Source organism: Thetidibacter halocola, assembly GCF_018224955.1.
In the GTDB taxonomy this organism is placed as follows: domain Bacteria; phylum Pseudomonadota; class Alphaproteobacteria; order Rhodobacterales; family Rhodobacteraceae; genus Thetidibacter; species Thetidibacter halocola.
Map to the genome: position 1 here is coordinate 223805 of NZ_JAGTUU010000005.1, position 55846 is coordinate 279650.

53 protein-coding genes and 1 tRNA gene (1 of these 54 only partly in view) are annotated in these 55846 nt (G+C 67.8%); 38 read left to right on the forward strand and 16 right to left on the reverse strand.

All coding sequences use genetic code 11. The features are described from left to right. On the forward strand, positions 1 to 68 hold the 3' end of the coding sequence (hppD, locus tag KB874_RS13850) for a 4-hydroxyphenylpyruvate dioxygenase (protein WP_212537132.1). The gene continues 1030 nt to the left of window position 1, outside the view; only the last 68 of its 1098 coding nucleotides appear in the window; the start codon falls outside the window, past its left edge; its stop codon occupies positions 66 to 68. A gap of 36 nt (positions 69 to 104) precedes the next feature. Here hppD and KB874_RS13855 read toward each other — a convergent pair whose 3' ends face one another. Continuing rightward, positions 105 to 2969, reverse strand: a complete 2865-nt coding sequence (locus KB874_RS13855) for a hypothetical protein (protein ID WP_212537133.1) — start codon at positions 2967 to 2969, stop codon at positions 105 to 107. Positions 2970 to 3131: 162 nt separating this feature from the next. Here KB874_RS13855 and KB874_RS13860 point away from each other — a divergent pair, with 162 nt between their 5' ends. Continuing rightward, positions 3132 to 3818: an SIMPL domain-containing protein gene (locus KB874_RS13860; RefSeq protein WP_212537134.1), complete on the forward strand. Its 687-nt coding sequence runs from the start codon at positions 3132 to 3134 to the stop codon at positions 3816 to 3818. A gap of 173 nt (positions 3819 to 3991) precedes the next feature. Here the strand turns inward: KB874_RS13860 and KB874_RS13865 are convergent, their stop codons facing one another. Further along, positions 3992 to 5284, reverse strand: coding sequence for an O-acetylhomoserine aminocarboxypropyltransferase/cysteine synthase family protein (locus tag KB874_RS13865; RefSeq protein ID WP_212537135.1), 1293 nt, complete (start codon positions 5282 to 5284; stop codon positions 3992 to 3994). Between the two features lie 235 nt (positions 5285 to 5519). Between KB874_RS13865 and KB874_RS13870 the strand changes: the two genes are divergently transcribed. Together KB874_RS13870 and KB874_RS13875 are read left to right on the forward strand one after the other, a co-directional pair. After that, positions 5520 to 6155, forward strand: coding sequence for a hypothetical protein (locus tag KB874_RS13870; RefSeq protein WP_212537136.1), 636 nt, complete (start codon positions 5520 to 5522; stop codon positions 6153 to 6155). Between the two features lie 104 nt (positions 6156 to 6259). Next, positions 6260 to 7174, forward strand: coding sequence for a DMT family transporter (locus tag KB874_RS13875; protein ID WP_212537137.1), 915 nt, complete (start codon positions 6260 to 6262; stop codon positions 7172 to 7174). A 16-nt stretch (positions 7175 to 7190) separates the two neighbouring features. Here KB874_RS13875 and KB874_RS13880 read toward each other — a convergent pair whose 3' ends face one another. Together KB874_RS13880 and KB874_RS13885 are read right to left on the reverse strand one after the other, a co-directional pair. Continuing rightward, positions 7191 to 8345: a beta propeller repeat protein gene (locus KB874_RS13880; protein WP_212537138.1), complete on the reverse strand. Its 1155-nt coding sequence runs from the start codon at positions 8343 to 8345 to the stop codon at positions 7191 to 7193. A 56-nt stretch (positions 8346 to 8401) separates the two neighbouring features. Beyond that, on the reverse strand, positions 8402 to 9394 hold the full coding sequence (locus KB874_RS13885) for a hypothetical protein (RefSeq protein WP_212537139.1): 993 nt from the start codon (positions 9392 to 9394) through the stop codon (positions 8402 to 8404). Positions 9395 to 9492: 98 nt separating this feature from the next. Between KB874_RS13885 and KB874_RS13890 the strand changes: the two genes are divergently transcribed. Continuing rightward, complete coding sequence (locus KB874_RS13890) at positions 9493 to 9957, forward strand: hypothetical protein (RefSeq protein ID WP_212537140.1); 465 nt, start codon at positions 9493 to 9495, stop codon at positions 9955 to 9957. 30 nt (positions 9958 to 9987) lie between these two features. Here KB874_RS13890 and KB874_RS13895 read toward each other — a convergent pair whose 3' ends face one another. Beyond that, the gene (locus tag KB874_RS13895; protein WP_212537141.1) at positions 9988 to 10680 is read right to left on the reverse strand and encodes a metal-dependent hydrolase; all 693 of its coding nucleotides are present in this window, start codon (positions 10678 to 10680) and stop codon (positions 9988 to 9990) included. A gap of 137 nt (positions 10681 to 10817) precedes the next feature. On the opposite strand from KB874_RS13895, the gene KB874_RS13900 reads away from it, so the two are divergent. The 5 genes from KB874_RS13900 (at position 10818) to KB874_RS13920 (ending at position 14754) form a co-directional block, all read left to right on the forward strand. Beyond that, a complete protein-coding gene (locus KB874_RS13900) occupies positions 10818 to 11468 on the forward strand; it encodes a hypothetical protein (RefSeq protein WP_212537142.1) in 651 nt (216 codons plus the stop codon). Positions 11469 to 11498: 30 nt separating this feature from the next. Further along, on the forward strand, positions 11499 to 11786 hold the full coding sequence (gene gatC, locus KB874_RS13905) for an Asp-tRNA(Asn)/Glu-tRNA(Gln) amidotransferase subunit GatC (protein ID WP_212537143.1): 288 nt from the start codon (positions 11499 to 11501) through the stop codon (positions 11784 to 11786). Next, the gene (gene gatA / locus KB874_RS13910; RefSeq protein ID WP_212537144.1) at positions 11786 to 13270 is read left to right on the forward strand and encodes an Asp-tRNA(Asn)/Glu-tRNA(Gln) amidotransferase subunit GatA; all 1485 of its coding nucleotides are present in this window, start codon (positions 11786 to 11788) and stop codon (positions 13268 to 13270) included. Before gatC ends, gatA begins: the two co-directional genes overlap by 1 nt. A gap of 49 nt (positions 13271 to 13319) precedes the next feature. Next, entirely contained in the window at positions 13320 to 14057 is a 738-nt protein-coding gene (locus KB874_RS13915; protein WP_212537145.1) for a hypothetical protein, read from the forward strand. An 82-nt stretch (positions 14058 to 14139) separates the two neighbouring features. Next, positions 14140 to 14754 (forward strand): N-acetylmuramoyl-L-alanine amidase, encoded by a 615-nt coding sequence (locus KB874_RS13920; RefSeq protein WP_249200507.1) that lies wholly within the window; start codon positions 14140 to 14142, stop codon positions 14752 to 14754. A 68-nt stretch (positions 14755 to 14822) separates the two neighbouring features. Here the strand turns inward: KB874_RS13920 and KB874_RS13925 are convergent, their stop codons facing one another. Together KB874_RS13925 and KB874_RS13930 are read right to left on the reverse strand one after the other, a co-directional pair. Further along, complete coding sequence (locus KB874_RS13925) at positions 14823 to 16223, reverse strand: helix-turn-helix domain-containing protein (protein WP_212537147.1); 1401 nt, start codon at positions 16221 to 16223, stop codon at positions 14823 to 14825. 43 nt (positions 16224 to 16266) lie between these two features. After that, the gene (locus tag KB874_RS13930) at positions 16267 to 17493 is read right to left on the reverse strand and encodes a multidrug effflux MFS transporter (RefSeq protein ID WP_212537148.1); all 1227 of its coding nucleotides are present in this window, start codon (positions 17491 to 17493) and stop codon (positions 16267 to 16269) included. A gap of 176 nt (positions 17494 to 17669) precedes the next feature. Here KB874_RS13930 and KB874_RS13935 point away from each other — a divergent pair, with 176 nt between their 5' ends. From KB874_RS13935 to KB874_RS13975, 9 genes are all read left to right on the forward strand, one after another. Beyond that, positions 17670 to 19202 (forward strand): acyl-CoA carboxylase subunit beta, encoded by a 1533-nt coding sequence (locus KB874_RS13935; protein ID WP_212537149.1) that lies wholly within the window; start codon positions 17670 to 17672, stop codon positions 19200 to 19202. A gap of 44 nt (positions 19203 to 19246) precedes the next feature. Continuing rightward, the gene (locus KB874_RS13940; protein WP_249200488.1) at positions 19247 to 19615 is read left to right on the forward strand and encodes a hypothetical protein; all 369 of its coding nucleotides are present in this window, start codon (positions 19247 to 19249) and stop codon (positions 19613 to 19615) included. Further along, positions 19612 to 20091 (forward strand): DUF6497 family protein, encoded by a 480-nt coding sequence (locus KB874_RS13945; protein WP_249200489.1) that lies wholly within the window; start codon positions 19612 to 19614, stop codon positions 20089 to 20091. Before KB874_RS13940 ends, KB874_RS13945 begins: the two co-directional genes overlap by 4 nt. 214 nt (positions 20092 to 20305) lie before the next feature. Continuing rightward, positions 20306 to 20449 carry a hypothetical protein gene (locus KB874_RS13950; RefSeq protein ID WP_212537150.1) on the forward strand — a complete coding sequence of 48 codons (144 nt, stop codon included), beginning with the start codon at positions 20306 to 20308 and terminating at the stop codon, positions 20447 to 20449. Positions 20450 to 20629: 180 nt separating this feature from the next. Further along, positions 20630 to 20962: a hypothetical protein gene (locus KB874_RS13955; RefSeq protein WP_212537151.1), complete on the forward strand. Its 333-nt coding sequence runs from the start codon at positions 20630 to 20632 to the stop codon at positions 20960 to 20962. 60 nt (positions 20963 to 21022) lie between these two features. Further along, the gene (locus KB874_RS13960; RefSeq protein ID WP_212537152.1) at positions 21023 to 21385 is read left to right on the forward strand and encodes a hypothetical protein; all 363 of its coding nucleotides are present in this window, start codon (positions 21023 to 21025) and stop codon (positions 21383 to 21385) included. A 328-nt stretch (positions 21386 to 21713) separates the two neighbouring features. Continuing rightward, positions 21714 to 21917 (forward strand): hypothetical protein, encoded by a 204-nt coding sequence (locus tag KB874_RS13965; RefSeq protein WP_212537153.1) that lies wholly within the window; start codon positions 21714 to 21716, stop codon positions 21915 to 21917. Between the two features lie 144 nt (positions 21918 to 22061). Then, a complete protein-coding gene (locus KB874_RS13970) occupies positions 22062 to 24062 on the forward strand; it encodes an acetyl-CoA carboxylase biotin carboxylase subunit (RefSeq protein ID WP_212537154.1) in 2001 nt (666 codons plus the stop codon). A gap of 120 nt (positions 24063 to 24182) precedes the next feature. Then, a complete protein-coding gene (locus KB874_RS13975) occupies positions 24183 to 24710 on the forward strand; it encodes a hypothetical protein (protein ID WP_212537155.1) in 528 nt (175 codons plus the stop codon). 1 nt (position 24711) lies between these two features. Here KB874_RS13975 and KB874_RS13980 read toward each other — a convergent pair whose 3' ends face one another. Next, positions 24712 to 25188: a DUF4174 domain-containing protein gene (locus KB874_RS13980; protein ID WP_212537156.1), complete on the reverse strand. Its 477-nt coding sequence runs from the start codon at positions 25186 to 25188 to the stop codon at positions 24712 to 24714. A 139-nt stretch (positions 25189 to 25327) separates the two neighbouring features. On the opposite strand from KB874_RS13980, the gene KB874_RS13985 reads away from it, so the two are divergent. Both KB874_RS13985 and scpA read left to right on the forward strand, forming a co-directional pair. Beyond that, positions 25328 to 26272: a hypothetical protein gene (locus KB874_RS13985; RefSeq protein ID WP_212537157.1), complete on the forward strand. Its 945-nt coding sequence runs from the start codon at positions 25328 to 25330 to the stop codon at positions 26270 to 26272. Beyond that, positions 26235 to 28373 (forward strand): methylmalonyl-CoA mutase, encoded by a 2139-nt coding sequence (gene scpA, locus KB874_RS13990; RefSeq protein WP_212537158.1) that lies wholly within the window; start codon positions 26235 to 26237, stop codon positions 28371 to 28373. Before KB874_RS13985 ends, scpA begins: the two co-directional genes overlap by 38 nt. Before the next feature lie 126 nt (positions 28374 to 28499). Here the strand turns inward: scpA and KB874_RS13995 are convergent, their stop codons facing one another. Beyond that, the gene (locus KB874_RS13995; RefSeq protein ID WP_283054679.1) at positions 28500 to 28739 is read right to left on the reverse strand and encodes a Na+/H+ antiporter NhaA; all 240 of its coding nucleotides are present in this window, start codon (positions 28737 to 28739) and stop codon (positions 28500 to 28502) included. 192 nt (positions 28740 to 28931) lie between these two features. Between KB874_RS13995 and KB874_RS14000 the strand changes: the two genes are divergently transcribed. The 5 genes from KB874_RS14000 to KB874_RS14020 are packed head-to-tail and all read left to right on the forward strand — an operon-like array spanning position 28932 to position 32150. Further along, complete coding sequence (locus tag KB874_RS14000; RefSeq protein WP_212537160.1) at positions 28932 to 29543, forward strand: VOC family protein; 612 nt, start codon at positions 28932 to 28934, stop codon at positions 29541 to 29543. Next, entirely contained in the window at positions 29540 to 30016 is a 477-nt protein-coding gene (locus tag KB874_RS14005) for a GNAT family N-acetyltransferase (RefSeq protein WP_428849250.1), read from the forward strand. The genes KB874_RS14000 and KB874_RS14005 overlap by 4 nt, the downstream gene beginning before the upstream one ends. A 43-nt stretch (positions 30017 to 30059) precedes the next feature. Continuing rightward, entirely contained in the window at positions 30060 to 30752 is a 693-nt protein-coding gene (locus KB874_RS14010; RefSeq protein WP_212537162.1) for a molecular chaperone DjiA, read from the forward strand. Further along, the gene (locus KB874_RS14015; protein WP_212537163.1) at positions 30753 to 31751 is read left to right on the forward strand and encodes an endonuclease/exonuclease/phosphatase family protein; all 999 of its coding nucleotides are present in this window, start codon (positions 30753 to 30755) and stop codon (positions 31749 to 31751) included. Positions 31752 to 31790: 39 nt separating this feature from the next. Next, entirely contained in the window at positions 31791 to 32150 is a 360-nt protein-coding gene (locus tag KB874_RS14020; RefSeq protein ID WP_212537164.1) for a hypothetical protein, read from the forward strand. Here the strand turns inward: KB874_RS14020 and KB874_RS14025 are convergent. From KB874_RS14025 to KB874_RS14050, 6 genes are all read right to left on the reverse strand, one after another. Further along, the gene (locus KB874_RS14025; RefSeq protein ID WP_212537165.1) at positions 32147 to 33706 is read right to left on the reverse strand and encodes a Ppx/GppA family phosphatase; all 1560 of its coding nucleotides are present in this window, start codon (positions 33704 to 33706) and stop codon (positions 32147 to 32149) included. The two genes, KB874_RS14020 and KB874_RS14025, sit on opposite strands and share 4 nt — an antisense overlap. 75 nt (positions 33707 to 33781) lie before the next feature. After that, positions 33782 to 35080, reverse strand: coding sequence for a flagellin N-terminal helical domain-containing protein (locus KB874_RS14030; RefSeq protein WP_212537166.1), 1299 nt, complete (start codon positions 35078 to 35080; stop codon positions 33782 to 33784). A 215-nt stretch (positions 35081 to 35295) separates the two neighbouring features. Continuing rightward, positions 35296 to 37467 carry an RNA degradosome polyphosphate kinase gene (locus KB874_RS14035; protein ID WP_212537167.1) on the reverse strand — a complete coding sequence of 724 codons (2172 nt, stop codon included), beginning with the start codon at positions 37465 to 37467 and terminating at the stop codon, positions 35296 to 35298. 41 nt (positions 37468 to 37508) lie between these two features. After that, positions 37509 to 38189 carry a P-loop NTPase family protein gene (locus KB874_RS14040; protein ID WP_212537168.1) on the reverse strand — a complete coding sequence of 227 codons (681 nt, stop codon included), beginning with the start codon at positions 38187 to 38189 and terminating at the stop codon, positions 37509 to 37511. Positions 38190 to 38191: 2 nt separating this feature from the next. After that, complete coding sequence (locus KB874_RS14045) at positions 38192 to 39259, reverse strand: AI-2E family transporter (RefSeq protein WP_212537169.1); 1068 nt, start codon at positions 39257 to 39259, stop codon at positions 38192 to 38194. Between the two features lie 152 nt (positions 39260 to 39411). Beyond that, positions 39412 to 41064, reverse strand: a complete 1653-nt coding sequence (locus tag KB874_RS14050) for a pentapeptide repeat-containing protein (RefSeq protein ID WP_212537170.1) — start codon at positions 41062 to 41064, stop codon at positions 39412 to 39414. 199 nt (positions 41065 to 41263) lie between these two features. Here KB874_RS14050 and proS point away from each other — a divergent pair, with 199 nt between their 5' ends. From proS to KB874_RS14080, 6 genes are all read left to right on the forward strand, one after another. Then, positions 41264 to 42604 carry a proline--tRNA ligase gene (gene proS, locus KB874_RS14055; RefSeq protein WP_212537171.1) on the forward strand — a complete coding sequence of 447 codons (1341 nt, stop codon included), beginning with the start codon at positions 41264 to 41266 and terminating at the stop codon, positions 42602 to 42604. A 76-nt stretch (positions 42605 to 42680) separates the two neighbouring features. Beyond that, complete coding sequence (locus KB874_RS14060) at positions 42681 to 43640, forward strand: serine hydrolase domain-containing protein (RefSeq protein ID WP_212537172.1); 960 nt, start codon at positions 42681 to 42683, stop codon at positions 43638 to 43640. A gap of 184 nt (positions 43641 to 43824) precedes the next feature. Beyond that, positions 43825 to 44529: an ABC transporter ATP-binding protein gene (locus tag KB874_RS14065; protein ID WP_212537173.1), complete on the forward strand. Its 705-nt coding sequence runs from the start codon at positions 43825 to 43827 to the stop codon at positions 44527 to 44529. After that, a complete protein-coding gene (locus KB874_RS14070) occupies positions 44526 to 46889 on the forward strand; it encodes an ABC transporter permease (protein WP_212537174.1) in 2364 nt (787 codons plus the stop codon). Before KB874_RS14065 ends, KB874_RS14070 begins: the two co-directional genes overlap by 4 nt. A 3-nt stretch (positions 46890 to 46892) precedes the next feature. Then, entirely contained in the window at positions 46893 to 48125 is a 1233-nt protein-coding gene (locus KB874_RS14075; protein ID WP_212537175.1) for an efflux RND transporter periplasmic adaptor subunit, read from the forward strand. Positions 48126 to 48251: 126 nt separating this feature from the next. Beyond that, entirely contained in the window at positions 48252 to 48533 is a 282-nt protein-coding gene (locus tag KB874_RS14080) for a hypothetical protein (protein ID WP_212537176.1), read from the forward strand. Positions 48534 to 48545: 12 nt separating this feature from the next. Here KB874_RS14080 and KB874_RS14085 read toward each other — a convergent pair whose 3' ends face one another. Next, positions 48546 to 49190 (reverse strand): L,D-transpeptidase, encoded by a 645-nt coding sequence (locus KB874_RS14085; protein ID WP_212537177.1) that lies wholly within the window; start codon positions 49188 to 49190, stop codon positions 48546 to 48548. Positions 49191 to 49441: 251 nt separating this feature from the next. Here KB874_RS14085 and KB874_RS14090 point away from each other — a divergent pair. The 6 genes from KB874_RS14090 (at position 49442) to KB874_RS14115 (ending at position 55827) form a co-directional block, all read left to right on the forward strand. Next, positions 49442 to 49515, forward strand: a tRNA-Gly gene (locus KB874_RS14090). A gap of 165 nt (positions 49516 to 49680) precedes the next feature. Beyond that, positions 49681 to 51474: an ABC transporter transmembrane domain-containing protein gene (locus KB874_RS14095; RefSeq protein ID WP_212537178.1), complete on the forward strand. Its 1794-nt coding sequence runs from the start codon at positions 49681 to 49683 to the stop codon at positions 51472 to 51474. Between the two features lie 154 nt (positions 51475 to 51628). Next, the gene (gene pcaD / locus KB874_RS14100; protein WP_212537179.1) at positions 51629 to 52417 is read left to right on the forward strand and encodes a 3-oxoadipate enol-lactonase; all 789 of its coding nucleotides are present in this window, start codon (positions 51629 to 51631) and stop codon (positions 52415 to 52417) included. Positions 52418 to 52420: 3 nt separating this feature from the next. Then, positions 52421 to 53122, forward strand: a complete 702-nt coding sequence (locus tag KB874_RS14105) for an alpha/beta fold hydrolase (RefSeq protein ID WP_212537180.1) — start codon at positions 52421 to 52423, stop codon at positions 53120 to 53122. 4 nt (positions 53123 to 53126) lie between these two features. Next, positions 53127 to 54449: a class-II fumarase/aspartase family protein gene (locus tag KB874_RS14110; protein ID WP_212537181.1), complete on the forward strand. Its 1323-nt coding sequence runs from the start codon at positions 53127 to 53129 to the stop codon at positions 54447 to 54449. 172 nt (positions 54450 to 54621) lie between these two features. Then, positions 54622 to 55827 (forward strand): TCR/Tet family MFS transporter, encoded by a 1206-nt coding sequence (locus tag KB874_RS14115; RefSeq protein ID WP_212537182.1) that lies wholly within the window; start codon positions 54622 to 54624, stop codon positions 55825 to 55827. The last annotated feature ends 19 nt before the right edge of the window (positions 55828 to 55846 follow it).

The following is a 55846-nucleotide window of genomic DNA, read 5'->3' on the forward strand; positions in this document are numbered from 1 at the left end:
TCAAGGCGCTGTTCGAAAGCATCGAGCGCGAGCAGATCGAAAGCGGTGAACTGAAAGTCGCCGAATAGCGGGGCAACCCGCAGGCGCGGTTCGACCCCGCCCAGTCAGCCGCGCGGCATGTCCAGCGTCACGGCGCGGCTGCCCTTCTGGTAGACAAGGTTCGATTCGCCGATGGCGGTGACGCGGCCACCGTCCAGGCGGTCGCCCGGCTTGACCTTCTCGTATTTGCCATTCGGCAGTCGCACCAGGGCGCGGCGGTTCGACGGCGCGCCATAGATCCCGATCAACGACACGCGCGACAGGTTGATCGCGTTGCGCACCGTCGCGGCCTTTGCCACGCTGGCACTTGAGGGGATCGAGGGCTGGACGGTGCGCGGCGCCACGGCGGCGGTTCGCACCTCTTCCTCCTCGACCTCATCGGGTTCGATCGTGGGGGCGGGGCGCGCGGCCTCGACCCGGCTGACGATCGTGGCCATGTCTCGCGGCCGCGACACCGGCACCAGCGATTGCACCACCGCCTGCGCGGTGGCGGGCGCGGCAGGTTCCGCCGCTGCGGCCTGTTCCTGGGCCGTCTCCGGGCGCAGCACGGGGCGCAACCGGGCCAGTTCCGCCTTCGAAACACCCTGGAGCGTCGCGCGTTCACGCTGCTCGATGATGTCGTCGGGGCGTGCCTCGGGCCGGATACCGGTAAAGGGCGGCTCGACCGGTTCGGCGGCGGGCTCGGCCCCGGCGGGCGCCTCGGGCGAGGCGTCGGTGACGATGCCCGGCGTGGGCAGCGCCGCCTCTCGCAGGGGCGGCACGACGGGGGGCGGGCCGGTGAAGATGCGCAGACCCTCGGGGCTGAGCGCGCCCTCGGGCGTGGCCCGCACAAGGCCGCGCGCGTCAAAGTCGAAGGTCATGCCGGCGGGCGGCGGCAGGCCGGGATCGGCCAGCGGTGCCTCTGGTGCAACGCTGCGTTCCTCCGGCAGGGCCACGGCGTCGAACTGGCGCACGGACGGATCGATCGACGCGACATAAATCGCGTCGACCGCGTCGGCGGGGGGCGTGTCGGGCGATGCCGGGCTGCGCTGCCAGATCCCGGTTGCCGCATAGGACACGGCGGCTTCGTCGTCTGTCAGCGCGCGCGGCACGACCGGCGCCGAAAGGCCGGCATCGGACGCAGGCGCATCCGGCGCCGGTTCCAGCGTGGCGAGCCGGGGCTCTTCTTCGGTCACGGGATCAGCTGCCGGGGGTGCGGCGGGCTCGGCGACTTGGCTTTCGACCGGAGCGGGCAGAATGGCGGGTTCCTGCGTCGCGGGCTCGGGCGTCGTTTCGGGCTCGGACAGGGTGGCGACCGCGCGCTCGTCGGGTGTCGAGCGGAACAGCCGCGCCAGTCCGTCGTCCAGGAACACCGCCGCCCAGGCCGCGACGCCGACCAGCATCAGCAGCAGACCCACCGTCAGCATCAGGCCCAGGAAACGCGGCTTGCCACCGACCTGTTGCCGGTTCCGCGCGCCGAAGACCGTCATGCGGTCGCGTTCCTCGGCGGAACCGGCGGCGGGCTTCTTCATCGGTTCGGCGGGCTTTGCCGCGGGTTGCGGCGCGGGGGGCGCCGCACTGACCGGGCGCAGGCCGCCCGCCTTTGCCAGCTTGCCGTCGCGCGCCGGCTTCGCGGCGGGCTTTGACGTGGCGGGCCTGTCGGCCGGTGCGTCACCCTCCCGGCGCAGCGCCGGGGCGTCGGGCCCCTGAGGCCGCGTGGCCGGGCGCGCGACAGGGAGCGCGACCGGTGGCACCGTGGGACCGTGTCCGGTGGTCAGCGGCGGCAGGTCCCGTCCGGGCTCTGCCGCAGGTTTCGCAGGTGTGGGCAGGACCGGGGCCGGCGTGGCCTGCGCGGCGGGGGCGCGCAGGGCGGGTTCGGAGGGTTTCGCCGGCGGGGCCGCCGGTGTTTCGGTCGGTGCATCCTTGCGCAGCTTGAACCGCATCGCCAGCGAGGCCGCTGCCCCGGACGGGCCGGCGTCGGCGGTCTCCGGGGCGGGGATGGCCTTGGCTCCGCCGGTCGTGGCAGGGCCGGGCGGCGGCACAGGGGTAAAGCGCGGCCGGACGGGTTCGCCGCTGACCGCGGGCGCGCGTTCGGCGGTGATCCGGCGGGCGGGGCTGTCTGCGGGCATGTCGCGCGTGGCGCGCAGGCTGGAAAAGCTGGGCATTGGCGCGGCCGGTTCCGCGTCCGCCGGCTGCTGCGCATCGGTATTCGTGGCCTTATCGGTCGCGGCGGCGGCCTCCGGCGTCTTGGCTGGCGGGGCGAAGACCGTATCGGCCTTGTCTACCGCGGGCGCCACCGTGGCGGGTTCCGCTTTGGGGGTAGTATCCGCCTCGACCAGCGCCGCGGCGGGCGACTCCAGCCGGATGTCGACCCGTTCCCTGGGCGCCGGCGGCTCAACCGGGGTAAATGCCTCGGCATCGGCGTCGACGAGGCGGATGGCCTCGGCCAGTCGCTTGACCTTCCGGCGGGCCTCGGTGTCGGGCACGCCGAACCAGACCGGACCGGCGAACGTCCCCTGCGGTGCGCGCGCGGCATAGCCCACCGGCGTGAAGCCGTGCTGCCGGGCAAAGCCCTCGGCCTCGGACAGGGTCTCGCGCGCGACGGCGGCAATCTGAAGGCGCCCGTCCGCCGCGACATGATCGAATGCCAGGTCGGCGATGGCATAGGGCGTCGCCCCGTCCAGCGCCGCGCGGGTCGCCGACTCGCGCGTGGCGACGTCGCCGCCGGGATCGGCAATGTCGAGGTAGCGGATCTGCTCGTTGGGCAGCAGCAGCAGGACCTTGTCGCCGCGCGGGTCCAGTGCGACCGCCCGTTCCCGCAGCCGCGCCATGGCGTGGTCGAGATCGGTCTCGGTCAGCGAGACGTCAGCGATGCGGGCCCAGCCCGCGGTCACGCGGCGCAGGAGCGAGATGCCCTCGAAGGACAGGGATAGCGCGAAATTCGGAACCATGCGCGGTGTCTAGCAGTCCTGCCTGCGCCGTGGGAGTCACATTCTCTTGCCAGCCAGCTTACAGCAACCTTTTGCCGAGGCAAAGACCTTGCGCCCGCAGAGGCTTGCGCGGTGCAGCGCCAAAGCCGACATATTGCCGAGGCTTCTGGGAAAGGACATGCCATGCGGATGCTTTCGTTTTGTATCGCTCTCGCGCTTGCAACACCGCTTTACGCCGACGAGGCGGGACGGATCACCGTGACCGGCGAGGGTCAGGCCTTTGCCGCGCCGGACATGGCCACGATCACGCTGGGCGTGACGGAGCGGGCGGACAATGCGCGGGACGCGATGGACGCGACCTCGGCCGGCGTGGCGGCGATCCTCGGTCGACTGACAGCGATGGGGGTCGAGCCGCGCGACGTGCAGACATCGGACCTGTCGCTGGGGCCGGTCTGGACGCAGCACAACAGCAGCGGCGAAGCCGTGATCACCGGTTACGAGGCGTCGAACCGGCTGACTGTGCGGGTGCGCAACCTCGACAGTCTGGGCGGCGTGCTGGACGCGGTGCTGGAGGATGGCGCGAACCGCTTCTCGGGCCTCGGTTTCGGCCTGCAGGACCCCGCCCCGCTGGAAGACGAGGCGCGCCGCGCCGCAGTCGCCGACGCGCTCGCCCGCGCACGGCTTTATGCCGAGGCGGCGGGTGTCGACCTGGGTCCGATCCTGTCGATCAACGAGAGCGGTGGCGTCCGGCCGATGCCGATGGATGCGCCGATGTTCGCCGCGAGGGCCGAGGCCGTGCCGGTCGCCGCCGGCGAGACCGGGCTGAGCGCAAGCGTCACCATCGTCTTCGCGCTGGGAACAGACGAGTAGGGGGGCGACCGCCGGGGTCGGCAGAACATTGCCGATTGCGCACGCAGGAGTTGTGAGAATTGTGTGATTCGCGTAAAGGTTGATACGCGTCAGGCGCCGAGGCGCCACGTCATCCCCCAACGCTCACGGACGCTGCAGTCGGGGCGGGGCCAGAGCCCCGCCCCGAACCCGTGTCACGCCTGCGACTTGTGTAGCGCCTGGTCGAGGTCGGCGATCAGGTCGTCGGCATCCTCGATCCCGATCGAGATGCGCACCACGTTCGGCGCGGCGCCGGCGGCGACCTGCTGTTCCGGCGTCAACTGGCGGTGCGTGGTGCTGGCCGAATGGATCACCAGGCTGCGCGCGTCGCCCAGGTTCGCCACGTGGCTGAAGATCTCCAGCGCGTCGACGAACTTCATGCAGGATTCGTAGCCGCCCTTCAGGGCCACGGTGAACAGCCCGCCCGCCCCCTTGGGGCAGATCCGCGCCACCCGGTCATTGTAGGGTGACGAGGCCAGGCCGGCATAGGTCACCCGCTCGACTGCCGGGTGGGTTTCCAGCCAGCCCGCGACCTTCTGCGCGTTGGCCACGTGCCGGTCCATGCGCAGCGACAGGGTTTCGATCCCCATCAGCGTGTAATGCGCCGCCTGCGGGTTCAGCGTCATGCCAAGGTCGCGCAGGCCGATGGCGATGCCGTGAAAGGTGAAGGCCAGCGGGCCGAAGGTCTCGTGGAATTTCAGCCCGTGATAGGCCGGTTCCGGCGCGCTGAGGCTGGGGAACTTGTCCGAGGCCGACCAGTCGAACTTGCCCGAATCGACCACGACGCCGCCGGTCACGGTGCCGTTGCCGGTCATGTACTTGGTCAGCGAGTGTACGACCAGCGTCGCGCCATGCTCGATCGGACGGCAGAGGTAGGGCGTGGCCGAGGTGTTGTCGACGATCAGCGGCACGCCGGCGGCGTCCGAGATCGCCGAGATCGCGTCGAGGTCTGTGATGTAGCCGCCGGGGTTGGCGATGGATTCGCAGAACACTGCGCGGGTGTCTTCGTCGATGGCCGCCTTGACCGCGTCCAGGTCGTCGAAATCGACGAACTTGGCCGACCAGCCGAAGCGCCTGATGGTGTGGGTGAACTGCGTAACCGTGCCACCATAAAGCCGCGTCGAGGCGACGATGTTGCGCCCCGGCGCCATCAGCGGGAACAGCGCCATGATCTGCGCCGCGTGGCCGGACGAGCAGCAGACCGCGCCCACGCCGCCTTCCAGCACCGCGACCCGCTCCTGCAGGGCGGCGACGGTCGGGTTGGTCAGGCGGGAATAGATGTATCCCACTTCCTGAAGGTTGAAGAGTGCCGCCGCATGTTCGGCATCGCGGAACACGTAGGCGGTGGTCTGGTAGATCGGCACCTGGCGCGCGCCGGTGGCCGGGTCTGGCCGCGCGCCGGCATGGATCTGCAACGTGTCGAATCCGTAGGTTGGGTCTTGGGTCATCCTGTCCTCCCGTTCTGGCTGCCCATGCCTAGACCGTCGCGCCGGGCCGGACAACGGGAAGGATGAAAAAGAGGTCGCCGTTCCAGTCGTGACGCTTGTCGGCGGACATGATCCCACGCCGGGCCCGGCGGAAAGACGCGTGTCCGCGACGATGCCTGAAACATACTTACTGAGTATGTTGACGGGGCTGTGCCAAGGTGAAATACTCTGCCGCGTCGTGACATGGAGACCCATCATGGAAAACCCGAACGCCCAGCCGGGCAAACCGGCGAAGGCCGGCAAGTGGAACAAGGCCGGCAAACCCGGCAAGGCTGGCAAACAGGGCAAGGCCGCCAAGCCTGCCGTTGCCGGTGATCAGCCCGAAACCGAAGGCAAGACCGCCAAGACCAGTTCCGTCCCGGTGACCTTCAGCCTCCAGCGCAAGGTGCGCGAGCGGCTGGCCGGGCAGGCCCGGGCCGAGGGGCTGGACCTGGGGCACTACCTGCAGAAGGTGCTCGAGGCGCATATCGTGGCCACGTCGGGTGCGGATGACCCGCTGGCCGAACGGCTCGAGGCCAAGCGCGCCGTGATCGACGGGATCGTGGCGCTGGCCAGCAAGCTGGATGCTGACGGTCGCTTCGACGAGCATTTCGTCCTGACCGTGATGAAGGAAGCCGCCGCCGATCCCGACTTCGACGATCTTTACGCCCGCGCCACCGGCGGCACCGGCAAGCACGCCATGCGCCAGCGCAAGGTGCTGAACCAGCAGCTGGGCCGGGTCATCCGCGGCGCCGCGCGCGCCAAGGGCAAGCGTACCGAGGATGGCGGCGTCGCCCGCGCGCAGGTCAAGGGTGAGATCATCCGCACCTACACGCTGCTGACCCGCGACTGACCAGCCTACGGCGAAGGGCGCCCCGCGGGTGCCCTTCGACCCGATGCCAAAGCGGATTGACCTCGCCCCGGACCGCGGCCACTGTCGCCCGGAAAGGAGAGCCCATGTCCCCGCTTGGCGGCATCGCGCTGAAACTCGTATCCGTTTTCCTGTTCACCATCATGGCGTCGCTGATCAAGGCGACGTCGGACCTTGTGCCGCCGGGAGAGGCGGTGTTCTTCCGCTCGTTCTTTGCCATGCCGGTGATCGTGGCCTGGCTGGCGCTGCGCGGCGACCTGAGTACGGGGTTGCGGGTGAAACGGCCGCTGGGCCATGTCTGGCGCGGCGTGATCGGTGTGTCTGCCATGGGCTTCGGCTTTGCCGCGCTGGGGATGCTGCCCTTGCCCGAGGTGACGGCGCTGGGCTATGCCGCGCCTCTGCTGACGGTGATCTTCGCCGCGATCCTGCTGGGAGAGCGGCTGCGCGTCTTCCGCCTGACGGCTGTGGGGCTGGGCATGGTCGGCGTCGCAGTGGTGATGTGGCCGCGCCTGTCGGTCGACACGCTCGACCAGGCGGCGGCGATGGGCGTGGCCTTTGTTCTGGTTTCGGCAGTGCTGCGGGCGCTGGCGCAGATCCATATCCGCCGGCTGGTCGCGACCGAGGAAACCTCTGCCATCGTCTTCTACTTCTCGATGACCGCGACCCTGTTCTCGCTGCTGACGCTGCCTTTCGGCTGGGCCTGGCCCGGCTGGACGGCGGCCGGCATGCTGGTGGCGGCGGGTTTTCTGGGTGGCGTGGCGCAGATCTTTCTGACCACGGCCTACCGCTTTGCCGAGGCGGCGGTGCTGGCGCCCTTCGACTATGCCTCGATCCTGTTCGCGATCCTGTTCGGCTATTTCTTCTTCGACGAGGTGCCAACGGCCACGGTGCTGATCGGGTCGGCCATCGTCATGGCCGCCGGCATCATCATCGTGTGGCGCGAACGCCAGTTGGGGCTGAAGCGCGGACAGGCCCGGCCCAGCATGACGCCAAACGGCTGAGGCCGGGCGGAGGGCGTCAGCCCGCCTGCCGCACGGTCTCCACGCACAATACGGTGGGAAGGTGGCGCGCGATCTCGGCCCAGGAATCGCCCTCGTCGAGACTGGCAAAGACCGATCCCGAGTTGGTGCCGAAATAGACCCCCGGCGCGGGCGTGTCGTCGACCGCCATCGCCTGCCGCAGCACGGTGAAGAAGCACGCCTCTTGCGGCAGACCTTCGCGGCAGGCCTGCCAGCTGTCGCCTCCGTCGCGCGACCGCCAGACCGCCGCCGACGCCTCTGGCGGAAACCGGCCTGCCATGTCGCCGTTCAGCGGAAAGCACCACAGGGTGTCGGGTTCCGCGGGATGCACCGCGATGGGAAAGCCGAAGGTCGAGGGCAGGCCCTGGCCCGCATCCTCCCAGCTGCGCCCGCCATCGCGGGACCGCCAGAGGCCGTGGTGGTTCTGCTGGTAAAGCACGTCCGCCGACCCCGGCGCGCGCACCATATTGTGCACGCAATGCCCGGTCTCGCCGTCGCGCGGCGCGGCGGGATGGTGGTGATGGCCGCACGCCTCGGCATTGGCCAACCGGTTGCGCCGCTCGAACGTCGCGCCGCCATCCTCGGAGGCGAACACCCCGGACGCCGAGATGCCGACCCAGAGTTTCGCCGGGTCCTCCGGGCTGCCCACGATCGTGTGCAGGGTCATGCCCGCCGCGCCGGGGTTCCAGGTCTCGCGCGTCGGATGCGCGGTGATGCCCTCGACCGGCGCCCAGGTCGCGCCGTCGTCGTCGCTGACGAACAGCATGCCAGGCTTGCCCCCGGCATAAAGCCTCCCGCCCACGCGACCCAGCGACCACAGCGCCTCGACCGTGCCGGTATGCGGCGCGGGGGGCGCGGGCGCGACGCCCATCAGGGTTGCGGTGTCGGGGTCGTTGCGCACCCATTCGTCGATCGTGCCGTCCGACAGCTTGGACAGGGTCCAGGTGTCGCCGCCGTCCGATGATCTCCAGACGCCGGCCCCGGTCCACTCGCCGCCGCCTGCGGCCCAGAGCGCATCACCGGCGCCGATCGCATGGTTGATCGCCCAACCGTCGCAGAGCGGGCCCGTCACCCGCCATGTCGCCCTATCCCCGGACCGGATCAGGAACAGCCCCTTGGTCGTGCCTGCCAGCACCGTCACGCCGGATGTCATCTTGCGCCTCCCGACCCTGGTTCCGGATCAGCCTAGCACAGGCCCGGTGCGTGGCCCTAGCGAATCCAGTAGCCCTCGCGGCGGATCTGGTTGCGGATCGCCTGTTCGCGGCGGGGCAGGTCGTCGCGATCGAACAGCGCCCGCACCTTTGCCCCGCGGCCCTGGTAGATCATCCGCTTGAAGGCCTCGTAGCCCTTCAGGACCGTCTTGATCCGGTTCGGCGCGGCGACGCGTTCGAGTGCCGAGACCACCGCATCGCTTTCGCGCGCATAGAGCAGCGGGATGAACCGGTAATGGCAGGTGACCGACCCGTCGATCAGCCCCTCGGGCAGCGTGTCGCGCCCGCCGCCTAGCCCGTGGATCACCAGTGGTAGCGCCACCTGATCCAGCCAGGGGTCCAGCGACTGGCCCAGCAACTCGGCCGGCGGGTCGTCGCGGATGCTGATCGCATAGTCGAGAAACCTTTGTCCGAAGGCGCGCGGGCAGCGGTAGAAGAAGAACCCGGCGTTGAAGTAGAGATAGCGCTGCCAGTAATCGTCGGGGTGGCTGCGGTCCAGCGAACTGGCGAAATCCAGCCCGAACCGGTCATACAGCGATTTCCATATCGCGGTGCGGTCCGGGCCGTAAAGCTCGGGCTCCGGCCAGGTCCCCTCGCGCCGCAGCGAGGCGGTGGGCCGGCCGAAATCGAAGGGCACGCGCGACAGGTCGTCCAGGACCAGCGTGTCGGTGTCGAAAAAGACGAATGGCTCGCCCTCGGGCAGGGCGAACAGCGCCTCGATCTTGTTGCCATGCGGATAGGCATGGCCGAAATGCTGGCTCTCGAAGGGCAGGAAGGTCGCGCCCATATCTTCCAGCAGCGCGCGCACGTCCTTGTCCCGCACCGTGGGATCGTTGGGCCAGAGCGGGCCAGGCTGCGGTTCGGCCACGAACAGGCGGAACCGGTCTGGCGTGCCCGAGGCGCGCAACGAGGCGGCGAAAAGCACGGCCTCGTATTGCAGCCGCCCGGACTGCGCGACGATCATCAGGTTCACGGTCGGGGCGTCTGGCATGGCGGGATTGCTGGATTGCGGCAAGGGAAGGGTCGCGGGCACTATGGCGGAGGGGCGCAGTGACGGAAAGCGCCCGTTTGCCGGGAAGGTCCATTGCCATGATCGACATTATTCTTTTCGTGATCGCCCAGGCCGCGGGTGGCGGTGGGGCACCTGCCGAAACCTCTGCTCCGGTCCCGGCCTTTGCCGCCGAGGAACAGGTCGCCACCGGCCGCTTCCTGACCGCGCTCGAGGTCAAGCCGATCCTGACCGCCACGAGGGGCAACTGGGTCGCCCTGCGCGACTGGGAGGGGCAGGATCTGCTGTATGTCACGCATCTGTGGTCCTGGCGCTGCGGCCTGGTGGCGATGCGGGTCGGCGTGAACGGCGAGGCGCCACAGGACTGGCCACTGCCGCCGTGCCACGCCGACACCAATGCTCCCAACGCCATCACGCCGGATGATGGGCTACCCTACCGAGCGTATCCTGCGGGCAGCATCGAGACGGTGACGGTCGAGATCACCTATGACGACCTGACCACGGATGCCGTCACCTTCCCGCGGACTGCGGTGATGATGCCGTGACACGGGGCGCCCGGCGGCGCCCCGTGCGGATCAGATCTCGATCGCCTTCAACACCTGCGGCTCGATCACCTTGACGCCGGGCAGGCCGTCGGCCAGCACCCCAGCCGACTGTTCGAGCAGCGGGAAGGTGCGGTAATGGCCGGGGATCACCGTCTTGAAGTCGAAATACGTCTTCGCCGCCCAGGCCGCCTGTGCCATGTCCATGGTGAAATGCCCGCCCGCCGACAGGATGCCGATGTCGGGTTTGAAATAGGCGCCCATCCACGCCATGTCGGCCATGATCGCCGTGTCGCCGGAATGGTAGATCGTGTGGCCTTCGCCCGCGATCATGAAGCCGGTCTCGTCGCCGACATACATCGGCCGGTCGTCGACCATCATCGACGAGGAATGCGAGGCAGGGACCATCGTCACCGAAACGGTCCCGAAGCGGATCGTGCCGCCCTTGTTGAAGGTCGCCCCCGCATTCGCGCCCTGGCCGTGCAGATAAGCGGCAAGTTCATACATGCCCGAGACCGGCGCGCCGGTCTTTTTCGACACTTCGACGATGTCGGCGGTGTGGTCGAAATGCCCATGCGTGACGAGGATCTGCGTCGCCCCGGCGATGGCCGCGTCCTTGTCCTGGCCTTCCATCATCGGGTTGCCGTTCACCCACGGGTCGATCAGCAGCACCTGGTCCTCGATCTCGATGCGGAAGGATCCATGTCCCAGCCAGATGATCTTCATTGTCGCTCTCCCTGAGATTTCTCGTGGCGGAGCCTAGCAGGATCGGCGCGGCGGTCCAGATTGGAAGCGGGGAAGGGGGCTCTGTCCCTGATGCGCTGGTGCGCGAATTGCCCGCGGAATTTGGGAACCGGAGAAGAATGGACTGGACACGGGCCATCGACGGCTATTGCGAAAGGCTGGGGCCGGACTTCTGGGCCGAGCCGGTGAACGCGGCAACGAACCTGGCCTTCCTGGTGGCGGCGGCGGTGATGTGGCCGCGCGTGTCCGGGATCGGGCGGGTGCTGTGCGGTGTCCTGGCGGTAATCGGACTTGGGTCGTTCCTGTTCCACACCTATGCGCAGGCCTGGGCGGCGATGGCGGACGTGCTGCCGATCCTGGTCTATGTGCTGGTCTACATCTTTGCCGCCAACCGGGATTTCTGGGGGCTGGGGGTCTGGCCCGCGCTGAGGCTGACACTGCTGTTTTTCCCCTACGCCGCGGCAATGGTGCCGCTGTTCTCGATGATTCCGGGGCTGGGCGGGTCGGAGGCCTATGCGCCGGTGCCGCTGCTGATCGCGCTTTACGCGCTGGCGTTGCGTCGCCGCGCGCCGGTGCTGGCGCGGAACCTGATGATCGGGGTCGGCCTGCTGGTGTTGTCGCTGACCTTCCGCACGCTGGACGCGGCGCTGTGCCCGACTTGGCCGATGGGTACGCATTTCGCCTGGCATCTGCTCAACGCGACAATGCTGGGCTGGATGATCGAGGTCTGGCGGCGGCACACCCTTGCGGGGGCGTCCCGCGCGCGCTAGACGCAGCCGAAAGCGGAAAAGGGGATCTGAATGTCGATCGACACGGAAACCGCAGCCAAGGTGGCCAAGCTCGCCCGGATCAAGGTCGAGCCCGAGGCGCTGCCCGCGCTGGCACAGGAATTCAACACCATCCTCGGTTTCATCGAGCAGTTGAACGAGGTGGATGTCGAGGGTGTCGAGCCGATGACCTCGGTCACGCCGATGCGGCTCAAGCGGCGCAAGGACGGCGTCACCGACGGTGACATGCAGGACAAGATCCTGTCGAACGCGCCCGACGCGCGCGAGGGCTTTTTCGCGGTTCCGAAGGTGGTTGAGTGATGTCCGATCTGACGAAGATGAAGATCGCCGAGGCGCGTGATGCACTGCGCGCGGGCGACGTCACCAGCGTCGCGCTGACCGAGGCGTGCCTGTCGGCCATCGAGGGCGCCGGTGCGCTGAACGCCTTCGTGCACCACACGCCCGAGATCGCGCTGGATCAGGCCAGGGCCGCAGACGCCCGCATCAAGGCGGGCGATGCACCGGCGATGTGCGGTATCCCGCTGGGCATCAAGGACCTGTTCTGCACAAAGGGCGTGCCCAGCCAGGCGGCGTCGAACATCCTCAAGGGGTTCAAGCCGGAATACGAATCCACCGTGTCCCAGCAGCTCTTTGACGCGGGCGCGGTCATGCTGGGCAAGCTCAACATGGACGAGTTCGCCATGGGCTCGTCGAACGAGACTTCCTGCTATGGCAACGCGGTGAACCCGTGGCGCGCCGGCAATGACGACACGGCGCTGACGCCGGGCGGATCGTCGGGCGGCTCGGCCGCCGCCGTGGCCGCGGACCTGTGCCTTGGCGCGACCGGCACCGATACCGGCGGATCGATCCGCCAACCGGCCGCCTTTGTCGGCATTACCGGGATCAAGCCGACCTACGGGCGCTGCTCGCGCTGGGGTATCGTGGCGTTTGCCTCGTCGCTGGACCAGGCCGGGCCGATGACCAAGGACGTGCGCGACGCGGCCATCATGTTGCAGGCGATGTGCGGGCACGATCCGAAGGATTCGACCTCTGCCGACCTCGCGGTGCCGGATTTCGAGGGCATGTTGACCGGCGACATCCGTGGCAAGACCATCGGCATTCCGCGCGAGTACCACATGGACGGCATGCCCGACGAGATCGAGGCGCTCTGGGGATCGGGTCGCCAGATGCTGCAGGATGCGGGGGCGAGGATCGTCGACATCTCCTTGCCGCATACGAAATACGCGCTGCCCGCCTATTACGTGATCGCGCCCGCCGAGGCGTCTTCGAACCTCGCACGCTATGACGGGGTGCGCTACGGCCACCGGGCGAAACTGGCGCAGGGTGACGGCATCACCGAGATGTATGAAAAGACCCGCGCCGAGGGTTTCGGCGCCGAGGTCAAGCGGCGCGTGATGGTCGGCACCTATGTTCTGTCGGCGGGTTTCTACGACGCCTATTACAACCGCGCGCGGAAGGTGCGGACCCTGATCAAGAAGGATTTCGAGGATGTGTTTGCGCAGGGGGTCGATGCGATCCTGACGCCTGCCACGCCCTCGGCTGCCTTCCCGCTGGGGCAGGAAGTGTCCGATCCGGTGCAGATGTATCTCAACGACGTCTTCACCGTGACGGTGAACCTGGCCGGTCTGCCGGGCATCGCGGTGCCTGCCGGGGTCGATGGTCACGGCCTGCCGCTGGGCCTGCAACTGATCGGCCGGCCCTGGGAAGAAGGCGATCTGCTTAATACCGCCTACGCGCTGGAGCAGGCCGCGGGCTTTGTGGCCAAGCCTGCGAAATGGTGGTAAACGCGGCCAGTTGACGGCCCGTGGGCCGATAGAAAAGGCAGGACGGACGATGCGGTTTCTTCTTCTGGGTGTGGCTGGGATCGCCCTTCTGGGCTGTGCGCCCGGAGTGCCCGACAGCGCCGCCGGCGTGGTGGATCCCGGTCGTGGCGTCGGTTTCCAGAATTATGACGCCTATGCCGCCGCGCGTGACGCGCAACTGGCGGGCGGCGGCAGCGGTGTGACCACCGTTCCTGGCCCGATCGACGTGCAGGGACAGTCGCTGGATGCGGCGGATTCGCGGTCGCGGGTCGCGGCAGCGGCGGCAAATTCCGGCGTGCTGCCGCTGGATGCCTCGCCCTCGAACCCGCCGCCTCAGGTGATCGACGGCCCGGCCCCGCAAGTCGTCAGCAATGCGGCCGGGATCTCTGCCGAGAACGATTTCGACGCGGTCTCGTCCGAGCGTGACATCCAGGCGGATGCCGCGCTGCTGGCGCGCAACCGGGCGCAATACACGGTTGTCCAGCCCACGGACCTGCCGACGCGGCCCGGAACCTCGGCGCCGAACATCGTGGAATATGCTCTGCGCACGACAAACCCGGTGGGCACACCGCTTTACAGCCGCTCGGCCTTTGCCTCGGAGAGCCGCTCGCAGCGGGCCTGCGCGGGCTATGCTTCGGCCGATCTCGCGCAGGAGGAATTTCTGGCGCTGGGCGGACCGGAGAAGGACCGCAAGGGGCTGGACCCGGATGGCGACGGCTTTGCCTGCGGCTGGAACCCGGCACCGTTCCGGGCGGTGCGCGGCGGGTGATCCCGGCTTGATCGGCCAGGACGGCGCGATCCACTGGCCCTCGACGAATTGCGGGCCGCGGCGCGAAGGCGCCCGGCCCGACATGATCCTTCTTCATTACACCGCGATGCAGGGTGCCGAGGCGGCGCGAGACTGGCTGTGCGACCCGCAGGCCGAGGTCTCGGCGCATTACGTGGTCGGCCGCGACGGCACGCTGTGGCAGCTGGTCTGCGAGGATCTACGCGCCTGGCATGCGGGTGCGGGCGGCTGGGGCGCCCTGCGCGACGTGAACTCGCGCTCGATCGGGATCGAGATCGCCAATGACGGGTACCAACCTTTTCCCGAGCCGCAGATGCGGGCCGTCGAGGCGCTGGTCGCGGGCATCATGGCGCGCTGGGGTGTGCCGCCAGAGCGCGTTCTGGGCCATTCCGACACCGCGCCGGGGCGCAAGATCGATCCGGGGCGGCGGTTCGACTGGCGCAGGCTGGCGCGACAGGGGCTGTCGATCTGGCCCGATGCACGGCCGGGCGGGGATTTCTGGCGCGATGCACGACGTTTCGGTTATCTGTGGGAGCCGGGTGGAGAAGAGGCGGTGCTGGCCGCCTTTCGGCTGCGGTTCCGGCCCGGCGCCGAGGGGCCGCTGTCCCAGCGGGATGCGGCGATCATGGCCGACCTGTCGGAACGCTGGCCGGTGCTGGGCGCGGATGAGAGCGTCTGAGCGTCTCGGCCGCCGTGCGCCTGACGGCGGCCTGACCGGAGTTCGCCCGGCAAGATGAAGCAGGGGCGTCATTCCAGCCGGTAGGGCAGCACCTCGCGCCGGTCGGCCTCGACCATCAGCCGCTTTTCCAGCGGCGGGACGGATCGCTGGTGGCAGCCGATGCGCTCGCAGATCCGGCAGGAAATGCCGATCGGCTCGAAGGCGCCGTCGCGGCCCAGGTCCAGCCCGTCGGCATAGACCAGCGCGCCCGCGTGGCGCACCTCGCAGCCCAGCGCAAAGGCATAGCGCCGCACCGGCGCGCCGAAATGGCCGCCGGTCTTGCTGACGTCGCGGGCGAGGCTGATGTAGCGCACGCCATCCGGCGTCTCGGCCAGTTGGCGCAGGAACTGGCCTGGCGTCTCGAAGGCGCGGTGCACGTTCCACAGCGGGCAGGCGCCGCCGAAGCGGGCGAATTGCAGCCGCGTGGCCGAATGCCGCTTGGTGATCGTGCCGGCCTGGTCGACGCGGACGAAGAAGAAGGGAATGCCCTTTGCCCCGGGCCGTTGCAGCGTGGACAGGCGATGCGCCACCTGCTCGATCGAGGCGCCGAAGCGGGCGGCGAGGATTTCCAGATCGTGCCGCGTCTCCTGCGCGGCGGCAAGGAAGGCGCGGTAGGGCATGATCGCGGCGCCGGCGAAGTAGTTGGCAAGCCCCAGCTTGGCGATGGCGCGGGCCTCGTCCGATTGAAAGCGGGCAAGGTCCAGCGTCGCCTCCAGCAGCTGCGCTTGTTGCAGCAGCGCCAGTTGCACCAGCAGTTGAAAGGTCTGGGTGGCGGGCGGTGCCAGGCTGGACAGCACCAGGTCGCGCCGTTCGGGGTCGTAGACGCGCAGCGGTGCTGCCTGGCTCAGCCGCACCGTGATGCCGTCGCGGCTGAGCCGCGCGATGGCCGCCGCGCGCACGTCGCCTGCGCTGTCCAGCTGCCCGCCCACCTGTTCGGCGGCGCGGTCCACCGCGTCGATGTAGTTGTCACAATAGTGGAAGAAGTCCCGCACCTCTTCCCAGGGGCTGGGTTGCAGCTGCGAGCCTTCGCGGCCCAGCGCTTCGTCCAGGCTGGCGAGGCGCTCATGGGTCTGGCGATAGGCGCGGTGCAGTTCGAGGAAGGCGCGCGCCAGCGACGGCGCGTTCGAGGCGGTCAGCCGCAGGTCGGCAAGCGAGGGCTGCGCCTCGCCAAAGACCGGGTCGGCCAATGCCTCTCGCATGTCGGTGACAAGGCGTTCGCTGTCGCCCTGGCCCAGTTCGGTGACATCGAATCCGAATTCCTGCGCCAGCGCCAGCACCACCGTGGTCGAGACCGGGCGGTTGTTGTTCTCCATCTGGTTCAGGTAGGGCAACGAGACGCCCAGCTTTGACGCGAAATCCTTTTGCGTCAGGCCCAGCCGCGTGCGCAAGTCGCGCAGCTTGGCCCCGGCATAGAGTTTCTGGACGGGCATGGCGCACCTTTGCAATCTGTTGCTTGCAGTTTTGCAACAGGGCTCAGGGAGCGTCCACCCCCAGAAGCTGCCGTTCGCGCCGGATCACGAACAGGATCGCTAAAACCGCCGCCGCCGAGGTGGCGAACATCAGGAACAGCAGGGGCCAGGCGCCAGTGCCCGGCTTCAGCAGCGTGCCCGCCAGCGCCGACAGCGCCGCGCCGCCGCCGATCATGATCGCGCCCCCCAGCCCCGAGGCCGTGCCGGCAAGGCGCGGGCGCACCGAGAGCATACCCGCCGTGGCGTTGGGGATCGTCATGCCATTGCCGAGGCCGACAAAGCACATGAAGCCGAAGAAGGTCACTGGAGAGTCGTATCCGGCGGCAAAGACCAGGATCGAGGCACCGATGCCCAGCGTCAGCAGCACGCTGCCGACCAGCACCATGCGGTTTACGCCGACCCGGACCGAGAACTTGCCCGAGATGAAATTGCCCAGGAAATAGCCCACCGCGGGCGCCCCGAAATAGAGGCCCAGTTGCGCAGGCTCGAGGCCGAAGACCTGCGATCCCACGAAAGGCGCGCCGCCCAGGTAGGAAAAGAACGCGCCCGAGGCAAAGGCGCATGCCAGCGCATATCCCCAGAACCGCTGCGATTTCAGCAGCTCGGGATACTCGCGGAACTGTCGGCCAAGGCTGAGGCCCGATTTCTGCGCCGTCTCGCCCAGGTCATACCAGACCAGGAAGAACAGCAGCACGCCCAGAAGGAACAGCAGCCAGAAATTCGCCTGCCAGCCAAAGACCTCGTCCAGCAGACCGCCAATGGCCGGGCCAATCATCGGCACCACCGACATGCCCATGGTGACATAGCCGATCATCGACGCGGCCTGGTCACCCGGCACCATGTCGCGCACCACCGCGCGACTGAGCACCATGGCGGTGACGATCACCGCCTGGCTCATGCGGAAGGCGAGAAAAATCCACACGTCGGTCGCCAGCACGCAGCCCAGCGTGGCGAAACAGAACAGCGTGATGCCGATCAGGATCACGGGGCGGCGCCCCAGCTTGTCCGAGAGCGGTCCGATCAGGATCTGGAGCACCGCGTTGACCGCCAGGTAGACCGCCACCGACAGCTGCATCAGCCGGTACTCGGTGTCGAAGAACTCGGTCATCTGCGGCAGGGATGGCAGAAAGATGTTCATCGCCAGCGCGGATAGGCCGGCCATGAGCACGAGTGTGACAATATGTGGCGGGGTTCTGCGGTCGAGGAACCGCACGGGTCGCGCGTCTTGCATGGCTATGGGGTAGGGCGCGGCCGGGCTCTTGTCCAGCAGCGGCCTTGAAAAAGAGGGGAAACTTGCGAATTTGCAGTTTTCTGAACCACTGTTTTTCACTATTTGCAAATTTGCCGAAATTCCCTTGAGACGCCGCGCGCGCCCTGTATCTTCGCGCCAAAGGGAAGGGACGGACCATGAAAGACATTCTCAGCGAATTGCAGGACCGCCGCGACAACGCCCGCCTTGGCGGCGGACAGAAGCGGATCGACGCTCAGCACGCCAAGGGCAAGCTGACCGCGCGTGAGCGGATCGAACTGCTGCTGGATGAGGGCAGCTTCGAGGAATACGACATGTTCGTGGCCCATCGCTGCACCGATTTCGACATGCAGGACAACCGTCCCTATGGCGACGGGGTCGTGACCGGCTGGGGCACGATCAACGGCCGCATGGTCTATGTCTTCAGCCAGGACTTCACCGTGCTGGGCGGGTCGGTTTCGGCAACCCATGCCCAGAAGATCTGCAAGATCATGGACATGGCGATGCAGAACGGCGCGCCAGTCATCGGGCTGAACGACTCGGGCGGGGCGCGCATCCAGGAGGGTGTCGACGCGCTTGCCGGCTATGCCGAGATCTTTCAGCGCAACATCATGGCCTCGGGCGTGGTGCCGCAGATCAGTGTCATAATGGGCCCCTGCGCGGGTGGTGCGGTCTACAGCCCGGCGATGACCGATTTCATCTTCATGGTCCGCGACAGCTCCTACATGTTCGTGACCGGTCCCGACGTGGTCAAGACCGTGACCAACGAGCACGTCACCGCCGAGGAACTTGGCGGCGCCTCCACGCATACGAGGAAAAGCTCGGTCGCAGACGGCGCCTTCGAGAACGACGTCGAGGCGCTGGCCGAAGTGCGCCGGCTGGTCGACTTCCTGCCGCTCAACAACCGTGAAAAGCCGCCGGTGCGCCCGTTTTTCGACGACGTCGACCGGATCGAGCGCAGCCTCGACACGCTGATCCCCGAGAACGCCAATACGCCTTACGACATGAAGGAACTGATCGTGAAGGTTGCGGACGAGGGCGATTTCTACGAGATCCAGGAGGATTTCGCCAGGAACATCATCACCGGGTTCATCCGCCTGGAGGGGCAGAGCGTCGGCGTGGTGGCAAACCAGCCCATGGTTCTGGCCGGCTGCCTCGACATCGACAGCAGCCGCAAGGCGGCGCGCTTTGTCCGGTTCTGCGACGCGTTCGAGATCCCGATCCTGACCTTCGTCGACGTGCCCGGCTTCCTGCCCGGCACTGCGCAGGAATATGGCGGCGTCATCAAGCACGGCGCCAAGCTGCTCTTTGCCTATGGCGAGGCGACCGTGCCAAAGGTCACGGTCATCACCCGCAAGGCCTATGGTGGCGCCTATGACGTGATGGCGTCCAAGCATCTGCGCGGCGACCTGAACTATGCCTGGCCCACCGCCGAGATCGCGGTGATGGGGGCCAAGGGCGCGACCGAGATCCTGTATCGCTCGGAACTGGCCGACAAGGACAAGATCGGCGCCCGCACGAAGGAATACGAGGACCGCTTCGCCAATCCTTTCGTCGCGGCCGAGCGCGGCTTCATCGACGAGGTGATCCAGCCGAAATCGACCCGCAAGCGTGTCGCCCGCGCCTTTGCGATGCTGCGCAACAAGAAGCTCAGCAACCCGTGGAAGAAGCACGACAACATTCCGCTTTGAACGAGAGGGGCGGGGCGCCTGCGCCCCGTCAGTTGGGGGACCGGATGGCAGAGCTGCGAAAGACGCGCCGCAACGGCTGGCATGTCGTCCGCGAGGGCGACCGCACGGTGCTGGCACGGCACTGGCCGCCGCGCTTCGACGTGGCCGCCGAAAGCCGCTTTCCTCCCGCCCGTCCGGGGCGGCTGGCGCACCAGATCCGGCAGGATCTGTGGCGAGAATTGCAGGGCTTGCGCGGCTTTTCTCCGGTGATACAAATTGACGCCGACGAGCGGGGCCTGACGGTCACGGCAGGAGGGCGGCTCGAGGCCGCAAGCCTGCCGCACGATCTGGCCCGCGCCCGCATCGCCGCGCTGCTCGAGTGCCCCAGGCACCGGGCGCGCTGGCTGGCCTGGGCTCAGGAGCGCACGACATGACCGCGCTTCGGTCCATCGCGCGGGCCGCATCGGCCCTGCGCCGCGCAACCCCGGCGGGAGGAGCCGCGCAAGCGGGCCGGGGTTGCGTGAGGGCCGTCCTGGCCCTGGGGCTCTGGACCTCCGTTTCTGCCGCCGATACCGGGTTCGGCGTGCCCGTGCCGCTTGACTCGGGCCTTGACGTAACGTTTCACGACGTGATCCGGGACGTCGCGGGCGATGGCCTGACCTACCGTTTCCGCTTTGTGGTGCCGGGGATCGGCGATGTGCTGGACTATGCCGACGTGGTCGAGGATATCGACTGGCTGTGCAACGAATTCGCGCTACCGCGCGTGCCGCAACCCGGGCCGCAACCCAACCGCATCGTCATCAGCATGATGTCCGAACCCACCGAATTCGGTGTCGCGAACCCCGATGTCACGCAATTCTTCGAGAGTTTCAGCATCCAGAACGGTCTCTGCATCTGGGAGGCTTTCTGATGAATCCACAATATCTTGCGGCGCAAGGCTCATGTGGGTGGCGTTCTGAGGCTTTCCCGTCACAGGGCGCAGGCTCTGCCGCGTCCTCGTATCTTTTCCGCTCTGTCGGGACTATCCTCTGGGCTGATTGCGGCAACGCGATCGCAAAAGCGAAACTGGAACGGACGGGGCGTCCTTGCCCTACCGCTTCCGCGATTGAGGACAGGAGACAGAGATGTCGAAGAGCATCAAGCTTCTTGCCATGCTTGGCCTTGTCGCAGGCGTCGCCGCCTGTGCGCAGCCCAAGGAAGAAGAGTTTATCGTTATCGACCCCGAGCCGATCAGCGCCGAACCCGTCTACACCGGCAAGTACAAGTAAAAGACCGGGACGGGCGCAGGCGCCCGTCCCGTTTTCCACGCGTCGGATCGGACGGCGCGCGGCGCTGCTGTCCCGGTTTGATCCGGATCAACGCGGCACTCCTGTTCCCCGCTATCATGAACTCGTCGGCGATCAATCGATCCGCCGCTTGCATGCACGATACATACGGGGGATTACTTCATGCATTCGCGTCTCGCTGTTCTGGGCGGCCTCGCCCTTGCCGCACTCGCCGGCTGCTCGCAGCCCGATCCGGTCATCACGGTCGAGCCCATGTCCGACAAGTTCGGCAACCTGTTCTGCCCCGATGGATACGTCCTTCAGGTCAACCAGTGCGTCCTGCCCACCACGCCCGGCCAACCGGTCTATCGGAACGGCGGCCAAGGTGGCACGGGCACCGGCACCCAGCCGGGCACGACTCCGGGCACCCAGCCGGGCGGCAACCAGAACCAGAACACGAATCAGAACACAAACCAGAACCAGAACAACAATCAGAACCAGTCCGGCCAGGTGTGATACCGCGCTGCGCGGTGCCGTGACAGGCCCCGTCCTCCGGACCGGTTCGGGGGGCAAGGCATGATCAAGCACCGCGGCTTTCCCGGCCGTCTGTCGGGAACGGATTTCCAGTTCATCATCCGTCGCGCCAATCCCAAGGGCGCGACGGAACTGGTCCGGCGCGAACGCTATCGCGACCGGCGCCCGGCTGACCGCCGGGCCGACGCGGCCTTCATGGCGGCGCTTTGGGCGCATTTCGGCGACGAGCCATTCGAGCGCGGCAATCTCGATGCCGGGCGGCTTAGCTGGCTGTTCGGGCGCGAGGTGTTGCCCCATGACGATCCGTTCGACCCGACATCATACGAGGCAAGACTGGTCATAGACGAGACCGCCGCCCGCGCCGCCTTTCCCGAGGCCTTTGACGAGGCGGAGGATTGGGCGTGAACCTGCCGATCCATCCCGGATTTGCGCGGCCCGGCGCCGAAAACCGGGCGGCTGCCACGCGCCACTTTTCGGACAACGCAGAGCGCGGCAGCGTTGGCGCTGCGCGACAGGCGCGCGCGCAGCATCTGCGCGCCAGCCGTGCCCCTTCGACTCGCAGGCGGAACGGCCGATCCCCAGGCTGTCCGCCTGCTTTTTCGTGTCCGCTGAATTTTTTTGATCGGCAAGGGTTTGCCGGCTGTTCCTCTGAAACGACTCAAGGCTGGAACCCGGCCGCGGTTTCGTGGTTAATCGGCGCGTCGGGATACCCTGTCATCGAGGAGCAGACGAGATGGAAACCATCCGCATCATCACCCTTTTCTCTGCCGTGGCCGGGCTTGCGGCCTGCGGCGACACGCTCGGCGAACAGGCGGCAATCGGCGCCGGTGCCGGCACCGTCACCGCGGCCGCGATCGAAGGCGACATCTTCACCGGCGCGGTCGTGGGCGCCGCGGCCAACATCGCCTATTGCAGCCGCTACCCATCGCGCTGCTGACTCGCACCAATCCGCAGATTTGACCGCGACCGGCCTGCGCCGGTCCGAACCGTCTTGCACCGCCGTCCGGGGGACTCCCCCGCGCGGCGGTTTTTTCATGCCGATACCGGCGCTCTGCGCGCCGCAAGAACAGAAGGGACAGCCATGTTCGACAAGATCCTGATCGCCAACCGGGGCGAGATCGCCTGCCGTGTCATCAAGACGGCCCGCAAGATGGGCATCAAGACCGTCGCGGTCTATTCCGACGCCGACAAGCACGCCCTGCATGTCGAGATGGCGGACGAGGCTGTGCATATCGGCCCGCCGCAGGCCAACCAGTCCTACATCGTGATCGACAAGATCATGGGCGCCATCGCGCAGTCGGGCGCGCAGGCGGTACACCCGGGCTACGGCTTCCTGTCGGAGAACCCGAAATTCGCCATGGCACTGGAGGCGGCCGGCGTCGCCTTCATCGGCCCGCCGGTCAAGGCGATCGAGGCGATGGGCGACAAGATCACCTCCAAGAAGATCGCGCAGGAGGCGGGCGTCAGCACCGTTCCCGGCTACATGGGCCTGATCGAGGATGCCGAAGAGGCGGTGAAGATCAGCCAGCAGGTCGGATATCCGGTGATGATCAAGGCCAGCGCCGGCGGCGGCGGCAAGGGCATGCGTATCGCCTGGAACGACACCGAGGCGCGCGAGGGCTTCCAGAGTTCCAAGAACGAGGCGGCCAGCAGTTTCGGCGATGACCGCATATTCATCGAGAAATTCGTCACCCAGCCCCGCCACATCGAGATCCAGGTGCTGTGCGACGCGCATGGCAACGGCATCTACCTGAACGAGCGGGAATGCTCGATCCAGCGCCGCAACCAGAAGGTCGTCGAAGAGGCGCCCTCGCCTTTCCTCGACAAGGCGACCCGCAAGGCGATGGGCGAACAGGCCGTCGCGCTTGCCAAGGCCGTGGGCTATGCCAGCGCGGGAACGGTGGAATTCATCGTCGACGGGCAGCGCAACTTCTACTTCCTCGAGATGAACACCCGCCTGCAGGTGGAACACCCCGTGACGGAACTGATCACCGGGGTCGACCTGGTGGAACAGATGATCCGCGTGGCCAATGGCGAACCGCTGTCGATCACCCAGGACGACGTCAAGATCAACGGCTGGGCCATCGAGAACCGGCTGTATGCCGAGGATCCGTATCGCGGCTTCCTGCCGTCGATCGGGCGGCTCACGCGCTATCGCCCGCCCGCCGAGGGTCCCTTGGGTGACGGTATCGTGCGCAACGATACCGGCGTCTTCGAGGGCGGCGAGATCAGCATGTATTACGACCCGATGATCGCCAAGCTGTGCACGTGGGCGCCGACACGCGAACAGGCCATCGAGGTCATGCGCAACGCACTGGACAGTTTCGAGGTCGAGGGCATCGGCCATAACCTGCCCTTCGTCGCCGCCGTGATGGATCACCCGAAGTTCATGTCCGGCGACATGACCACCGCCTTCATCGCCGAGGAATATCCCGACGGGTTCCAGGGCGTCACGCTGGGCGGCGAGCAACTGCGCCGCGTAGCGGCCGCCTGTGCCGCGATGAACCGCGTGGCCGAGATCCGGCGCACCCGCGTCTCGGGGCGGCTGGACAACCACGAGCGCCGTGTGGGCAGCGACTGGGCGGTGGCTTTGCAGGGCCAGTCCTTCGACGTGACCATCGCGGCGGACCATGACGGATCGACCGTTCGCTTCGCCGATGGCGAGGCGCTGCGGGTCGAGGGCGACTGGACGCCGGGCGACAGCCTGGCACGAATGGTCGTCGATGGCGATCCGCTGGTTCTCAAGGTCGACAAGATCACCCAGGGGTTCCGCATTCGCACCCGTGGCGCGGACCTGAAGGTGCATGTGCGCACCCCGCGCCAGGCGCAGCTGGCCGCCCTGATGCCGGAAAAGCTGCCGCCAGACACGTCCAAGCTGCTGCTCTGCCCCATGCCCGGCCTGATCGTGAAGATCAACGTGGCCGAGGGCGACGCGGTGCAGGAGGGGCAGCCGCTCTGTACCGTCGAGGCGATGAAGATGGAGAACATCCTGCGCGCCGAACGGTCCGGCACGGTCAGCAAGATCAACGCCGCGGCGGGCGACAGCCTCGCCGTCGACGACGTCATCATGGAGTTCGAGTGACCGCGTCGGCCGCCTTCGTCCCGGGAACCCCTGCCGCAGGCCATGCGTTGGGGCGCCCGGGCATGGCGGCCGTGACGGCGGAAACGCTTCGTTCAGACGACTCGGCTATTGCTGAGCGCCATGTGCGTCCTGTTTCGTCATGCCGTGATCCGTCTTGCGACCCTGCTTGCGCTGGTGCCGCTGCTGGCGGGCTGCGCACTGGATACCGAGGACGGGTTGCGCGACTACCTGCGGGGCTGGGTCTTTCTGGCGCAGACCCGGCATTTCACTTCGAAATCGGAATGCACCGTGGCGGTGTTCGATTTGGCCTCGGACAGCCTGCGCAGCACCGCGCCGGTGCAGGTGACGGAGTTCCGGCAGGCGCTGGTCTACCTGCGGCAGGATCGGGCGGTCTGGTTCGACATGCCGGGGATCAGCCCGCACGACATCTCGCGCGCGGTCATGTCGCTGGACCTGCCCAGCGGGCTGGGTCTGCTGTCGTCGGGCGTGGGGCCGGCGACGGGCTGCATCGCGGACCCGGCCGTGTCGAACGGGTTCTATTCGGTGATGACCTCGGGGCTCAGCGTGACGCTCTACGATCCGGCGGCCAATGCGTTGATCCTGCTCTATCCGCCGGAACACCTGCTGCTGGTGCTGCGCGGGTCCTGAGTCACTGGCGCAGCGCGTCGCGGCGGTCGCGGATTTCCTGCTGGCGCAGCGGCAGCTTGTCGATCGAGCGCGAGATCTCCCGCACGTCCCAGGGCGCGGGTTTGCGCGCCACGATGGTTCCGTCCTTGGCGATGATGACCAGCATGAAGCCGCGCGCGCGCAGGGATTGCCGCACGGCGCTGCGTGCCTTGGGATCGGTGTCGGTGATGATGATCACGTCCCGTTCCTCGAGCGCGTCGAGGCGTTCGATGAGAAGTTGCATCTGCTCGACATATCGCGGGTCCGCCGGGCTGTCTGCGAACACCACGACGGGCCGCTTGATCCACAGCCATTCCTCCAGCGTGGTATCCGTCGCCGCGATGATGGGGCCGGGTTCGGCGGTCGGGTCTTCCTGCGCGGTGGCGGCCTCCTGTGCGGCGCCCAGTGTGGCGCCGAAGGCAAGAGAGGCAGCAAGGCAGAGGCTTTTCAACGTCTTCATGTCCTTCGATATAAGCGCAACCTCGCCCCTCGGACAGGTCTGCCTTCGCATCACAGGGAAAAATTTTAACTTTAACCGCATCCTCATGGCTGCGCGCCGATCCTACCCCCGGCGTCATGAACCAGAGAGGGCGGGACGGATGGACGTGATCCTGCATGTGGGTGCGCACCGCACCGGAACGAGCAGCCTGCAAGCCTACCTGCGCGAGCATGACGTCGCGCTGACGGCGCAGGCCGTCGGCTTCTGGGGGCCGCGGCGGACGCGGGTGGGCCTGCTGGACGGGCTGGCCGACCGTCCCCAGACGCCGGCAGACCTCGCGGCGGTGGTGCGCGGCACCGGCCGGCTGCGCATGAACCTCGACCTGTCCCGGCGCCGTGGCGTCCAGGCGCTGATCATCTCGGACGAGAACATGCTGGGCAGCGTGCGGCGCAGCATCGCCGCGACGCGGCCCTATCCCGACGCGGGCGAACGCATGGCGCGCCTGCACGCGGCGTTCGGCGGCGTGACGCGGGTCGTTCTCCAGGTTCGCGCGCTGGACCTGTGGTGGGCTTCGGCGCTGGCCTACCTGCTGCCGCGCGGCGGACTGCTGCCCGATCCGGCGCAACTCGACCGGATCGCGCAGGCGACCCGTGGCTGGCGGGACGTGATCACCGACATCGCCTGCGCCTGTCCCGGCGCGCAGATCGTCGTCCTGCCGTTCGAACGCTTTGCCGGCCAGCCGGCCGCGCAGCTGGCCGCGATGACGGGGCGGCGTGGATTCCCCAAGGTGCCCGCCAACCGCTTCTGGGAGAACCGCAGCGCCGACCTGCCCACCCTGCGCGCGCTGCTTGCCGAGCGCGGTGACGACCCGACGCGGCTGCCCTCCGGGCCGGGCCGCTGGATGCCCTTCGACGCCCGCCAGACCGAAACCCTGCGCGAGGCCTATGCCGACGACCTGTTCTGGCTGCGCGCCGGGGCAGGCGGCCTGGCGCAACTGACAGAGGAAGACGGATCGCGCGACGCGGCAAAGACCGCGCAACGACCCGACAACAAGAGAGGACGACGACATGACCGACCTGCCCGAATCCTGGCGCAAGACGGCTGAGAAGGAACTGCGCGGCCGCAGCGCCGACGACCTGACGTGGCACACCCTCGAAGGGATCGACGTCAAGCCGCTGTATACGGCGGATGACGTCAAGGACCTGCCGCACATGGGCACCCTGCCGGGGTTCGAGCCCTTCACCCGCGGCGTCAAGGCCACGATGTATGCCGGCCGGCCCTGGACGATCCGGCAATATGCGGGCTTTTCCACTGCCGAGGAAAGCAACGCCTTCTACCGCAAGGCGCTGGCCGCAGGCCAACAGGGCGTCAGCGTCGCCTTCGACCTGGCCACCCATCGCGGCTATGACAGCGATCACCCCCGCGTGGTGGGCGACGTGGGCAAGGCGGGCGTGGCCATCGACAGCGTCGAGGATATGAAGATCCTGTTCGACGGCATCCCGCTGGACAAGGTCAGCGTCTCGATGACGATGAACGGTGCGGTGATCCCGGTGCTGGCCAATTTCATCGTCACCGGCGAGGAGCAGGGGCATCCGCGCTCGGTGCTTTCCGGCACCATCCAGAACGACATCCTGAAAGAGTTCATGGTGCGGAACACCTATATCTATCCGCCCGAACCCTCGATGCGCATCATCTCGGACATCATCGAATACACCTCGAACGAGATGCCGAAGTTCAACTCGATCTCGATTTCCGGCTACCACATGCAGGAGGCCGGGGCGAACCTGGTGCAGGAGCTGGCCTTTACCCTCGCCGACGGCAAGGAATACGTGAAGACCGCGATGGATGCCGGGATGGACATCGACAAGTTCGCCGGGCGGCTGTCCTTCTTCTTTGCCATCGGCAAGAACTTCTTCATGGAAGTGGCCAAGCTGCGCGCGGCGCGGATGCTGTGGCACCGGATCATGACGGAACTCGGCGCGAAGGATCCGCGATCGAAGATGCTGCGCACCCATTGCCAGACCTCGGGCGTCTCGCTGGCCGAGCAGGACCCCTACAACAACGTCATCCGCACCGCCTATGAGGCGATGAGCGCGGTCCTGGGCGGCACGCAATCGCTGCACACCAACGCGCTGGACGAGGCGATCGCCCTGCCGACCGAGTTCAGCGCGCGGATCGCCCGTAACACGCAGTTGATACTGCAGGAAGAAACCGGCGTGACCAAGGTCGTCGACCCGCTGGCCGGCTCCTACTACGTCGAAAGCCTGACGCATGAGCTGGCCGAAGCGGCGTGGAAGCTGATCGAAGAGGTCGACGACATGGGCGGCATGACCAAGGCCGTCGCCTCGGGCATGCCGAAGCTGCGGATCGAAGAGACGGCCGCCCGCCGTCAGGCCGATATCGACCGCGGCACCGACGTGATCGTGGGCGTCAACAAGTATCGCCTGTCGAAAGAGGACCCGATCGACATCCTCGACATCGACAACGCCAAGGTCCGCACATCGCAGATCGCCCGGCTGGAGGCGATGCGCGCGACCCGGGACGAGGCCGCCTGCCAGGCGGCGCTGTCGGAACTCGAACGCCGCGCGGCTCAGGGCGGCAACCTGCTGGAGGCCGCGGTCGAGGCCGCCCGCCAGCGCGCCAGCGTGGGAGAGATCAGCATGGCGATGGAAAAGGTGTTCGGCCGTCACCGGGCCGAGGTCAAGACGCTGGCCGGGGTCTATGGCGCCGCTTACGAGGGCGACGAGGGCTTTGCCGCGATCCAGAAGGCGGTCGAGCAATTCGCTGAAGACGAGGGGCGCCGCCCGCGGATGCTGGTGGTCAAGATGGGGCAGGACGGCCATGACCGCGGCGCCAAGGTGATTGCCACCGCTTTTGCCGATATCGGGTTCGACGTGGATGTTGGCCCGCTGTTCCAGACGCCCGAAGAGGCCGCGCAGGACGCGATCGACAACGACGTGCACGTGGTGGGCATCTCGAGCCAGGCGGCGGGGCACAAGACGCTGGCGCCGCAACTGGTCGAGGCGCTGAAGGCGCAGGGCGCCGGCGACATCCTGGTGATCTGCGGCGGCGTCATCCCGCAGCAGGATTACGAGTTCCTCTACAAGGCCGGGGTCAAGGCGATCTTCGGCCCGGGCACCAATATCCCTGAGGCGGCGCAGGACATCCTGACCCTGATCCGCGAAGCCCGCGCACAGGCGGCCTGAGCCGGGGCCGGAAACGGGAACGGCGCGCCTGTCTGGCGCGCCGTGCGGGGGGCTCTTTCCCCAAACCCCGGCGGTGTTTCGAAACCAAAGAAACAGAGGCCGCAAGCCTCGCCTTTCGACTCGGGTTCACTCGGCCTGGGCGGGCTTGGCCTTGGTCATCTGCGGTGCCGTTGACAGCATCAGGGTGGTGCAGCCCAAGATGCCTGACACGATCGAGACGGATAGAACGCCCACCCGCACCTCGTTCATCAATGCCGGGTCAGCAAAGCTGATGCCCCGAAGCACCACGCTGGCACCGGCGAAGGCAAAGACGGGAACGGTGGAATAGAGCATGCAGGGCGCAAGGCCGTGTTGCAGAGAGTGCAGCGGCGACTTGCCCCCGAAGCCTCGTGGTTGAAAAACCTGTCAATCGCGCGCAGCGGCATCCGTCCCTTCTCATGGTTCGCGATTTCGTTCAAAATGGTATTTCCGCTGCACATATCGTCGCGAAGCGTGCATTTTTCGCGCTTTGCAACGCCGAAAACGCTGTTACCGTGCCGGGGGTGACGGGGGATGGGCATGTTGGAACTGGATCACATCGCGGTTCTGGGCGAGTCGCTGGAAGAGGCGGTTGCGCATGTCGAGCAGGCGCTGAACTGGCCGATGCAGCCCGGCGGGCAGCATCTGCGCTTTGCCACGCATAATTCCCTGCTGGGCATTCATCCCGGGCTCTACATCGAGGCGATTGCAGCCGATCCCGGGTTGCCGCATCCGGCGCGGCCGCGCTGGTTCGGGCTGGATTCCTTCCATGGGCCGCCGCGGCTGGACAAGTGGGTGCTGCGCACGCCGGACCTGGACCGCACGCTGAAGGCCTTTCCGATGGCTGGCGAGATCGTGTCGCTGGAGCGCGGCGACCTGCGCTGGCGGATGGCGGTGCCGCTGGACGGGATGCTGCCCTTCGACGGGGTCTTTCCCGCCCTGATGGAGTGGCAGGTATCGGTGCCGCCGGGCAAGTCGCTGACCAAGGCGGACCGCAGGCTGGAACGGCTGGTGGTGACACACCCAGAGGCAGACCGCCTGAGCGCGCTTCTGGAGCCGCATCTGGACGCGCCGCTGGTCGCGTTCGAGGCTGGCACGCCCGGGCTTGCCGCCGAGATCGCGACCGCCGGAGGGACCGTATGGCTGCGGTGATCGTGCGCTCGGCGCGGGCATCGGACGCCGCGGCGATCATGGCGCTGTGGAACGAGGTGATCGACAACACCGCCATCACCTTCACCACCGCTCACAAGACATGCGAGAGCATCAGTGCCGACATCGCGGCGCGCGGCGCCTGTTTCCAGGTGGCCGAGGCGGATGGCTTCCTGGGCTTCGCCACCTGCTTTCCGTTCCGTTCGGGGCCGGGCTATCGCTTCACGATGGAGCATTCGGTGATGCTGGTGCCCGACGCGCGCGGGCATGGCGTGGGCCGGGCGCTGATGACCGCGCTGGAAGCCGCGGCACGCGGGCAGGGGGCGCATTCGCTGTTCGCCGGGGTCAGCGGCGAAAACCCCGAGGGTGTGGCATTTCACGCCCGGATCGGCTTTGCCGAGGTGGCGCGCCTGCCCGAGGTGGGGCACAAGTTCGGTCGCTGGATGGACCTTGTGCTGATGCAGAAGTTTCTCTGAATGTCGCACTGACACCGGCGCGGTGCTGGCATAGACTGCGCCCATGTCGATCTGGACCCGCATAACCGAGGCGCTGGCGGCGCTTGCACAGGGCGAGGGCCTTGCCGCGGTGTTCGAAAAGCTGCGTACGCCACCCGAGCGGAGCATCGCCTTTACCATCGCGGTGATCGCGCTGTCGGCCAAGATGGCCAAGGCGGACGGCCTCGTGACGCGGGACGAGGTCATGGCCTTTCGCGAGGTGTTCCAGATCCCGCCCGAGGAAGAGGCGAACGCCGCGCGTGTCTTCAACCTGGCGCGGCAGGACGTGGCGGGGTTCGAGGAATATGCCAGCCGGATCCGCGCCATGTTCGACGGCGACAATGGCACACTCTGCGACCTGATGGAGGGGCTGTTCCACATTGCCATGGCCGACGGCACCTATCACCCGAACGAGGACGTGTTCCTGGCGCGCGTGGCGGAGATCTTCGGCCTTGCGGGGCCGCGCTTTGACGCGCTGCGGGCGCGTTTCGTGCCGGATGCCGAACGCGATCCCTTTGCCGTGCTGGGCGTCTCGCCCGAAATGGAGATGAACGAGATCCGCAGCGTCTATCGCAAGCTGGTGCGAGAGACGCATCCCGACGTGATGATCGCCCGCGGCGTGCCGGTCGAGGCGGTGAAACTGTCGGAGCGGCGGTTGCAGGACATCACCCGCGCCTGGGACGACATCCGATCCATGCGCGCCCGCGAGACCGCCTGAATGCGGCTGGCCACGTGGAACATCGAATGGTTCGACGCGCTGTTCGACGACCAGGGGCACCTGCTGGCCGATACTGGCTGGTCTGCCCGCCATGACGTGACCCGGCGCGCGCAGGCCGAGGCGGTGGCGCTGGTGCTCGACCGGATCGACGCGGACGCGGTCATGGTGATCGAGGCGCCCGATACCAACCGCCGCCGCAGCACCGTGCGCGCCCTGACCAATTTCGCCGAGGCCGCCGACCTGCGCATACACGAGGCAGTGACCGGCTTTACCAACGATACGCAGCAGGAAATCGCGCTGCTGTTCGATCCCGACGTGATGAGCGTGACGCATGATCCGCGCGACATCGGCGCGCCGCGTTTCGACGCGGAGTTCCGCATCGACCTGGACATCGACGCGACCGAGGACGTGATCCGCTTTTCCAAGCCACCGCTGGAACTGGCGCTGCGGACGGCTGCGGGTGCGGCACTGCGGCTGATCGGGGCGCATCTGAAATCCAAGGCGCCGCATGGCGCCACGAACCACGACGAGATCATGCGCATCGCCATCGCCAACCGGCGCAAGCAACTGGCGCAGGCGATCTGGCTGCGCCACCGGATCGAGGCGCATCTGCTGGCCGGCGAAAGCCTTGTGGTGCTGGGTGACCTGAACGACGGCCCTGGCCTCGACCACTACGAGAATCTGTTCGGTCGCAGCTCTGTCGAGATCGTCATGGGGGCGGAACCGCTGTGCCTGTATGACCCGCATGCGGCGCAGGCGCTGCAAAGGCGGCTGGGCGCGACGCCGACCACGGCGCGATTCTTCCTGCAAGGCGAGAACCGATATCTTCAGGCGCTGCTCGATTACGCCATGATCTCGCCCGACCTGCGGGAGCGCAGCCCGGACTGGCGCATCTGGCATCCGTTCGACGACCCCGAATGCTGGCATGACCGCAGCTTGCGCGAGGCGCTGCTGGCTGCGTCGGATCATTTTCCGGTGACGCTGGACCTGGATCTCTGACCCCTACCGCGACCGGGCCGGAATGATTATATTGATCGCATGAAACTCCATGCAGCCTTTTTCGCCGCCTGTCTTACCGCCACGCCCCTTGCCGCGCAGGATGAAGGGGATCAGGGGCTTTCTCTGATGGAAGAGGGGGCCCGCCTGTTCTTTCGCGGGCTGATGTCCGAGATGGAACCGGCGCTGCGCGAACTCGAGGGCATGGCCGACGAGATGCGCCCCGCGATCGAGGATTTCGCGCGCGAGATGGGACCCGCCCTGCGCGACCTGATGGGCAAGGTCGAGGACTGGTCGCTGTATGAGCCGCCCGAGATCCTGCCCAATGGCGACATCATCATCCGGCGCAAGCCGGACCCGGCGCCGCCGCTGCCCGAGGGCGGCGAAGAGATCGAGCTTTAGGGCGCCTCGTCCGGCTGGATGTCGACCTCGGCGCTGTCCGCCTCCAGCGCTGTTGCCAGCGACTTGAACCGTGACTCGGTGACTTCGCCGAACAGCGGCGCGCTGTGTTGCGGCAGGATCAGGCGCAGCGCCCGCGTGGCCGGATCCCAGGTCAGGCGGATCTTCTGCGGCATCGGGTCCAGTGACCACAGCATCGCGCCGAACCGCATTGCCTTGCCCAGAACCTCGGCTTCTTTCTGCGTCGCCTCGTCGATCAGCGAGAACAGCGCCTCGAACCGTGTGCCTTCGCGCTTGTTGCGGTAGCGGTGCAGCAGGGCAAGGCCCAGCCAGATTCGTTCCTGGTGCTTGAGCCCGCCCAGGTTGGCGCGCGTGGCATAGTCGAAACAGACCTCGGCACGGTAGTCGGGATGGGCGCGCCAGCTGACATCGTGCAGCAGGCAGGCGGCCTTGATCAGCCGCGCCTTGGCTGGTGCGGCGCCGGGGAACAGCGGTTCCACGAAGCGATACAGCGCCTTGCCAAAGCCGGGCAGGCGCGAGTCCTTGGCCTCGGCAAAGCGGCAGGCCTCGATCAGCGGATCGAGATCGCGCAGTGCCTGTGGCATCTGTTCATACAGCAGACCCTCGCGGATGCCGTAGCTGGACAAGGCGATGTCCTTGGGCGTGAAGGTCTTGACCAGGCGGCCCAGCACCTCGGCGGCGAAGGGTACCAGTGCCATGCGCGTCGCGCTGATGCCGCAGGCATTGCGCAGCGCCTCTAGGTCGGCCGCCTCGATGAAGGCGATGGTGTCCGCGACCGCGGCCTCGTCCATCCGGTATTCGTGCAGGACGTGCAGGGGATAGCCGCGCCGTTCCATGTCGATCCGCGCGATGGCGCGCCAGCTGCCGCCCACCAGGAACATGCGGTCGCGCTGTTCGCCCATGTGGTCGGCTAGGATCTTGATCTCGCGCTTGATGTATTTCTCGCGCGCCTTCTTGCCGCCTTCGATGTCCTTGAACTTGAGCGGTCCAAGGGGAGAGGTCACGCGGCGGCCCACCGTGCCGCCGTGGATCTCGGCCAGTTCCATCGACGAGCCGCCAATGTCGCAGACCAGGCCGAACGACCCCGGCCAGCCCAGCAATACGCCCTGCGCCGACAGCCGTGCCTCCTCGGACCCGTCGATCACGTGGATGGTCAAGCCGCTCGCTTCCTCCATTTCGGCGGTGAAGGCAGGGCCGTCCTCGGCCTCGCGCATGGCGGCTGTGGCCACCACGGTCAGGTCGGGCAGGTCCATCCCCTCGCCCAGCAGGCGAAAGCGTTTCAGCGCGGCCAGCGCGCGGGTCTTGCCCTCGGGGTTCAGGCGACCGGTCTCGGCCATGCCGGCGCCCAGCCCGCACATGACCTTTTCGTTGAAGAAATAGGCCGGGCTGCGCGCCGCGCCGTCGAACACCACCAGCCGGACAGAGTTCGACCCGATATCGACCACGCCCACGCGGGACAGGGCGCGGGCCTCGTCCCCCTTGAAGATCGGGGTGCCGAAAGGCTCCCACTGTCCGTGGCTGTCGTTGTCGCCGTCCATGCCGATCCCCGACCGTGGTCCCGCCCGACTTATGGAACGGGGAGTGCGGGCGGGTCAATCGTCAGGGGCGCCCGATCATCGGAAAAGTCCCAGCAGCACGCCGGGCGCCTGGTTGGCGATGGACAATGCCTGCTGTGCCAGCTGCTGCTGGACCTGCAATGCCTGGAGCCGGGCCGAGGTTTCCTCGAGGTCGGCATCGACGAGGGTTCCGATGCCGGATTTCAGCGCATCGCTCAGCTTGCCCACGAAGGCATCCTGCGTTTCCAGGCGCTTCTGGTCGGAACCCAGTGCAGCGGCGCTGTCGATGGCTATGGTCAGCAGGCTTTCGACGCTGCCCAGCGCGTCCCGCGCACCGCTGGCCGTGGTCACGTCAAGGTCGGACAGGTCGCCCAGCCCGCCGCCGATCGTGTTTCCAGCACTGGCGCTGAGCGTGTTGAAGGCGACGCCGATCGTGTCCGTGGCATCCGTCACGCCGGAGGACAGGCGCAGCGTCGATCCGCTGTAGCTCATGTCCAGCGTGTCGCTGCCGATGTCGTTGGACAGCGCGTAGGCGTCGAACTTCTGTTTCAGCGCGTAAAGCACGTCGCCCATCCCGTCGCCGTCGCGGGCGACGTAGCTGATCGGGCCCGAGGCCATCTCGGCCTGCGTCTGGCTGGCGCCAGCGGTGGTGCGCAGCGCCGCCTGGTCGAAGGCCGAGCCGTCGGCATCCGTGCCGAAGACTGAGATCGAAAACGCCATCCCGGTTTGCACCGTGATGCTCGACAGGTCCATTGTGGCGGTCTGCGTCGCGTTCAGCGTCGCGGTCGCCGCATTGGCGGCAAAGGTGCCGCCGGTGGCGGCGATGCCCTGCGCCGCGGTGCCCAGGTCGCGCTTGCGGATCGTGATGTCGGACGATGTCACCGCCGTCGGCGTCCGGTTGATCGAGCCCAGAACCCCGATGCTGCCCGAACCGGCGGTCGTCTCCATATTCTTAAGCAGGCCCGTGCCGTTGAACGAGGCGGTGTCCACCACCGACTGGATTTGTGTCGTCAGCGCCGCGATGTCGGACTGGATCTTGGCACGGTCGACATTGCCTTCCTGTGCCGCGACCACCTTGCCCTTGATCTGAGTCAGCAGGTCGGTGATCGTCTCGGCCCCCTGGCGGGCGACCGACACCGTCGCCTGCCCCAGGTTGAGGCTGTCAGAGGCCCGCTTGAAGCCGGCCACGTCGGCCTCCATCGTCTTGGCGATGGCCCAGACGGCGGCGTTGTCCTCGGAGGTGGCGACCCTGCGGCCAGTGGCGATCTCGCTGCGCGTCACAGCGAGTTCGGAGTTGATCGATTTCAGCGTCTGGAGCGCGGTTTGCGCGCCGGGATTGGTGTTGATGCTCGACATGAGAATCGCCTTTTCTGAACGGAAGGCGCGTTTTCAACGCGGAGCGGCCACGGTCGGGCCTTGTCACCGTTTCGGCGTTGCGGGGCCGTGGCATGTGCTGCCGTGGCCGGTCCGCGCCACGCGGATTGCGTGCATCGGACAGATTGCCCCGGCGATCTTAACCGGGTCTTCAGAAATCGTGGCGGCGCCGGGGTGATTCCGGGGCGCGTCGCGCCTCAGTCCCCGTGGGTCAGCTTGGGCACGTCCTTGGCCCCGGCCGAGCCGCGCCCCGACAGTGAGGGGTTCTCCATGAAGAAGCGATGCGCGCTGAAGGCGAATTCGCCTTCGGGCACCGGCACGCGGGCAAAGCTGCCATCCGGTGCCATCATCCAGCTCTGCGCTTCGTCGGCGAGGTTGGCGGCCATGATCTGGCTCACGATCTGCGCCTTGACCGTGGGGTTATGGATCTCGACCCCGGTCTCGATCCGGCGGTTCAGGTTGCGGCCCATCCAGTCGGCCGAGGACATGAACACCCGCGCCTTGGCATGGGGCAGGCCATGGCCGTTGCCGAAGCAGATGATGCGCGAATGTTCCAGGAAGCGGCCGATGATCGACTTGACGCGGATGTTGTCGGACAGGCCCTTGACCCCGGGCCGCAGCCCGCAGATGCCGCGGATCACGCAGTCGATCCTGACACCGGCCTGACTGGCCTCGTAGAGCGCGTCGATCATGTCGGGTTCGATCAGCGAGTTCAGCTTGAGCCAGATCTGTGCGGGCCGGCCCTGGCGGGCGTGCTCGGCCTCGGCGCGGATCAGGTCGATCATGCCGGATTTCAGCGTGTGCGGCGAGATCAGCAGGTTTTCCAGCCCCTCGGGCTGGGCATAGCCGCTGAGGTAGTTGAACAGTCGCGCCGCGTCCCGCCCCAGGCCCGCGTCGCAAGTGAAGAAGCTGAGGTCGGTGTAGATCTTTGCGGTGATCGGGTGGTAATTGCCGGTGCCCCAATGGGTGTAGGTCACCAGCTTGTCGCCCTCGCGCCGGACCACCTGGCTGATCTTGGCGTGGGTCTTCCATTCTAGGAAGCCGTAGACCACGTGTGCGCCCGACCGTTCCAGCCGCCGCGACTGGCGGATGTTGGCGGCCTCATCGAAGCGCGCCTTGAGTTCCACCAGCGCCGTGACCGACTTGCCGTCCTCGGCCGCCTCGCAGAGCGCGTCGACGATGGGAGAGTTCTTGGAGGTGCGGTAGAGCGTCTGCTTGATCGCCACCACGTTGGGGTCAAGCGCCGCCTGGTTGAGGAACCGCACCACCATGTCGAAGGTCTCGTAGGGGTGGTGCAGCAGCATGTCCTTCTGCGTGATGGCGCGGAACATGTTGCCGTCGTGGTCCTGCACGCGCTCGGGCACGCGCGGGGTGAACAGCGGCCACAGCAGGTCGGGCCGGGCGTCGAGCACCAGTTCGTTGAGGTCGGCCATGCCGATCATGCCGTCGAGTTCGATCACCTCGTCGTCGCGCACGTGCAGTTCCTGCATGACGATGCGGCGCAGCGCGGGCGGCGCGCCCTTGGTGGCGGTCAGGCGCACGACCTCGCCGCGGCGGCGGCGTTTCAGCGCCACCTCGAATTCGCGCACCAGATCCTCGGCCTCTTCCTCGACTTCCAGATCGCTGTCGCGCAGCACGCGAAAGCCGAAATGATCCTTGCAGCGGTAGCCGGGAAACAGGCTGTCGATATGCAGCAGCAGCACGTCCTCCAGCCGGATGAACCGGTGCTGGCCGTCGGGCGCGGGCAACGGCATGAAACGGTCGATCTGCGCCGGGATCGGCAGCAGCGCCTGCAACGCGCGCTTGTCGCGCATCCGCTCCAGGTGCAGCGCGAGGCAGAAGCCCATGTTGGCGATGAACGGAAAGGGATGCGCCGGGTCGATCGCCAGCGGCGACAACACCGGGAAGACCTGCGCCATGAAGGCGTCGGCCAGCGCGGTCTTGTCCTCTTTCGTCAGGTCGGGCAGCGGCACGATGGTGATGCCCGCCTCGGCCATCAATTCGCGCAGGACGCCCAGGACCTTCTGCTGATGCGCCATCAGGCGGCGGGCGTCCTCGTCGATCAGCACCAGCTGTTCGGCTGGCGACAGGCCATCGGCGGCGGGCGTCGTGTTGCCTGCCTGCGCCAGTTCCCGCAGGCCCGCGACCCGCACGGTATAGAACTCGTCCAGGTTCGCCGCCGAGATCGACAGGAAGCGCAGCCGCTCCAGCAGTGGCACCCTGGGGTTCTCGGCCTCTTCCAGCACCCGCCAGTTGAAGCCCAGCCAGCTGAGCTCGCGGTTGTAGAAGCGCCCCGGTCCGTTGAAATCGAGATCCGGCAGGTCGGTCGCGGGGGGGATCGGGCTTTTGAGGAAATCGGCTTGGGTCATGGGATGCTTTTGCGAATGCGCTGCGACGGTTTCGTGACGGTTCAGTCCGGCTCGTCCAGCCTCGCCACCATCTGCACCGCCATCGGCCGGGTGATGCGCGACTTGGCGGACAGGGCGGCGCGGTCGAGCGCCTCGGTCATCTGTCGTGCAGCAGCGTAGCTGCGTGGCATGTGGGCCACAAGGTAGGGAATTACCGTGGCGTCGGGCACGATCTGCCGGTCTGCGAACAGCTTGGCCAGCAGCGCGGTCAGCAGCGCGTCGTCCGGGTCGGACAGGCTGACCGATTGCGTGCCTTCCAGCCGGCTTTGCAGGTCGGGCAGGGTCAGCCCCCAGCGCATCGGCGGGCGGACGGCGGTCAGCAGCAGGGCGCGGCCCTCGGCCAGGCACAGGTTGTGCAGGTGGAACAGCGCCTCTTCGGCGGCGGGCTCCCCGGCGATGCGCTGCACGTCCTCGACGCAGGCCGGCGCCTCGGCCAGCCGCGGGATGTCGGCCTGCGCCAGGTCCTGCGCGGGCAGGATCGTCGCGCCGCTCTGCGCCGCCCAGACATGTGCGAGGTGTGTCTTGCCCGATCCCGACGGGCCCAACAACACCAGCTTGCGCTGCGGCCAGTCGCGCCAGCCCTCGACCATGGCCACGGCCAGCGCGTTGGCGGTCGATACGAAATAGTCTTCCCGCCCCAGCGCGGCCCGGACCGGCAAGGGCAGGGGAAGCTGCTCTGCCATGCTCAGTCCTCGTCCTGTCCCGTCAGCCCGCGATAGAGGCGGCTGCCGACATATTGCCGGGCGAGGAACCGCGCCACGACGCCCAGGGCGGCCGCCAGCGGCACCGCCACCAGCATCCCCACGAATCCGAAGAGCGAGCCGAAGACCGACAGCGCCAGCAACAGCCAGACCGGGTGCAGCCCCACGCTGGACCCGACCCAGCGCGGCGTCAGGATATTACCCTCGATGAACTGGCCGGACTGGAAGATCGCCCAGACCGCGATGATCCACACCCAGTCGCCCCAGAACTGGAACAGGGCAAGGCCGATGGCCAGCATCCCGCCGACGATGGCCCCCACATAGGGGATGAAGGTCAGCATCCCCGCCAGCACGCCGACGACCAGCCCGAATTGCAGCCCCACAAGCCACAGCCCGGCGGCATAATAGACCCCCAGCGCGATGCAGACCGATCCCATGCCGCGCACGAAACCCGCCAGCACGGCGTCCACGTCCGAGGCCACCTGGCGGATCGTCGGCGCATGGTCGAGCGGCAGCAGGGCGTCGATCTCGGTCACCATGTTGTCCCAGTCGACCAGCATGTAGATCGCCACCACCGGCACGATCACCACCAGCAGCGCCACGTTCAGCAGCGAGGCGGCGGAACTGAGCGCGGTGTTCAGCAGCTCTCCGCCCTTGTTCTGGATCGTCGTGCCGATCGAGATCAGCGCCTCGCGCAGCGGGCTGCCCTCGGTCACGACCGAGGGAAAGCGTTCCGTCAGGAAGGCCTGAAGGTCGCGGAACAGTTGCGGCATCGTGTTGAACAGCTGCACCGTCTGGCTGATCAGCGCCGGGATCACCGCCAGCGCCAGCACCACGAAGAGCAGCGCAGCCACCACGGCGATCACGCCCACCGCAGCGCCGCGCGACAGGCCCAACCGCTCCAGCCGGTCGGCCACGGGATCGAGGAAATAGGCGATGGCGCCGCCCAGCACGAAGGGCAGCAGCACGTCGCCCAGGAACCACAGCACCACGGCAAGGACCGCCGCGGTGAGGCCCCAGTATTTCATTTGTGTCCTGACGGGCAGAGCCATGCGGTTCCCCTTGCGCTTCGTTCCCTACATCGCGCGCGCGCGCCCCGTGTTCAAGGGGCGGCTTGACCTCGGCCGCATGGCGCGGAACGATGCCCGCAGGCGGGTGCGCCGCTGCGCCACCCGCGCCGGGTCAGGGTGCCTGAGCCGGTCCGCTACGCCGTGTCCTCGGGTTTCGGCGGCGGTGTGTAGCCGGTCGGATCGGCCTGCCAGCGGCGCCATTGATCGTAGAAACCGTGTTCGCCATCAAACGGCAATCTCCAGGTCGGCCATTTCTCCGGCCATGCCATCCCCTCCGGCAAGGTCACGCTGGCATCGCCATAAGCTGATTTGACCTGGTCCTCGGAAATCGGCACGGTCAAGAGGGACACATCCTTGAACGCCGCACCATGGAATGTAGCGGCGTTCAAGGATGTGATACCCTGCATCCGCGCCAGCCGGAGGACCGCCCCCTCCATCCGCGCCAGCCGGAGGTTCGCCCCCTCCATCCGCGCCTCGCTGAGGTCCGCCCCCTCCATCCGCGCCAGCCGGAGGTCCGCCCCCTCCATCCGCGCCTCGCTGAGGCTCGCCCCCTGCATCCGCGCCACCCGGAGGACCGCCCTCTCCATCCGTGCTCCGCTGAGGACCGCCCCCTGCATCCGCGCCTCGCTGAGGTCCGCCCCCTCCATCCGCGCCTCGCTGAGGCTCGCCCCCTGCATCCGCGCCAGCCGGAGGACCGCCCCCTCCATCCGTGCTCCGCTGAGGTCCGCCCCGGACAGGATCAGGCCGGACAAGTCGGCCTTTTGCAGGTTGATGCCGCGCAGGTCGAGGCGATAACCGTAGTTCCGATAGCGACGCAGCGTTTCTCTCCAGCGCGCGAGGGCGTTCTTGAACGCTTCGATCTTGTCGAGGCCGTGCCGCTGGCCTTCCGGCGGTTCTGGCAGTTCGGGACAGGGCGTGTCGAAGACCCATTGCGCATCCGGCGCTGCATCCGGCCCCCAGCGCGCCTCCACATGCCGTTGCGCGGGGGAACGCCGCCCGATGATCGTCAACGCAAGCTGGATGTCGGCGCGGGGCGGGGGCAGGGCATCTACCCAAGCCTTGACCTGATCGCGCAAGTCAGGCTCCACGGGGTTGATGCCGCATTTCTTGTGGGCCAGGTCCTGCGCTTGAAGCTTGAACGCCGCTTCTTCGAGACCCAGCGGTTCAAGTTCAGCCCGAGCCTCTGACAGCGCCTTTTCCCAAAGGTCGCGCGGGTTGTCGCTTGGCGCATCCTCCGCCTTCGCATTCTCCCGCACATAGGCGCAGAGGATCTCCATCACCCGCACATGGTCGCGCCCCTTGTCATAGGCGGTGCTGTCCTGCGCGATGCGCTCCAGCGACAGCAGCGCGCCGATGCGCACCTCGATGTTTGGCACGGTCCGCTCGTTGCCGTCACGCTTGACGGTCTTTTCCGCCCCCAGCATCTCGACCGCCTTGTTGATCCGGTCGGTGATGTGGCCTTCCTTCTGGAACTCGACCGTCTTCTGTTTCAGCACCGTCGCCCAGATCACGAAGGGCGCGCCCAGCAGCGCGGCGATCATCGCGCCCGCGCCAAGGCTGGGGCCGGTGGCAGCGGTGCCGAAGGCGTTTGTGACCGTGTGCCAGATCACTCCGAAAGCGGCGGCAATCGCGCCCAGGAACAGCAGTGCAAGGACCAGCGTGAACAGCGGGCCGAGCGGCCGCGCCACCGTCCAGTCCTGCGCGCCCCGGAGTCCCATCCAGTCGAGGAAAGACCCCGGCCCCTTGTCCTTGCCTGCCGCCATGCCGATACCGTCCAACCGCTTCACATGACGCCACTCTGGCCGAATTCGGGCCACCCGGGAAGAGGCAGATCGTCAAGAGAAGGTAAAACTCCCTTTGCAACCCATTGAAGACGCTGCGTCACCTGTGCTGTCCCATCGTGGGACACGCCCCGCCCCGCGCGGCCCCTTGTCTGCCTGCATCCAACCGGCTAGGACGGCGAAAACCCTTGCCCCGGAGGCCGCCATGCGTCTGTCCCGCTATTTCCTCCCCGTCCTCAAGGAAACGCCCTCCGAGGCGCAGATCGTCAGCCACCGCTACATGCTGCGCGCCGGCATGATCAAGCAGGCCAGCGCCGGCATCTATTCGTGGCTGCCGCTGGGCTACAAGGTGCTGAAGCGGATCGAGCAGATCGTTCACGACGAACAGGTGCGCGCCGGGCATATCCCGATGCTGATGCCGACCCTGCAATCGGCCGACCTGTGGCGCGAAAGCGGCCGCTATGACGATTACGGCCAGGAGATGCTGCGCATCAAGGACCGGCACGACCGCGACATGCTGTATGGTCCGACGAACGAGGAACTGATCACCGACATCTTCCGCAGCCATGTCAGCAGCTACAAGGACCTGCCGCTGACGCTGTATCACATCCAGTGGAAGTTCCGGGACGAGATCCGGCCCCGTTTCGGCGTGATGCGCGGGCGCGAGTTCCTGATGAAGGACGGCTACAATTTCGACTTGACCAAGGAAGACGCGCTGCACGCCTACAACCGTCACCTCGTCAGCTACCTGCGAAGCTATGAACGCATGGGCCTGCAGGCGATTCCGATGCGCGCCGATGGCGGGCCGATCGGCGGCGACTATACCCATGAATTCCTGGTGCTGGCCGAGACGGGCGAGTCGGAAGTGTTCTACGACAGCGAGATCACCGACCTGAAATTCGGCGACCGCGCCATCGACTATGACAGCGTCGAACAGTGCCAGGCGGTGCTCGAGGAATTCACCTCGCGCTATGCCCGCACCGACGAAACCCATGACGAGGCGCTGTTCAATTTGATCCCCGAGGCACGCCGCCGCAACGCGCGCGGCATCGAAGTTGGCCAGATCTTCTACTTCGGCACCAAGTATTCCGACGCGATGAACGCCACCGTGCAGGGCCCCGATGGCAAGGCCACCCCGGTTCACATGGGCAGCCACGGCATCGGCGTCAGCCGCCTTCTGGGCGCGATCATCGAGGCCAGCCACGACGACCGCGGCATCATCTGGCCCGAAGGCGTGACCCCCTTCCATTGCGGCATCGTCAACCTGAAGACCGGCGATGCGGAGGCGGATGCCGCCTGCGAGGCGATCTATGCCGCGCTGACGGCGCTGGGGCTGGAACCGCTTTACGACGACACGGACGAGCGCGCCGGGGGCAAGTTCGCCACGATGGACCTGATCGGCCTGCCCTGGCGGATCACCGTGGGGCCGCGCGGCCTCAAGAACGGTATCGTGGAACTCACCAGCCGCCGCACCGGCGAAAGCGTCGAACTGCCGCCCGAGCAGGCGATCGAGCGCATCGCGCAGATCTACGGCAAGGCCGTCTGACGGCGAACCGGCCGCTTTCCGCGGATCGCGGGCGGCGGCCTTTGATCGGCCATCCGGTCCTTGCTAGGCTGCTTTCATGATCGGACGCATCCTGCGCATGGTGGCCCTTGGTCTATTCGCGGCGGCTTCGGCCGCGGCCGAAGATCCGGTGTCGGCCTTTCACGCATGGGCGGCAGAGCAGGGGGCCGGGCAGGCCGCCATCGCCATCCTGCGTGACGCAGAGCTTGTCACTGCCGACAACGCCGACAGCCCCTTGGACCTTGCGTCGAATTCCAAGGCGATCACCGCCCTTTGTATCCTGTCCCTGGTCGAGGAAGGCACGCTGGCCTGGGACCTGTCGCTGAGCGCCGCCCTGGGAGAGCCCGCACCAGATGCCACGCTGGCCGAACTGGTGACGCACAGTGCCGGGATCGCGCCGGACGGCACGCAATGGCGCATGGGTTTCTGGCTGAACGAGACCGAGCCACGCCATGCCCATGTCACACGGATCGTGCTGGACCGACGGACACAGCGTGGTACGCGGGGCGTGTTCCTCTACAACAACGAGAATTACGCGCTGCTGGGTCGGATCGTCGAGATCGCAACCGGCGAGCCCTATGAAACCGCTTGCCGGCGGCGTGTGCTGGACCCGGCCGGGGTCGCGGGCGCGCTGTCCTCGCGCTTTGCGGCCTTCGCGGCCTGGGGCGGCTGGCGCATGACGATGGCCGACCATGCCCGCCTGGTCGACCACTGGTTCGGCAGAGGCGGCCGGGTGGGCGCCGATACGCTGGCCTTGCCACATGCGCCGATGGCAGGGGGCGCGGCCTATGGCCTGGGCATGATCCACGTCCGCGACGCGGACGGGATGCGCCTGTCTCATGCCGGCGCGATCTTCATTCCCCTTGGTCCCCGGACCGGTTCCTATGTGACAGTCATGCGGGACGGAACCGTGGTGGCCGTGGCCTATGACGTGGCGGTGACCCGGCCAGAACGGTTCCGCGCCCTGGATCGCGCGTTGGCAGAGGCGCTGTCGCGGGATCGGTCCGACAGGCCATGACACGGTGCGCTGGCGCCCTTGCCGAGGGCTGTTCGCGGCGGGCAGGCCGCCGCGTTCCCGAACGCGCCGCCGCGCCTGACCTGCATCAAGGCGCCGGGTCGTGTGTCCTGCCATTCTGACACTGTGCGGCAAGCCAAGGGAAAGGCGGGATTTCCCGCTTGGCGCAGGGGAAACGGGACGCGCGATGGCCAATGCCTTTGTGACGAAGGGTCTGACACGGACCTATGGCGAGGGACGCTCTGCCGTGCATGCGTTGCGCGGGGTCGATCTAGAATTGCCCGAGGGCGAGATCGTCGTCCTGCTGGGGCCGTCGGGTTGCGGCAAGTCCACGCTGCTGAACATCCTCGGCGGCCTGGACCGGCCAACCACCGGCAGCGTACATTTCCATGACGAGGAACTCACCAGCCTGTCCGACCGCGCGCTGACGCGGTTTCGCCGCGACCACGTGGGTTTTGTCTTTCAGTTCTACAACCTGATGCCCAGCCTGACCGCGCGCGAGAACGTCGAACTTGTGACCGAGATCGCAGACAACCCCATGGACCCGGACGAGGCGCTGGCGCTGGTGGGTCTCAAGGGCCGCAGCGACCATTTCCCCTCGCAGCTCTCGGGGGGCGAGCAACAGCGCGTCGCCATCGCCCGCGCCGTTGCGAAACAGCCCGAGGTGCTGTTCTGCGACGAGCCCACCGGCGCGCTGGACAGCGCCACGGGCCGCGCCGTGCTGGAGGTGCTGGCCGAGGTCAACGCCCGCCTTGGCGCGACCGTGCTGATGGTGACGCATGCCGCCAATATCGCGGGCATGGCGCATCGGGTCATCCGCATGGCGGACGGGCAGGTGCGCGACGTGACCGTGAACGAGACCCGCCTCAGCCCCGCCGAGGTGCACTGGTGAGCGTGCTTGACCGGAAACTGCTGCGCGATCTTGTGCGAATCAAGGGGCAGGTCGCCGCCATCGTGCTTGTGATCGCGGTTGGCGTCATGCTTCAGGTGATGATGTCGGGGCTGGTGGCCTCGCTGTCGGAAACCCGCCGCGCCTACTACGAACGCAACCGGCTGGCCGATGTCTTTGCCCCGGTGACGCGGGCGCCGGAAACCGTTCTGGCGCGTCTGGCGGCGATCCCCGGCGTCGCGCTTCTGGACGGGCATGTGACGGGCGGCGCGTTGATCGACCTGCCCGGAGAGGCGGTGCCGATCCAGGCGCGCGCTATCTCGCTGCCCGACCGGGGCGAGCCGGTGTTCAACATCGTCTATCGCATCGCGGGCCGCCTGCCGGAACCGGGCGCGCGGGACGAGGCGCTGTTGCTGGCCGGGTTCGCCGATGCGCATGGCATCGTGCCGGGCGACCGGATCGCCGTCACGCTGAACGGCGCGCGGCGCAAGCTTCTGGTCACGGGGCTGGCGGAATCGCCCGAACTGCTGTTCGTCGCCGCCCCCGGAGAAATGGTGCCCGACCCCGCCCGCTATGGTGCGGTCTGGATGCCCCGCGCCGCGCTGGCCGCAGCCTATGACATGCAGGGTGCCTTCAACGAGGCGCTGATCGCGCTGGGCCGCGGCGCGTCGCAGGACGCGGTGATCGACGCTGTCGACCGCGTGCTGGCGCCCTGGGGCGGCACCGGCGCCTATGGCCGCCACGACCTCGTGTCCGACCGGTTCGTGACCGAGGAAATCGATGGCCTCGCGACCATGTCGCGTGCCGTGCCGCCGCTGTTCCTCGCCGTGGCGGGGTTTCTGCTGTATATCGTCGTCAATCGCATGGTGCAGGCCGAGCGCGAAGAGATCGGCCTTCTCAAGGCCTTCGGTTACACCGGGCACGAGGTCGGCGCGCATTATTTCAAGATGGTGCTGGCGGTGGCGCTTATGGGCGCGGCGCTGGGCTGTGTGCTGGGCATCCTGGCGGGGCGGGCGATGGTCCCGCTCTATACCACCTTCTACAACTTCCCCTTCCTCGTGTTCCGGCCCGACCCGGCGGCCTTTGGCATCGGGGTCACGGCCAGTGTCCTCGCGGCCTCGGCGGGCGGTGTCTTTGTCCTGCGGCGGGTCTTTCGCCTGACCCCGGCCGAGGCGATGCGCCCGCCGACGCCGCCCGATTTCTCGCGCACGTTGAACTTCTCGGGCGTGGCGGCGCGGGCCTTCGATCAGCCGACGCGCATGGTGATCCGCGGCGTCGCCCGCGCGCCCTGGCGCGCGTTGGCGCTGTCGGCGGGGATCGCCGGGGGGATGGCGCTGTCCTCTGGCATGACCACGATCTACGGCAGTTTCGACCGGATGATGGCGCTGGCCTTTACCGTGATCGACCGCTCCGACGCGACGGTGTTCTTCGTGCAGCCGCTGGGCATGACCGCGGCGCATGACCTGGCGCGGATGGAAGGCGTGATCGCGGTCGAGCCCTTCCGCGAGGTGCCCGCCGTGCTGCGCCACGGGCTCAGGACCCATCGCGGCAGCGTCTCGGGCATGATCGCGGCGCCCGAGATGGCCCGAGCCATCGACGCCGACCTTGCCCCAATCGACCTGCCCGAACGCGGAATCGTGCTGGGCGAGGCGCTTGCCGGGATCCTCGACATCCGGCCCGGCGACATGTTGCAGGTCGAGGTGCGCGAGGGCCGCCAGCCGGTGCTGGAGGTGCCCGTGATCCGGGTCGCGCGCAGCCTGATCGGCGCGCCCGCCTACATGCGGATGGATGCGCTGAACCGCGCGCTGGCCGAGCCGGGGCGGATTTCCGGTGTGCGGATGCGGGTGGATTCCGACCGTGCCGAGGCGATCTATGACGACCTCAAGAACCGCCCGGCGGTCGCGGCGGTCAGCGTGGCCGAGACGGCGCGCGCCTCGCTGCAGAAGCTGATGGACCAGGGCGCGGGTTCGGCGCGCTACATTATGGGGGCGGTGGCCTTCATCATCACCTTCGGCGTGGTTTACAACGCGGCGCGGATCGGCATGAACGAGCGCGCCCGTGACCTGGCCTCGCTGCGCGTGATGGGATTCTCGCGGGGCGAGGCGGGCTTTGTCCTGCTGGGAGAACTGGCGGTCATCACGCTGGTCGCGCTGCCGGTGGGATCGCTGGCGGGCTGGGGCCTGTCCTTTGCCATCGCACGGGGCTTTTCCTCGGAACTCTACCAGATCCCCACCGAATTCGACCCGTTCAGCCACGGGTTCGCGGCCGCCTTCGTCCTGGGCGCCGCGCTGGTCTCGGGGTTGCTGGTGAAACGTGATCTCGACCGGATCGACCTGATCGCCGTATTGAAGACAAGGGATTGACCCATGGCACGCAAGACCCTTTCCCGTCCCGTCCTGACCCTCGCCGTGCTGGCGGTGATCGGCGGCGGGCTGGCCTATGCCTTCTGGCCGCGCCCGGTGATGGTGGATATCGGCGCCGTGACGGAGGGGCCGATGATGCTGACCATCGACGAAGAAGGCCGCACCCGCGTGCGCGAGGCCTTCATGGTGTCTACCCCGATCGACGGGCGTCTCCTGCGGGTCGAGGTGCATCCCGGCGACCCGGTCGAGAGGGGCGCGACCGTGGTGGCGCGGATGCGCCCGGCCAATCCGGCCGCGCTGGACGTGCGGACGCGGGAACAGGCGATGGCGGCGGTCGAGGCAGCGCAGGCCGGGCTGCGGGTGGCCGAGGCGGCACTGCGCGCCGCGCAGGCCGAGGCGGACCTTGCGCAATCGGATCTCGACCGCACGGAACGCCTCGCGGCCAGCGGCACCGCCAGCCTCGCCGCGCTGGACCGCGCCGACGGGGCGGCGCGCGCCGCGCAGGCACGGCTGGCCACGGCGCAGGCCGCCATCGAACAGCGCAAGGCCGAGCTGCAAAGCGCGCAGGCGCAGCTTATCGGCTTCGACGACCGTGGACTGGCCGAGGCGCTGGATGGCCAGTTCGGCGACGAGATGCCGGTCTACGCCCCGGCGGACGGGGTGATCCTGCGCGTGATCGAGGAGGACGAGACGACGTTGCCCGCAGGCGCTCCGATTCTCGAGATCGGCGATACCAGCGACCTCGAGGTGGTGGTCGAACTGATCTCGTCCGATGCCGTCACCGTGCGCCGGGGCAATCCGGTGATCGTCGAAAACTGGGGCGGCGAGGGCGCGCTTGCCGGGGTCGTCACGCGGATCGACCCCTATGGCCAGACCAAGGTTTCGGCGCTGGGGGTCGAGGAACAGCGCGTGACCGTAGTCGTCGCGCTGACCACCCCGCCGGAACAGCGCGCGGGTCTGGGGCATGGTTTTGCCGTGGATGCGCGGATCGTGGTCTGGGAGGCGGACGTCACGCGCCTCCTGCCGTCCAGCGCGCTGTTCCGCGAGTCGGGCGGCTGGGCGGTCCTGGCGGTCGAGGACGGGCGCGCGGCGCTGCGCCCGGTCGTGATCGGGCCGGATAACGGGCGCGCGGCGCAGTTGCTGGAGGGGCTGGAGCCGGGCGCGCAGGTCGTGCTCTATCCGCCGGCGGACCTGGCCGACGGGCAGGCGGTGGCGCAGCGGGTGGTCCAGCCCTGACCCGACCTGGCAGCCGCGACTGCGGCACATGGCCAACGGCCGGGCGCCTTGCGGCACGGGCGGTCTTGCGGCTGCGGCGCGGGAATGTCACCCTCGCCGCGAGGATCGACACACCGGAGTGCCCGCATGATGACCCGACCCCTGGCCTTTCTCGCCGGTTCCCTGCTGCTTCTGGGACTCGCCGCCTGCGAACCCGTGCCCACCAGCGACGGGGCAGGGGTCTCGCGGCCCGTCTCTGTGCCGGAGTCGGTTGCCGCCATAGCGGGACCCAACCAGGACCTCACGCGGGCGCGGATCCGGGCCGAGGACGGCTGTTTCTGGTATACCCATCGCGGCCCGGTCGAGACGACGGAGCTGCCCCTGCGCACGGTCGAGGGCAACCCGATCTGCGCCCGGCCTCAGGGCTGAGGCCGGCAGCCGTTACAGGCTGCCGCCGTCGGTCGGATACAGGTAGGCGGTGACGCCGGTCTGCACCTGCTCATACAGCGCGTTGATATGCGGCATCACCATGCGCACGCAGCCGGAACTGGCGCGCGTGCCGATGGATCGCGGCGCAGGTGTGCCGTGGATGCGCAGATAGGTGTCGCGGTTGCCGACGTAGAGATACAGCGCCCGCGACCCCAGCGCGTTTTCCGGGCCCGGAGGCATGCCGTCCGCCCATCGGGCATACTTGTCGGGCTCGCGCTTGATCATCGCGTTGGTGGGCGTCCAGCCGGGCCACTTCGTCTTGCGGCCGATCCGGTAGACGCCGGCCTCATACAGGCCATCGCGTCCGATCGCCACGCCATAGCGCATGGCGGTGCCGCCTTCCTCGATGTGGTACAGGTAGCGCGCGACCGCATCCACGTGGATGTCGCCAGGCGTGAGGCCGGGATTGGCCTTGACCCGCACCGGCAGCAGGCGCGGATGCAGACCCCATGGGTTGGTTCTGCCCAGATCAAAGCCGGCGGGAGTCACCTGCGCGTCCCAAGCGTCCCATTGGCCGGGCGCGGCGAGGGCGGGCCGGACCAGGGCGGGTGTGGCCAGCGCGGAGAGCGCCGCAATCACGAAGCGTCGAGTGACCATGCGTAACCTTTCGGACTTGTCGAACCTGCGCGCCGGACCCGCAGCGAGTCCGGCGCCGAGCCATGAAACCGCCAAACCCCGCCCGGGTTCAAACGCAAACTGACGACATCGCGCAATTTTCTTCCCCGGTGACGCGTTTGCGCCCCGGCGGCGAGCGCAGGCAACCGCCTGTCCGCACGTCGAAGGTCGCCGGAATGGCAACATCCCGCTTGACCCTTGCCACCCCATCCTCTAGGCATCCGTCCCGTTGAGCGGGCGTTGTGTAATGGTAAGACCCTTGCCTTCCAAGCAAGAGATACGGGTTCGATTCCCGTCGCCCGCTCCAGTTTCCGGCCGCAGCCAGCGGTCGCGCAAAACCCCTAAACCTCTGGATACAAAAGGCGTTCATCCGCCCGTTGTTCAGTGTGACGGTAACGCGCGGCATCCCGCCGCTTGACTGTTCCGCCCGGCCTGTCGCAAACCGGCCTGCAACAGGACGAATGGAGGGCGCATGGCCCGCGGAAGCGCAAACATGCTGGAAGAGCGCGAGAAGTCTCGCCAGTTGGGATCCCTGCGGGCGCTCTGGCCCTTCATGCTGCCCTATCGCGGGCTGATGATGGCGGCGGTGGCGGCGCTGGTGGCCACGGCGACGGTCTCGCTGATCCTGCCGATGGCGGTGCGCCGCGTGGTGGACAACTTCAACGCCGAGGACGGCGCCCTGCTGGATCTCTATTTTGGCGCGGCGCTGGGAATCGCCGGCCTGTTGGCGCTGGGCACGGCGCTGCGCTATGCGCTGGTCACACGGCTGGGAGAGCGCGTGGTGGCCGATATCCGCAAGGCGGTGTTCGACCGGGTGATCGGCCTCAGCCCCTCTTTCTACGAAAAGACCATGACCGGCGAGGTTCTCAGCCGGATCACCACCGACACGACGCTGATCCTGTCGGTCATCGGCTCGTCGATCTCGATCGCGCTGCGAAACCTGCTGCTGCTGCTGGGGGGGCTGGCGCTGATGCTGCTGACCTCGGCCAAGCTGACGGGGATGGTGCTGCTGATCGTGCCGGCGGTGCTGGTGCCCATCATGGTGCTGGGCCGCCGCCTGCGCAGCCTCAGCCGTGAGAACCAGGATTGGATCGCGGCCTCGTCCGGCAACGCCTCCGAGGCGCTGACCAGCGTGCAGACGGTGCAGGCCTATACCCACGAGGCGCTGTCGCGCGCGGCCTTCGGAGACGTGACGGAAAAGAGCTTTGACGCCGCGCGGCGGCGGATCTGGACACGCGCGTTGATGACGGCCATCGTCATCGCGCTGGTGTTCACCGGGATCGTCGGCGTGCTCTGGATCGGCGCCTGGGACGTGCGCGCGGGCGAGATGAGCGCCGGCACGCTGATCCAGTTCGTCATCTACTCGGTGATGGTAGCGGGGGCGGTGGGCGCGCTGGCCGAGGTGTTCGGCGAGTTGCAGCGTGCCGCAGGCGCGACCGAACGTCTGGTCGACCTGTTGCAGACCGAGGATACGGTCCAGGATCCGGCGAAACCAAAGACGCCGAAGGCCCCGGTGCGTGGGGCCATAAGCTTCGAGGACGTGTCCTTTACCTATCCCACGCGGCCCGACGTGCCGGCGCTGGACGGCGTGAGCCTGACCGTCGCGCCGGGCGAGACGGTGGCGCTGGTCGGCCCCTCGGGTGCTGGCAAGACGACCATCGTGCAACTGATCCAGCGTTTCTACGATCCCGCCTCGGGCGCGGTGAAGCTGGACGGCGTGGACCTGCGCGACATGGCGCGGGCCGAGTTCCGCCGCCACCTGGCCCTCGTGCCGCAGGATCCGGTGATCTTCGCCGCCTCGGCGCGCGACAACATCCGCTTTGGTCGACCCGACGCCACGGATGCCGAGATCGAGTCCGCAGCCCGGGCCGCCGCCGCGCATGATTTCCTGGTGGCGCTGCCCGACGGCTATGACACGTGGCTGGGCGAGCGTGGCGTGATGCTGTCGGGCGGCCAGAAACAGCGCGTGGCCATCGCCCGCGCCATCCTGCGCGATGCGCCGGTGATGCTGCTGGACGAGGCGACCTCGGCGCTGGACGCCGAAAGCGAACGCGCTGTGCAGCGCGCGGTGGACGAACTGGCGCGCGGGCGCACCACGATCATCGTGGCGCACCGGCTGGCCACGGTGAAGAAGGCCGACCGGATCGTGGTGATGGATCACGGCCGGGTAGTCGCAACAGGCTCGCATGACGACCTGGTGGCCGAGGGCGGGCTTTACGCGCGCCTCGCCCGGCTGCAGTTCACCGACGGGATGGCGGCGGAATAGGGGGCTCTGCCCCCGTCGCCCTGCGGTCGACTCCCCCGGAGTTCTTTCGGCAAGATGAAGTGGGCAGGGGGGCTCTTTCGCAAACCATGCGGAGCCTCTTTTCCTTCTGCGCGGTGCGGCCTACAAACACAGGCGAACGAGGGAGAGACATTCCATGCACATGGCCGATCTGGGCGACCTGCGCCTGAACTATCGCATCGACGGACCCGAGGACGGCACGCCGGTCGTCTTCGCCAACTCATTGGGCACCGATCTGCGGCTCTGGGACCAGGTCCTGCCGCTGCTGCCGCCGGGGCTGCGCATCCTGCGCTTCGACAAGCGCGGTCACGGGTTGTCCGACCTGCCGGAGTGGCCCTATTCGATGGGCCAGTTGGTGCATGACACCGAGCGGCTGATGGACAAGCTGGGCTTTCGCGACGCGATCTTCATCGGGTTGTCGATCGGCGGGATGATCGCGCAGGGGCTGGCGGCCAAGCGGCTGGACCTGGTGCGCGCGGTCGTGCTGTCGAACACCGGTGCCAAGATCGGCACGCGCGAGATCTGGCAGACGCGGATCGACGCGGTCAACGCGGGCGGGCTGGCCGCCGTGGTGGATGCCACGATGGAGCGGTGGTTTTCGAAACCCTTCCACGAAACCGATGAATACCACGCCTGGCGCAACATGTTCCTGCGCTGCCCGGCGCAGGGCTGGACGGGCTGCGGCATGGCGATCTCGGGTAGTGACTTCTATGCCTCGACGGCAAAGTTGCGCCTGCCCGCTCTGGGCATCGCCGGGTCCGAGGACGGCTCTACCCCGCCGGACCTCGTGCGCGAGACGGTTGGGCTGATCCCCGGATCGGAGTTCCGGCTGATCCGCAACGCAGGCCACCTTCCTTGCGTCGAGGCGCCCGAAGAATACGCCGCGATCCTGACAGAGTTCCTCAAGGCGCAGGGTGCGGTCTGACGCGTGGCGCGTTTCCTGCTGATCCACGGCGCGTCGCACGGGGCCTGGGCCTGGCGCGACGTGATCCCGGCGCTCGAGGCGCTGGGGCATGAGGCGCACGCCATCGACCTGCCCTCGCATGGCGATGACGTGACGCCGCTGGCCGATGTGACGCTGGACCTTTATGCGCAGGCTGTGCTGGACGCGCTGGACGGGCCTTCGGTTGTCGTCGGGCATTCGATGGGCGGCTACCCGATCACGCGGGCGGCGCAGATCGATGCGTCGAACGTGGCGCGGCTGGTCTATCTCTGCGCCTATGTCCCGCGGCCGGGCCTGTCGCTGGCCGAGATGCGGCGACAGGCGGACACGCAGCCGCTGCTGGAGGCGATAAGGCGCAATCCCGACGGGCTCTCGATGCATTTCGACCCGGACATGGCCGAGGCGAAGTTCTACCACGATTGCGCCGAGGTTCTCGACTATGCCGTGCCACGGCTCTGCGATCAGGCCTTGGCGCCGATGGAGACGGCCTTGCCCGAAGGTGCCGTGGACGTGCCGCGCAGCTTTGTCGTCGGCGAGGACGACCGCGCCATCCCGCCGGACTTCCAGCGCCGCATGGCGGCCGACCTGCCCGAGGCCGACCGCCACGCGTTGCCCTCCTCCCATTCGCCCTTCTTTTCCATGCCGGGGCGGCTTGCCGCCCTGCTGGACGCCATCGCCAGAGGCTGAACCCATGCCCGCCACGCCCTTCGACAGCATCCACCTGTCCGCCCTGTTCGACGCGGGCGAGACGGCGAAACTCTTCACCGACAGCGCCGAGATCCGGGCGATGATGCTGGTCGAGGGCGCGCTGGCCGAGGTGCAGGGGGCTGCGGGCGTGATCCCCGAGACGGCGGCGGCGGCGATCCGTCGCGCGAGCCTCGAATGCCAGGTCGACCCGGTGTCGCTGGCGAAATCGGTGGGGCAGAACGGCGTCAGCGTGCCGGGGCTGGTGGCGGCCTTTCGCGAGGCGATGCAGGCGCCCGAGCATGCGCAGTTCCTGCATTGGGGCGCGACCTCGCAGGACATCCAGGATACCGGTCTGATGCTGCGGCTGCGGCAGGCGCTGGTTCAGGCCGAGGCGCGGCTGGACACGATCCTGTCGCGGCTGGCGACCCTTGCCGAGACGCATGCAGAGACGCCGATGGCCGCACGGACCTATGGCCAGCATGCGACGCCCACGGGCTTCGGCGCGGTGGTGGCGGGCTGGGGCTGGCCGTTGCTGAAGGCGCGGGGGTCTCTGGCTGCGCTGCGGGCAGACTGCCTGCTGGTCTCGCTGTCCGGTGCGGCGGGCACCGGCTCTGCGCTGGGTCCCGATCCGGCGGCTTTGCGCTCCGCGCTGGCCGAGCGGCTGGGCCTCGCCGATCCGGGCCGCAGTTGGCATGCCGACCGCACGCCGGTCCTGCGCATCGCCGACTGGCTGTCGCGGGTCACGCTGGCGCTGGGCAAGATGGGCGAGGACCTGGTGCTTGCGACGCAATCGGGCATCGCCGAGGTCCGGCTGGGCGGGGCCGGGGCGTCGTCGACCATGCCGCAGAAACAGAACCCGGTCGTGCCCTCGCTTCTGGTGGCGCTGGCGCGCCATGCGCAGGGGCTGAACGCCACGCTGCAAGGGGCGGCGATCCACCGCCAGCAACGTGACGGCGCGGCCTGGTTCACCGAATGGCTGACCCTGCCGCAACTGGTGCTGACCGCCTCGGCCGCGCTGGAACGCACCGCCGAGCTGGTCGAGGGGCTGGAGCCGGAGGCCGAAGCCATGCGGGCCGCGCTGGACGAGACCGGAGGCCTGATCCTGGCCGAGGCGCTGTCCTTTGCGCTGGCCGAGCAGATGCCGCGCCCCAAGGCGCAGGCAGAGGCCAAGACCCTGTGCCAGGCGGCTCGTGCCGAGGGGCGGCCGCTGTCGGACCTGGCGCGCGCGGCCTTTCCCGACCTGCCCGTCAGCCTGTTCGACTGGTCGGCGCAACTGGGCCAGGCCTCGGCCGAGGCGCGCGCCTTTGCCCGGGCGGTGCGTGGCTGAACGCGCGATTTGGGGCTCTGCCTCACCGCCCTTTTGGGGGCCCTTCGCAGTAAATCGAAACCGGAGAAGGGAAGGGCACAGCCCTTGCCCGTTGGGGCTTTCCTTTTCAACATGTCAACTCTAGTTTACACATAAGGCGCGTGGCGCCCGTCCCTGCCGGAAGCCCGCCCTGATGCGCCTGCCCGTCCTCGTCATCCTGCTGACCGTTTTCATCGATGCGATGGGTGTGGGGCTGATCATCCCTGTCATGCCCGAGCTGATCGCCGAGGTGACGGGTGGCGGGCTGGCGCAGGCCGCGCTATGGGGCGGGGTGCTGTCCAGTGTCTTTGCCGTGATGCAGTTCCTGTTCGGCCCCCTGGTGGGCGCCCTGTCGGATCGCTACGGGCGGCGGCCGGTAATCCTTGTCTCTCTGGCGGTGCTGGCGGCGGACTATGTCGTGATGGCGGTGGCGGGCTCGATCTGGCTGCTGTTGGCGGGGCGGGTCGTGGGTGGCATCACCTCGGCCACGCAGGCCACCGCCTCGGCCTATATCGCCGACCTGTCGGAGCCAGGGCGCAAGGCGCAGGGCTTTGGCCTGATCGGCGCGGCCTTTGGCCTGGGGTTCGTCGTTGGGCCACTGCTGGGTGGCCTGCTGGGCGAGTTTGGCACGCGCGCGCCCTTCTGGGCCGCGGCGGCACTGGCGGCGGGCAACGGCCTGCTGGGCTGGTTCGTTCTGCGCGAGACGGTGACGGACGCGATCCGCCGCCCGTTCGAGCCGTCCCGCGCCAACCCGTTCGGCGCCTTCCGGGCGCTGGGCCGGCTGCCGGGCGTGGGGCGCGGGCTGACGGTGTTCTTCCTCTACCAGGTGGCCTTCATGGTCTACCCGGCGGTCTGGGCCTATTTCGGGCGGGCGCGCTTTGGCTGGGATGCCGGGATGGTCGGCCTGTCGCTGGGCCTGTTCGGCATCATGATGGCGGTGGTGCAAGGCGGCCTGATCCGGCTGATCCTGAACCGGCTGGGCCCGCGCGGCACGGTCATCTACGGGCTGGTCTTCGACATCTTTGCCTTTGCCGCCATTGCCTTTGTCACCTCGGGCACCATCGCGCTGATCCTGACGCCGCTCGCCGCGCTGGCCGCCGTCATCACCCCCGCGCTGCAAGGCGTCATGAGCGCCACGGTCGGCCCGCGGCGGCAGGGCGAGTTGCAGGGCGCGCTGACCTCGGTCTCGGCAGTGGCGATGATCCTGTCGCCGCTGGTGATGACGCAGGTCTTCGCCGCCTTTACCGCGCCCGACGCGGCGGTCTTCTTCCCCGGCGCGCCCTTCCTGTTGTCGCTGGGGCTGATCGTGGTCGCGCTGGTGGTCTTCCTGTGGCCGGCGCGACAGAGGGCGGTGGCGTAACGCGTCACCATGTGTCGCT

Bases quoted from the DNA above. Each gene is read 5' to 3' on its own strand.
- KB874_RS13930 (WP_212537148.1), bottom strand. From the start codon at position 17,493: ATGCAAGACGCGCGACCCGTGCGGTTCCTCGACCGCAGAACCCCGCCA.
- KB874_RS14015 (WP_212537163.1), top strand. From the start codon at position 30,753: ATGCGGCTGGCCACGTGGAACATCGAATGGTTCGACGCGCTGTTCGAC.
- KB874_RS14060 (WP_212537172.1), top strand. From the start codon at position 42,681: ATGATCGGACGCATCCTGCGCATGGTGGCCCTTGGTCTATTCGCGGCG.
- KB874_RS14115 (WP_212537182.1), top strand. From the start codon at position 54,622: ATGCGCCTGCCCGTCCTCGTCATCCTGCTGACCGTTTTCATCGATGCG.
- KB874_RS14020 (WP_212537164.1), top strand. From the start codon at position 31,791: ATGAAACTCCATGCAGCCTTTTTCGCCGCCTGTCTTACCGCCACGCCC.
- scpA (WP_212537158.1), top strand. From the start codon at position 26,235: ATGACCGACCTGCCCGAATCCTGGCGCAAGACGGCTGAGAAGGAACTG.
- proS (WP_212537171.1), top strand. From the start codon at position 41,264: ATGCGTCTGTCCCGCTATTTCCTCCCCGTCCTCAAGGAAACGCCCTCC.
- KB874_RS13860 (WP_212537134.1), top strand. From the start codon at position 3,132: ATGCGGATGCTTTCGTTTTGTATCGCTCTCGCGCTTGCAACACCGCTT.
- KB874_RS14000 (WP_212537160.1), top strand. From the start codon at position 28,932: ATGTTGGAACTGGATCACATCGCGGTTCTGGGCGAGTCGCTGGAAGAG.
- KB874_RS13945 (WP_249200489.1), top strand. From the start codon at position 19,612: ATGACCGCGCTTCGGTCCATCGCGCGGGCCGCATCGGCCCTGCGCCGC.
- KB874_RS14075 (WP_212537175.1), top strand. From the start codon at position 46,893: ATGGCACGCAAGACCCTTTCCCGTCCCGTCCTGACCCTCGCCGTGCTG.
- KB874_RS13925 (WP_212537147.1), bottom strand. From the start codon at position 16,223: ATGCCCGTCCAGAAACTCTATGCCGGGGCCAAGCTGCGCGACTTGCGC.
- KB874_RS13885 (WP_212537139.1), bottom strand. From the start codon at position 9,394: ATGCCAGACGCCCCGACCGTGAACCTGATGATCGTCGCGCAGTCCGGG.
- KB874_RS13870 (WP_212537136.1), top strand. From the start codon at position 5,520: ATGGAAAACCCGAACGCCCAGCCGGGCAAACCGGCGAAGGCCGGCAAG.
- KB874_RS14025 (WP_212537165.1), bottom strand. From the start codon at position 33,706: ATGGACGGCGACAACGACAGCCACGGACAGTGGGAGCCTTTCGGCACC.
- KB874_RS13950 (WP_212537150.1), top strand. From the start codon at position 20,306: ATGTCGAAGAGCATCAAGCTTCTTGCCATGCTTGGCCTTGTCGCAGGC.
- KB874_RS13895 (WP_212537141.1), bottom strand. From the start codon at position 10,680: ATGAAGATCATCTGGCTGGGACATGGATCCTTCCGCATCGAGATCGAG.
- KB874_RS13985 (WP_212537157.1), top strand. From the start codon at position 25,328: ATGGACGTGATCCTGCATGTGGGTGCGCACCGCACCGGAACGAGCAGC.
- KB874_RS14080 (WP_212537176.1), top strand. From the start codon at position 48,252: ATGATGACCCGACCCCTGGCCTTTCTCGCCGGTTCCCTGCTGCTTCTG.
- KB874_RS14035 (WP_212537167.1), bottom strand. From the start codon at position 37,467: ATGACCCAAGCCGATTTCCTCAAAAGCCCGATCCCCCCCGCGACCGAC.
- KB874_RS14045 (WP_212537169.1), bottom strand. From the start codon at position 39,259: ATGGCTCTGCCCGTCAGGACACAAATGAAATACTGGGGCCTCACCGCG.
- gatA (WP_212537144.1), top strand. From the start codon at position 11,786: ATGTCCGATCTGACGAAGATGAAGATCGCCGAGGCGCGTGATGCACTG.
- KB874_RS14065 (WP_212537173.1), top strand. From the start codon at position 43,825: ATGGCCAATGCCTTTGTGACGAAGGGTCTGACACGGACCTATGGCGAG.
- pcaD (WP_212537179.1), top strand. From the start codon at position 51,629: ATGCACATGGCCGATCTGGGCGACCTGCGCCTGAACTATCGCATCGAC.
- KB874_RS13855 (WP_212537133.1), bottom strand. From the start codon at position 2,969: ATGGTTCCGAATTTCGCGCTATCCCTGTCCTTCGAGGGCATCTCGCTC.
- KB874_RS14010 (WP_212537162.1), top strand. From the start codon at position 30,060: ATGTCGATCTGGACCCGCATAACCGAGGCGCTGGCGGCGCTTGCACAG.
- KB874_RS14030 (WP_212537166.1), bottom strand. From the start codon at position 35,080: ATGTCGAGCATCAACACCAATCCCGGCGCGCAAACCGCGCTCCAGACG.
- KB874_RS13960 (WP_212537152.1), top strand. From the start codon at position 21,023: ATGATCAAGCACCGCGGCTTTCCCGGCCGTCTGTCGGGAACGGATTTC.
- KB874_RS14085 (WP_212537177.1), bottom strand. From the start codon at position 49,190: ATGGTCACTCGACGCTTCGTGATTGCGGCGCTCTCCGCGCTGGCCACA.
- KB874_RS13955 (WP_212537151.1), top strand. From the start codon at position 20,630: ATGCATTCGCGTCTCGCTGTTCTGGGCGGCCTCGCCCTTGCCGCACTC.
- KB874_RS13890 (WP_212537140.1), top strand. From the start codon at position 9,493: ATGATCGACATTATTCTTTTCGTGATCGCCCAGGCCGCGGGTGGCGGT.
- KB874_RS13970 (WP_212537154.1), top strand. From the start codon at position 22,062: ATGTTCGACAAGATCCTGATCGCCAACCGGGGCGAGATCGCCTGCCGT.
- KB874_RS13975 (WP_212537155.1), top strand. From the start codon at position 24,183: ATGTGCGTCCTGTTTCGTCATGCCGTGATCCGTCTTGCGACCCTGCTT.
- KB874_RS13965 (WP_212537153.1), top strand. From the start codon at position 21,714: ATGGAAACCATCCGCATCATCACCCTTTTCTCTGCCGTGGCCGGGCTT.
- KB874_RS13980 (WP_212537156.1), bottom strand. From the start codon at position 25,188: ATGAAGACGTTGAAAAGCCTCTGCCTTGCTGCCTCTCTTGCCTTCGGC.
- KB874_RS13875 (WP_212537137.1), top strand. From the start codon at position 6,260: ATGTCCCCGCTTGGCGGCATCGCGCTGAAACTCGTATCCGTTTTCCTG.
- KB874_RS13865 (WP_212537135.1), bottom strand. From the start codon at position 5,284: ATGACCCAAGACCCAACCTACGGATTCGACACGTTGCAGATCCATGCC.
- KB874_RS13900 (WP_212537142.1), top strand. From the start codon at position 10,818: ATGGACTGGACACGGGCCATCGACGGCTATTGCGAAAGGCTGGGGCCG.
- KB874_RS13935 (WP_212537149.1), top strand. From the start codon at position 17,670: ATGAAAGACATTCTCAGCGAATTGCAGGACCGCCGCGACAACGCCCGC.
- KB874_RS13920 (WP_249200507.1), top strand. From the start codon at position 14,140: ATGATCCTTCTTCATTACACCGCGATGCAGGGTGCCGAGGCGGCGCGA.
- KB874_RS13880 (WP_212537138.1), bottom strand. From the start codon at position 8,345: ATGACATCCGGCGTGACGGTGCTGGCAGGCACGACCAAGGGGCTGTTC.
- KB874_RS14110 (WP_212537181.1), top strand. From the start codon at position 53,127: ATGCCCGCCACGCCCTTCGACAGCATCCACCTGTCCGCCCTGTTCGAC.
- KB874_RS13915 (WP_212537145.1), top strand. From the start codon at position 13,320: ATGCGGTTTCTTCTTCTGGGTGTGGCTGGGATCGCCCTTCTGGGCTGT.
- KB874_RS14040 (WP_212537168.1), bottom strand. From the start codon at position 38,189: ATGGCAGAGCAGCTTCCCCTGCCCTTGCCGGTCCGGGCCGCGCTGGGG.
- KB874_RS14095 (WP_212537178.1), top strand. From the start codon at position 49,681: ATGGCCCGCGGAAGCGCAAACATGCTGGAAGAGCGCGAGAAGTCTCGC.
- gatC (WP_212537143.1), top strand. From the start codon at position 11,499: ATGTCGATCGACACGGAAACCGCAGCCAAGGTGGCCAAGCTCGCCCGG.
- KB874_RS13940 (WP_249200488.1), top strand. From the start codon at position 19,247: ATGGCAGAGCTGCGAAAGACGCGCCGCAACGGCTGGCATGTCGTCCGC.